At 66.5% G+C, this 55541-nt stretch carries 59 protein-coding genes and 2 pseudogenes (1 of these 61 running past the window's edge); 30 read left to right on the forward strand and 31 right to left on the reverse strand.

The window, feature by feature from the left end; translation table 11 throughout:
• The 3 genes and pseudogenes from A9X00_RS17455 to A9X00_RS17465 form a co-directional block, all read left to right on the forward strand.
• Positions 1-473: pseudogene (locus A9X00_RS17455) on the forward strand (mammalian cell entry protein); the annotation flags it as partial.
• Positions 467-2014 carry an MlaD family protein gene (locus A9X00_RS17460; RefSeq protein WP_067155928.1) on the forward strand — a complete coding sequence of 516 codons (1548 nt, stop codon included), beginning with the start codon at positions 467-469 and terminating at the stop codon, positions 2012-2014. The pseudogene A9X00_RS17455 and the gene A9X00_RS17460, both read left to right, overlap by 7 nt.
• A gap of 210 nt (positions 2015-2224) precedes the next feature.
• Positions 2225-2719, forward strand: a complete 495-nt coding sequence (locus A9X00_RS17465) for a type II toxin-antitoxin system Phd/YefM family antitoxin (RefSeq protein ID WP_067155931.1) — start codon at positions 2225-2227, stop codon at positions 2717-2719.
• Between the two features lie 297 nt (positions 2720-3016).
• Here A9X00_RS17465 and A9X00_RS17470 read toward each other — a convergent pair whose 3' ends face one another.
• The gene (locus A9X00_RS17470) at positions 3017-3670 is read right to left on the reverse strand and encodes a TetR/AcrR family transcriptional regulator (RefSeq protein WP_067155934.1); all 654 of its coding nucleotides are present in this window, start codon (positions 3668-3670) and stop codon (positions 3017-3019) included.
• 98 nt (positions 3671-3768) lie between these two features.
• Here A9X00_RS17470 and A9X00_RS17475 point away from each other — a divergent pair, with 98 nt between their 5' ends.
• Genes A9X00_RS17475 through A9X00_RS17485 form a run of 3 tightly spaced genes read left to right on the forward strand, consistent with a single transcriptional unit; the run spans position 3769 to position 7363 of the window.
• Positions 3769-4899 carry a VOC family protein gene (locus tag A9X00_RS17475; RefSeq protein ID WP_067156060.1) on the forward strand — a complete coding sequence of 377 codons (1131 nt, stop codon included), beginning with the start codon at positions 3769-3771 and terminating at the stop codon, positions 4897-4899.
• Complete coding sequence (locus A9X00_RS17480; RefSeq protein WP_067155937.1) at positions 4896-5840, forward strand: fumarylacetoacetate hydrolase family protein; 945 nt, start codon at positions 4896-4898, stop codon at positions 5838-5840. Before A9X00_RS17475 ends, A9X00_RS17480 begins: the two co-directional genes overlap by 4 nt.
• A complete protein-coding gene (locus A9X00_RS17485; protein ID WP_067155940.1) occupies positions 5837-7363 on the forward strand; it encodes a bifunctional 3-(3-hydroxy-phenyl)propionate/3-hydroxycinnamic acid hydroxylase in 1527 nt (508 codons plus the stop codon). The genes A9X00_RS17480 and A9X00_RS17485 overlap by 4 nt, the downstream gene beginning before the upstream one ends.
• A gap of 75 nt (positions 7364-7438) precedes the next feature.
• On the opposite strand, the gene A9X00_RS17490 is transcribed toward A9X00_RS17485, so the two are convergent.
• The 9 genes from A9X00_RS17490 to A9X00_RS17530 form a co-directional block, all read right to left on the reverse strand.
• On the reverse strand, positions 7439-8317 hold the full coding sequence (locus tag A9X00_RS17490) for a universal stress protein (RefSeq protein ID WP_067155942.1): 879 nt from the start codon (positions 8315-8317) through the stop codon (positions 7439-7441).
• 160 nt (positions 8318-8477) lie between these two features.
• Positions 8478-9401 (reverse strand): formate/nitrite transporter family protein, encoded by a 924-nt coding sequence (locus A9X00_RS17495; RefSeq protein ID WP_067155945.1) that lies wholly within the window; start codon positions 9399-9401, stop codon positions 8478-8480.
• Complete coding sequence (locus A9X00_RS17500) at positions 9398-9667, reverse strand: hypothetical protein (protein WP_067155948.1); 270 nt, start codon at positions 9665-9667, stop codon at positions 9398-9400. Before A9X00_RS17500 ends, A9X00_RS17495 begins: the two co-directional genes overlap by 4 nt.
• On the reverse strand, positions 9664-10293 hold the full coding sequence (locus A9X00_RS17505; RefSeq protein WP_067155951.1) for an RNA polymerase sigma factor: 630 nt from the start codon (positions 10291-10293) through the stop codon (positions 9664-9666). Before A9X00_RS17505 ends, A9X00_RS17500 begins: the two co-directional genes overlap by 4 nt.
• Before the next feature lie 10 nt (positions 10294-10303).
• Positions 10304-11380 carry an acyl-CoA dehydrogenase family protein gene (locus A9X00_RS17510; RefSeq protein ID WP_067155954.1) on the reverse strand — a complete coding sequence of 359 codons (1077 nt, stop codon included), beginning with the start codon at positions 11378-11380 and terminating at the stop codon, positions 10304-10306.
• A gap of 11 nt (positions 11381-11391) precedes the next feature.
• Positions 11392-11916, reverse strand: a complete 525-nt coding sequence (locus tag A9X00_RS17515) for an OsmC family protein (RefSeq protein ID WP_067155957.1) — start codon at positions 11914-11916, stop codon at positions 11392-11394.
• 326 nt (positions 11917-12242) lie between these two features.
• Positions 12243-13079 carry a DUF3097 domain-containing protein gene (locus A9X00_RS17520; protein ID WP_067155961.1) on the reverse strand — a complete coding sequence of 279 codons (837 nt, stop codon included), beginning with the start codon at positions 13077-13079 and terminating at the stop codon, positions 12243-12245.
• A 35-nt stretch (positions 13080-13114) separates the two neighbouring features.
• Positions 13115-15211 carry a glycogen debranching protein GlgX gene (glgX, locus tag A9X00_RS17525; protein WP_067155964.1) on the reverse strand — a complete coding sequence of 699 codons (2097 nt, stop codon included), beginning with the start codon at positions 15209-15211 and terminating at the stop codon, positions 13115-13117.
• The gene (locus A9X00_RS17530) at positions 15208-15393 is read right to left on the reverse strand and encodes a hypothetical protein (RefSeq protein WP_067155967.1); all 186 of its coding nucleotides are present in this window, start codon (positions 15391-15393) and stop codon (positions 15208-15210) included. The genes glgX and A9X00_RS17530 overlap by 4 nt, the downstream gene beginning before the upstream one ends.
• Before the next feature lie 272 nt (positions 15394-15665).
• On the opposite strand from A9X00_RS17530, the gene A9X00_RS17535 reads away from it, so the two are divergent.
• Entirely contained in the window at positions 15666-15953 is a 288-nt protein-coding gene (locus A9X00_RS17535; RefSeq protein ID WP_067156063.1) for a DUF3349 domain-containing protein, read from the forward strand.
• A gap of 4 nt (positions 15954-15957) precedes the next feature.
• On the opposite strand, the gene A9X00_RS17540 is transcribed toward A9X00_RS17535, so the two are convergent.
• From A9X00_RS17540 to A9X00_RS17560, 5 genes are read right to left on the reverse strand one after another with little or no spacing between them, the layout of a single operon-like run.
• A complete protein-coding gene (locus A9X00_RS17540) occupies positions 15958-17037 on the reverse strand; it encodes an ABC transporter ATP-binding protein (protein ID WP_067155971.1) in 1080 nt (359 codons plus the stop codon).
• A gap of 2 nt (positions 17038-17039) precedes the next feature.
• Positions 17040-17876 carry a carbohydrate ABC transporter permease gene (locus A9X00_RS17545; protein WP_369830765.1) on the reverse strand — a complete coding sequence of 279 codons (837 nt, stop codon included), beginning with the start codon at positions 17874-17876 and terminating at the stop codon, positions 17040-17042.
• Positions 17869-18813, reverse strand: coding sequence for a carbohydrate ABC transporter permease (locus A9X00_RS17550; RefSeq protein WP_067155977.1), 945 nt, complete (start codon positions 18811-18813; stop codon positions 17869-17871). The genes A9X00_RS17545 and A9X00_RS17550 overlap by 8 nt, the downstream gene beginning before the upstream one ends.
• Entirely contained in the window at positions 18810-20132 is a 1323-nt protein-coding gene (locus A9X00_RS17555; RefSeq protein WP_067155980.1) for a sugar ABC transporter substrate-binding protein, read from the reverse strand. The genes A9X00_RS17550 and A9X00_RS17555 overlap by 4 nt, the downstream gene beginning before the upstream one ends.
• Positions 20122-21117 (reverse strand): sigma-70 family RNA polymerase sigma factor, encoded by a 996-nt coding sequence (locus tag A9X00_RS17560; RefSeq protein WP_067155983.1) that lies wholly within the window; start codon positions 21115-21117, stop codon positions 20122-20124. Before A9X00_RS17560 ends, A9X00_RS17555 begins: the two co-directional genes overlap by 11 nt.
• A gap of 169 nt (positions 21118-21286) precedes the next feature.
• On the opposite strand from A9X00_RS17560, the gene A9X00_RS17565 reads away from it, so the two are divergent.
• Complete coding sequence (locus A9X00_RS17565) at positions 21287-21646, forward strand: DoxX family protein (RefSeq protein WP_369830766.1); 360 nt, start codon at positions 21287-21289, stop codon at positions 21644-21646.
• Between the two features lie 6 nt (positions 21647-21652).
• On the opposite strand, the gene A9X00_RS17570 is transcribed toward A9X00_RS17565, so the two are convergent.
• The 3 genes from A9X00_RS17570 to pncA all read right to left on the reverse strand — a co-directional run bounded on the left by A9X00_RS17570 (position 21653) and on the right by pncA (position 23748).
• On the reverse strand, positions 21653-22285 hold the full coding sequence (locus A9X00_RS17570) for a hypothetical protein (RefSeq protein WP_067155986.1): 633 nt from the start codon (positions 22283-22285) through the stop codon (positions 21653-21655).
• Between the two features lie 102 nt (positions 22286-22387).
• Positions 22388-23188 carry a ketosteroid isomerase family protein gene (locus tag A9X00_RS17575; protein WP_067155989.1) on the reverse strand — a complete coding sequence of 267 codons (801 nt, stop codon included), beginning with the start codon at positions 23186-23188 and terminating at the stop codon, positions 22388-22390.
• Positions 23188-23748: a pyrazinamidase PncA gene (gene pncA, locus A9X00_RS17580; RefSeq protein ID WP_156772150.1), complete on the reverse strand. Its 561-nt coding sequence runs from the start codon at positions 23746-23748 to the stop codon at positions 23188-23190. Before pncA ends, A9X00_RS17575 begins: the two co-directional genes overlap by 1 nt.
• Before the next feature lie 96 nt (positions 23749-23844).
• On the opposite strand from pncA, the gene A9X00_RS17585 reads away from it, so the two are divergent.
• A complete protein-coding gene (locus tag A9X00_RS17585) occupies positions 23845-24762 on the forward strand; it encodes a DoxX family protein (protein WP_067155995.1) in 918 nt (305 codons plus the stop codon).
• Positions 24763-24768: 6 nt separating this feature from the next.
• On the opposite strand, the pseudogene A9X00_RS17590 reads toward A9X00_RS17585, so the two are convergent.
• From A9X00_RS17590 to A9X00_RS17610, 5 genes and pseudogenes are all read right to left on the reverse strand, one after another.
• A pseudogene (locus A9X00_RS17590) lies at positions 24769-25083 on the reverse strand (ATPase); the annotation flags it as partial.
• A complete protein-coding gene (locus A9X00_RS17595) occupies positions 25007-25438 on the reverse strand; it encodes a DUF2784 domain-containing protein (RefSeq protein ID WP_082975349.1) in 432 nt (143 codons plus the stop codon). The gene A9X00_RS17595 and the pseudogene A9X00_RS17590, both read right to left, overlap by 77 nt.
• Before the next feature lie 3 nt (positions 25439-25441).
• The gene (locus A9X00_RS17600) at positions 25442-25954 is read right to left on the reverse strand and encodes a gluconokinase (RefSeq protein ID WP_067155998.1); all 513 of its coding nucleotides are present in this window, start codon (positions 25952-25954) and stop codon (positions 25442-25444) included.
• Positions 25930-27927: a phosphotransferase gene (locus A9X00_RS17605; protein ID WP_067156001.1), complete on the reverse strand. Its 1998-nt coding sequence runs from the start codon at positions 27925-27927 to the stop codon at positions 25930-25932. Before A9X00_RS17605 ends, A9X00_RS17600 begins: the two co-directional genes overlap by 25 nt.
• A 19-nt stretch (positions 27928-27946) precedes the next feature.
• The gene (locus A9X00_RS17610) at positions 27947-29452 is read right to left on the reverse strand and encodes a carboxylesterase/lipase family protein (RefSeq protein WP_067156004.1); all 1506 of its coding nucleotides are present in this window, start codon (positions 29450-29452) and stop codon (positions 27947-27949) included.
• 80 nt (positions 29453-29532) lie between these two features.
• Here A9X00_RS17610 and A9X00_RS17615 point away from each other — a divergent pair, with 80 nt between their 5' ends.
• Positions 29533-30210, forward strand: a complete 678-nt coding sequence (locus A9X00_RS17615) for a hypothetical protein (protein ID WP_067156007.1) — start codon at positions 29533-29535, stop codon at positions 30208-30210.
• Between the two features lie 52 nt (positions 30211-30262).
• Positions 30263-31117, forward strand: coding sequence for a hypothetical protein (locus A9X00_RS17620; RefSeq protein WP_067156010.1), 855 nt, complete (start codon positions 30263-30265; stop codon positions 31115-31117).
• 3 nt (positions 31118-31120) lie between these two features.
• Here the strand turns inward: A9X00_RS17620 and A9X00_RS17625 are convergent, their stop codons facing one another.
• Positions 31121-32086 carry an SDR family NAD(P)-dependent oxidoreductase gene (locus A9X00_RS17625; RefSeq protein ID WP_082975350.1) on the reverse strand — a complete coding sequence of 322 codons (966 nt, stop codon included), beginning with the start codon at positions 32084-32086 and terminating at the stop codon, positions 31121-31123.
• A complete protein-coding gene (locus A9X00_RS17630; RefSeq protein WP_197515199.1) occupies positions 32083-33297 on the reverse strand; it encodes a cytochrome P450 in 1215 nt (404 codons plus the stop codon). The genes A9X00_RS17625 and A9X00_RS17630 overlap by 4 nt, the downstream gene beginning before the upstream one ends.
• Before the next feature lie 94 nt (positions 33298-33391).
• Between A9X00_RS17630 and A9X00_RS17635 the strand changes: the two genes are divergently transcribed.
• On the forward strand, positions 33392-34021 hold the full coding sequence (locus tag A9X00_RS17635) for a TetR/AcrR family transcriptional regulator (RefSeq protein ID WP_067156015.1): 630 nt from the start codon (positions 33392-33394) through the stop codon (positions 34019-34021).
• A 5-nt stretch (positions 34022-34026) separates the two neighbouring features.
• Here the strand turns inward: A9X00_RS17635 and A9X00_RS17640 are convergent, their stop codons facing one another.
• From A9X00_RS17640 to A9X00_RS17650, 3 genes are read right to left on the reverse strand one after another with little or no spacing between them, the layout of a single operon-like run.
• On the reverse strand, positions 34027-34848 hold the full coding sequence (locus A9X00_RS17640) for a mycofactocin-coupled SDR family oxidoreductase (protein WP_067156071.1): 822 nt from the start codon (positions 34846-34848) through the stop codon (positions 34027-34029).
• On the reverse strand, positions 34842-35915 hold the full coding sequence (locus tag A9X00_RS17645; RefSeq protein ID WP_067156018.1) for a dihydrodipicolinate reductase: 1074 nt from the start codon (positions 35913-35915) through the stop codon (positions 34842-34844). The genes A9X00_RS17640 and A9X00_RS17645 overlap by 7 nt, the downstream gene beginning before the upstream one ends.
• A 28-nt stretch (positions 35916-35943) precedes the next feature.
• Positions 35944-36732 (reverse strand): SDR family NAD(P)-dependent oxidoreductase, encoded by a 789-nt coding sequence (locus A9X00_RS17650; protein ID WP_067156021.1) that lies wholly within the window; start codon positions 36730-36732, stop codon positions 35944-35946.
• 212 nt (positions 36733-36944) lie between these two features.
• Here A9X00_RS17650 and A9X00_RS17655 point away from each other — a divergent pair, with 212 nt between their 5' ends.
• Positions 36945-37544, forward strand: a complete 600-nt coding sequence (locus A9X00_RS17655) for a TetR/AcrR family transcriptional regulator (protein WP_067156024.1) — start codon at positions 36945-36947, stop codon at positions 37542-37544.
• Between the two features lie 10 nt (positions 37545-37554).
• On the opposite strand, the gene A9X00_RS17660 is transcribed toward A9X00_RS17655, so the two are convergent.
• Positions 37555-38682 carry a dihydrodipicolinate reductase gene (locus tag A9X00_RS17660; RefSeq protein ID WP_067156027.1) on the reverse strand — a complete coding sequence of 376 codons (1128 nt, stop codon included), beginning with the start codon at positions 38680-38682 and terminating at the stop codon, positions 37555-37557.
• A gap of 332 nt (positions 38683-39014) precedes the next feature.
• On the opposite strand from A9X00_RS17660, the gene A9X00_RS17665 reads away from it, so the two are divergent.
• The 17 genes from A9X00_RS17665 (at position 39015) to A9X00_RS17740 (ending at position 52229) form a co-directional block, all read left to right on the forward strand.
• On the forward strand, positions 39015-39995 hold the full coding sequence (locus A9X00_RS17665) for an NAD(P)-dependent oxidoreductase (protein ID WP_156772151.1): 981 nt from the start codon (positions 39015-39017) through the stop codon (positions 39993-39995).
• 45 nt (positions 39996-40040) lie between these two features.
• Positions 40041-41114, forward strand: coding sequence for a dihydrodipicolinate reductase (locus A9X00_RS17670; RefSeq protein WP_067156073.1), 1074 nt, complete (start codon positions 40041-40043; stop codon positions 41112-41114).
• Positions 41115-41328: 214 nt separating this feature from the next.
• Complete coding sequence (locus tag A9X00_RS17675; RefSeq protein ID WP_067156030.1) at positions 41329-42096, forward strand: hypothetical protein; 768 nt, start codon at positions 41329-41331, stop codon at positions 42094-42096.
• Positions 42093-42857 carry a hypothetical protein gene (locus tag A9X00_RS17680; RefSeq protein ID WP_232006869.1) on the forward strand — a complete coding sequence of 255 codons (765 nt, stop codon included), beginning with the start codon at positions 42093-42095 and terminating at the stop codon, positions 42855-42857. Before A9X00_RS17675 ends, A9X00_RS17680 begins: the two co-directional genes overlap by 4 nt.
• Positions 42858-42893: 36 nt before the next feature.
• Entirely contained in the window at positions 42894-43520 is a 627-nt protein-coding gene (locus A9X00_RS17685) for a cytochrome c oxidase subunit 3 (protein ID WP_232006870.1), read from the forward strand.
• Positions 43521-43524: 4 nt separating this feature from the next.
• Entirely contained in the window at positions 43525-43794 is a 270-nt protein-coding gene (locus tag A9X00_RS17690; RefSeq protein WP_067156032.1) for a cytochrome C oxidase subunit IV family protein, read from the forward strand.
• Positions 43788-44261, forward strand: a complete 474-nt coding sequence (locus A9X00_RS17695; protein ID WP_067156035.1) for a carboxymuconolactone decarboxylase family protein — start codon at positions 43788-43790, stop codon at positions 44259-44261. Before A9X00_RS17690 ends, A9X00_RS17695 begins: the two co-directional genes overlap by 7 nt.
• 1 nt (position 44262) lies before the next feature.
• Positions 44263-44727, forward strand: coding sequence for a carboxymuconolactone decarboxylase family protein (locus tag A9X00_RS17700; protein ID WP_156772153.1), 465 nt, complete (start codon positions 44263-44265; stop codon positions 44725-44727).
• 150 nt (positions 44728-44877) lie between these two features.
• Entirely contained in the window at positions 44878-45543 is a 666-nt protein-coding gene (locus A9X00_RS17705) for a hypothetical protein (RefSeq protein WP_232006871.1), read from the forward strand.
• A gap of 340 nt (positions 45544-45883) precedes the next feature.
• Positions 45884-47413, forward strand: coding sequence for a nitric oxide reductase activation protein NorD (locus tag A9X00_RS17710; protein WP_067156040.1), 1530 nt, complete (start codon positions 45884-45886; stop codon positions 47411-47413).
• Positions 47410-48192 (forward strand): AAA family ATPase, encoded by a 783-nt coding sequence (locus A9X00_RS17715; RefSeq protein ID WP_067156043.1) that lies wholly within the window; start codon positions 47410-47412, stop codon positions 48190-48192. Before A9X00_RS17710 ends, A9X00_RS17715 begins: the two co-directional genes overlap by 4 nt.
• Before the next feature lie 25 nt (positions 48193-48217).
• Positions 48218-48346: a hypothetical protein gene (locus tag A9X00_RS32370; RefSeq protein WP_255342544.1), complete on the forward strand. Its 129-nt coding sequence runs from the start codon at positions 48218-48220 to the stop codon at positions 48344-48346.
• Positions 48331-49050, forward strand: a complete 720-nt coding sequence (locus A9X00_RS17720) for a hypothetical protein (RefSeq protein WP_067156046.1) — start codon at positions 48331-48333, stop codon at positions 49048-49050. Before A9X00_RS32370 ends, A9X00_RS17720 begins: the two co-directional genes overlap by 16 nt.
• A 20-nt stretch (positions 49051-49070) precedes the next feature.
• A complete protein-coding gene (locus A9X00_RS17725; protein WP_067156048.1) occupies positions 49071-49499 on the forward strand; it encodes a hypothetical protein in 429 nt (142 codons plus the stop codon).
• Positions 49496-50551, forward strand: coding sequence for a dihydrodipicolinate reductase (locus A9X00_RS17730; protein ID WP_067156051.1), 1056 nt, complete (start codon positions 49496-49498; stop codon positions 50549-50551). The genes A9X00_RS17725 and A9X00_RS17730 overlap by 4 nt, the downstream gene beginning before the upstream one ends.
• A 20-nt stretch (positions 50552-50571) precedes the next feature.
• Positions 50572-50988, forward strand: coding sequence for a hypothetical protein (locus A9X00_RS17735; RefSeq protein WP_067156054.1), 417 nt, complete (start codon positions 50572-50574; stop codon positions 50986-50988).
• Between the two features lie 26 nt (positions 50989-51014).
• Positions 51015-52229 carry a cytochrome P450 gene (locus A9X00_RS17740; protein WP_067156084.1) on the forward strand — a complete coding sequence of 405 codons (1215 nt, stop codon included), beginning with the start codon at positions 51015-51017 and terminating at the stop codon, positions 52227-52229.
• Here the strand turns inward: A9X00_RS17740 and A9X00_RS17745 are convergent.
• Positions 52226-54799: a sugar epimerase family protein gene (locus tag A9X00_RS17745; protein ID WP_067156057.1), complete on the reverse strand. Its 2574-nt coding sequence runs from the start codon at positions 54797-54799 to the stop codon at positions 52226-52228. The two genes, A9X00_RS17740 and A9X00_RS17745, sit on opposite strands and share 4 nt — an antisense overlap.
• A 9-nt stretch (positions 54800-54808) precedes the next feature.
• Positions 54809-55541 carry part of the coding region annotated (locus A9X00_RS17750; RefSeq protein ID WP_156772154.1) for an SDR family NAD(P)-dependent oxidoreductase on the reverse strand (this coding region is incomplete at its 5' end). Its footprint extends 3730 nt past the window's final position, so 733 of the 4463 annotated nt are shown.

Below are 55541 nucleotides of genomic sequence, written 5' to 3' on the forward strand. Positions count from 1 at the left end.
CCGAATTCCCGCCGCTGCTCAAGCATTTCGCCGACAAACAGAACCTCTTGATCAACGCGGTCGACGCGACCGGCCGGCTCAGCCAGGTCGCCGACCAATACCTGTCCGCCTCCCGGGGCGACCTGCACCAGGATCTGCTCGCGCTGCAATGCCCGTTGCGGGAACTGGGCCGTGGCGCGCCATATCTGATCCGCGCGCTCAAGCTGATCCTGGTCCGGCCGTTCGACGTCGACGCCGTGCCGAAGGCGTTCCGCGGCGACTACTTCAACCTGTCGCTGACGCTCGACCTGACCATGAGCTCCGTCGACAACGCCATCCTCACCGGGACCGGATTCTCCGGGGCGCTGCGCGCGCTCGAGCAATCGTGGGGCCGCGACCCCGAAACTATGATCCCCGACGTCCGGTACACGCCGAACCCGAACGACGCCCCGGGCGGGCCGCTGGTGGAAAGGGCGGACAGAGGCCAATGCTGACCCCCTTCATCAAGCGTCAGCTGATCCTGTTCGCCCTCCTGAGCCTCGTCACCGCGGTCGCACTCGGCGGGTACTACCTGCGGATTCCCACCGCGGCGGGGATCGGCCAGTACACGTTGCATGCGGACCTGCCGGCCTCGGGCGGTCTGTACGAGACGGCCAACGTGGCTTATCGCGGCGAGACCATCGGCAGGGTCACCGGCGTCGAGCCGACCCAGTCGGGCGCGCGGGTGACCATGAGCATCGCCGACCGCTACCAGATCCCGATCGACGCGACGGCCAACGTGCATTCGGTGTCGGCGGTCGGCGAGCAGTACATCGATCTGGTGTCGCTCGGCAACCCGGGCAAGCACTTCCAGCCGGGACAGACCATCACCAAGGGCACCATACCCACCGACATCGGCCCGGCGCTGGACGCTGCGAACCGCGGGCTGGCCGCGCTGCCCAAGGACAAGATCTCCTCGCTGCTTGACGAAACAGCCCAAGCCGTAGGCGGATTGGGGCCCGCGCTGCAACGACTGGTCGATGCGACGCAGGCGATCGCCGGCGATTTCAAGACAAACATCGCCGACGTCAACGACATCATCCAGAACTCCGGGCCGATCATCGACAGCCAGGTGGATTCGGGTGACTCGATCGAGCGCTGGTCGCACAACCTGGACATCCTGGCCGCGCAGAGCGCGGAAAACGACCAGCACGTGCAAAGCATCCTGACGCAGGGCGCGCCGACCGCCGATCAGGTCAACGCGGTGTTCGGCGACGTGCGCGAATCGCTGCCGCAGACGCTGGCGAATCTCGAGATCGTGCTGGACATGCTCAAGCGCTACCACAAGGGCGTCGAGCAATTACTGGTCTCCTACCCGCAGGGCGCCTCGGAAGGCCAGACGGTGACGACGCCTTTCCCGGGCTACGCGTCGCTCGGCACCTCGCTGACGATCAACCAGCCGCCGTGTCTGACGGGGTTCCTCCCCGCACCGCAGTGGCGCTCGCCGGCGGACACCAGCCTGGCGCCCATGCCGTCGGGAACCTATTGCAAGATCCCGCAGGACACCCCGGCCAACGCCGTCCGCGGGGCCCGCAACCTGCCGTGCGTCGACGTGCCCGGCAAACGCGCCGCCACGCCGCGGGAATGCCGCGACTCCAGACCGTACGTTCCGGCCGGCACCAACCCGTGGTACGGCGACCCGAACCAGATCCTGACCTGCCCCGCGCCCGCGGCGCGCTGCGATCAGCCGGTCAAGCCGGGACAGGTGATACCCGCGCCGTCGGTCAACAACGGCATGAATCCCGCTCCCTCCGACCGGGTTTCGGGGACACCGCCCCCCGTCAGCGATCCGTTGCAGCGCCCGGGATCGGGCACCGTCCAGTGCAACGGGCAGCAGCCGAACCCCTGCGTCTACACCCCGGGCGGCCCGCCCGCGGCCGTCTACAGCCCGCAGAGCGGCGAACTCGTCGGACCCGACGGCGTCAGGTACGCGGTCGAAAATTCGACCAAAACCGGCGACGACGGCTGGAAGGACATGCTGGGGCCGCCCCGTTAAGGTTGCATCCGGCGAATCACGCTGGCTTACAAAGCGTTTAGCCACATCTAGGTGCTTCCTGCGGCGGGAGCGTCGCCCTCCCCCGCATGAGCGCCTCACCGCCCCGACCAGCGCATTGACACTGACCGTACGTACAGTCATATACTTGTGCATCGTCGGGTTGGCGCATCGCAACGCTCCAGGTCGGTGAGGTTCGGAGATCGGAGCGAGATGCCGGAAGTGATTGGCCTGGGCCAGCTCCGGAGTGACGCGTGCGCATATCTCGAGCGGGTTGCCGCCGGAGAGGCGGTCGATGTCGTCCGTCGCGGCAAGCTGGTCGCGCGAATCCTCCCGGTGGGCGACTGGCGGGTGGCTCCCATCCCGGCGCGATCCGTCAACGCCCCGGCCTCAGACGCGGGCGGCTGGGTCGGCTTGGAGGAACTGCGAACGCGCGCCGGGCGGTGCTTCGACCGGGTCGCGGCCGGCGAGACGATCTATGTCGTCCGCGGCGGACGGATATTGGCACGGATCGTGTCCGCGGGCGACCCCTCGGCGCCCCCGCCGGCGGACGCCGGTCGCCGGATCGAGCTTGACGAGCTGCGCAAGCGCGCGGGTCGCTACTTCGACAAGGTCGCGGCGGGCCAGACGATCGAGGTCGTCCGCGGCGGCAAGCTGGTGGCGCACATCGTGTCGGCCGCTCCGGGCGACGCCCGCAAAGGGGCCTGATCGGCCATCGCCGCTCCGTTTTGCGGCACAAATGTGGGCAGGCTAGCCTAACCGGAATAGATAGGAAGGCTTACTTACTGTGCCGGCTAGGTTCCCGTTTCACCCCCACGCCGATTCGTCCCGCCGCGCCTGGCTGCCCTGCCCGAATTGCGGATGGGGCCGCGACAAGTGCTCGGAGTGCCGCAGCCCCCGCAATTGCGGCGCGCACTGGCAGTACCTGCTGAGCAACCGCGCGACGGTGGTCCACCTGCAATGCCCGGGGTGCGCGAACCTGTGGTCAACCGACACCCGAAACCGCTAGTCCTCGACGAACGCGTCGTCGGGCAGCGGGCGTTGACACACCGCGCGCGCCTCCTCGGCGCTGAGCCCAAAAAGGCGCAGCACGCTTTCCGTGACGCTGTCGGCGGCCCGCGCGTCGTCGCGATCCGGGTTGTCACGCAATAGCTTTCCCAGCCCGAGCAGCGCGCCGCCCGCCATGAAGAGGGCGAGTTCGGGGTCGTCGACCGTGAACCTGCCCGCGTCGACGCCGGCCTTGATGTCACGCAGCGCCCGTGGGGCCAGGCCTCGATCGGACGCGAGCAGTGTCAGCCCGTTGGCCAGCAGGATGTCGCTCTCGCGCGGCCGCCGGCGGAATAGCCGGCCGATCAACCGGAAGCTGGTGGCGAAGGTTTCCGCCGGGTCGTCGATCGACTCCGTCAACCGATCCAGCATCGCTCCGTGCGCGTCGAGGACGTCGGCGACCGCGGCCTCGAATAGTTCCTCCTTACTGTCGAAGTGGTTGTAGAAGGAACCCATCCCCACGTCGGCCGCCTGGGTGATCTCGAGTACGGGCACATTGGTCTTTCCCTCGGCGATCAGCCGCTGGGCCGCCCCGATCAGTGCCGCCCTGGTGCGCTGTTTGCGCCGTTCCAGGCGACTGGGCGGTTCCGGGTCCTCGGGCATCGCGCTCATGTTTAGCAGTATGCCTCACTTTTGAGGATTTCGTCAGATAGACCTTGACGCGCAGCGCTCGGTATGTGACGATTTCGTCAGTTACCTTGGAGATGGCGATGAATCTGACGAAAAATCCCCACCGGAATCTGCACAGCGACGAAGGCGCGCTGCGCGGCGAGCACCCGGGCCGGTCCAGCAACCCGGTGATCAAGGTCGCCGACATCGCCTGGTTGGAGTTCGACAAGCCAGACCTGACGCACGCCGCGGCGTTCGCCCGGGCGTTTGGCTTCCAGACGGCGCGCCACGACCCCGACGAACTACACCTGCGCGGTACCCGTGCGGGCGGGCCGTGCGTGATCCTGCGCCGGGGTCCGCGTACGCGCTTCACCGGCGTGGCCTTCCGGGCCTGCGACGAGGCGGACGTGCTGCGCCTCGCCGACGCGTCCGGTGCCCCCGTGCGGCCGCTGCCGGAAACCATCGGCGGCCTGTCGGCCGACCTGGTCGATCCCAGCGGCATGCCGGTGCGGGTCGTCGCCGGCATGCACGAGCTGCCCGAGCTGCCCGGCCAACCGGTCCACGCTTTCAATTTCGGATGCGACGCGCGGCGAACCAACGCCGGCCAGCGTCCCCCGCGAGTGCCCGCACGCATCGAGAGGCTGGGGCACCTGGTGCTGCAGTCGACGAAGTATCTCGAGACGCTGAATTGGTACCTGGACAACCTGGGCATGATCGTCAGCGACTTTCTGTACTTCCCGGGCCAGCGCCGCCGCGGACCGGCCATGAGCTTCATCCGCTGCGATCGAGGGTCGACCCCCGCCGATCACCACACGCTGGCGTTGGCGCTGGGGCCGGCCAACCGTTACGTGCACTCGGCCTACCAGGTCAGCGACCTGGACGCGCTGGCCGCCGGCGGCGAATACCTCAAGGACCGTGGCTATGTCCGGTCCTGGGGAATCGGCAGGCACATCCAGGGCAGCCAAATCTTCGATTACTGGCGCGATCCCGACGGATTCCTGGTCGAGCACTTCGCCGACGGCGACCTGTTCGACAACACCCTGGAACCGGGATGGGCGCCCTTCACCGCGTCCGGGCTGGCCCAGTGGGGGCCGCCGCCGACCAAGGACTTCCTCGGAACGGACCTCAAAGCAGCTCGCCACGAACTGGTTTCGATGATCACCGCGCTACGCGCACGCAACGAATTCGATGTCAACCGCCTCGCCGGCCTACTGAAAGTACCCACCTCATGACGATTTCCGTGCTGCGCACCGCCTCCGAAACCGGTAACGCCTGGTGGCTGAAGACTCCCGACGGCGCGGTGAAGATCGACACTGCCGCCACTACCACCGCGGCCCTGCTGGCCGACCGCGCCGCGATTGCGGCCGCCGGTGGAGAGCCCGTCGCGCTGGACAGCCTGGCATTGGTCTCCCCCGTCACCCGCCCGTGCCGGGTGATCGCACAGATGACGAACTTCACGTCGCACGTCAAGGACGCCGGGATGGACCCGGCGTCCATTCCGCTGACCTTCTTCCGCAAGGCGTCGGCGTCGATCACCGGTCCGTTCGACGAGATCGTCAAACCCCCGCACGTCAGATTCCTCGACTACGAGGTGGAGATCGGGCTGGTCATCGGCCGCGAAATCACCATCGGCACAACCATTTCCGAGGACAACCTCGCCGAATTCATCGCCGGCCTCGTGGTGACGAACGATGTTTCCGCGCGCGACATCCAGCTTCCCCAAACCCAGTTCTACGAGGCCAAGTCCTACCCGACGTTCACGCCGGTAGGTCCGGAGCTGGTGCTGCTGACGGCCGACGAGCTCAACCGGTTCGGCGACCTGCGGCTGCGGCTGAGCGTCAACGGCCAGGAGCGACAAAACGCGCTCGTCGAAGGCGACATGCTCTATCGGCCGCTCGAGGCGCTGCAATCACTCACCCAGTTTCAGGAACTCGCCGCCGGCGACCTGGTGCTCACCGGCACCCCGGTCGGCACCGCGCTCAGCGCCCCGCCGAAGCCGGTGCAGATGATCTCCAACCTGTTGCCGCCCGCCGTGAAATGGAAGATGTTCTTCAAGGCTCAGGCCGGCAACCGCAACTACCTGAACGACGGCGACGTCGTGGAGGCGGCGGTGGCCACCGACGACGGGGCCATCGATCTCGGCGCTCAGCGCACCGAGGTTCGATTCAAGTGAGCGACGACGCTGTTCCGCGCGTTCCGGTGGTGATCGTCGGCGCCGGACCGACCGGCGTCACCGCGACCACCCTGCTGGCACAGGACGGCGTGGACAGCCTCATCCTCGACCGCTGGCCCGACGTGTACCCGCAGCCGCGTGCCGTGCACTTGGACGACGAGATCTATCGCGTCGTCGCGCGGCTCGGCATGGCCGACGAGTTCGCGGCGATTTCGCGGCCCACCCTGGGTTTGCGCTTGGTGGACAACCGGTTCCGGGTGCTCGGCGAGTTCCACCGCGAGCCCTCCGAGAGCAAAAACGGTTTTCCGCAGGCCAACATGTTCGACCAACCGGAGTTCGAGGCGCTGCTGCGCGCCAACCTCAAGCGGTATCCGAACGCCCGGTTGCGCGGGAACGCTGAGGTCACCGCCGTAACCGACGGTGGACGGGGCGCCCGGGTCACCTTCACGGACAGGACCGACGGCCGGGTGCACCACATCGACGCCGACTACGTGTTGGGCTGTGACGGCGCCAAAAGCATCGTGCGCGCCGAAATAGGCTCTGCCATGCGGGATTTGAAGTTCGAGCAGCGGTGGCTGGTGATTGACGTCGCCAGCGACTCCGACCTGCACCAATGGGACGGCGTGCACCAGGTGTGCGACCCGGTGCGCGCCGGGACCTATATGCGCATCGGACCGGGCCGCTACCGGTGGGAATTCCGGTTGCTGGACGGCGAAAGCGCCGAGCAGTTCGGCACGCTGGAGTCGTTACGACCTGTGATCGCGTCCTGGATCGCCGAAGTTGCCGACTCCGAGATGACGCTGTTGCGGGTCACGGAGTACACGTTCCGGGCGCAGATCGCGGATCGGTGGCGCCGCGGCAACGTCTTCATCCTCGGTGACGCGGCGCACCTCACTCCCCCGTTCATCGGCCAGGGTTTGGGCGCGGGCATGCGGGACGCCGCCAACCTGGCCTGGAAGATCGCAGCGGTCCACCGTGGCACGCTCGATGCAAGCGTTCTGGATTCCTATGAGCGGGAACGCAAGCCGCATACCCGGCACATGATCCGCCTCGCGCTGGGCGTCGGCTGGGCGATGACCGGCGGCGGACGGGTGGGCGATCTCGCGCGTCGCCTGGTGCTGCCCCGGCTGCGGCTGATCCCCGGCCTGCGCGACAAGGTGGTCGACTCGACCACCCCGGCGCTGCGGGCTTCCGCGCTGGTGTGCAAATCGCGCCGGCCGCGCCAGCTCGCCGGCACCCTGTGCCCGAACTCGTTGCTGCCCAACGGCCAGCGGCTCGACGACGTCGTGGGCGGCCGGTTCGCACTGATCACGACGCGCCTCCCCGGCGCCGGCGAGCAAGCCCTCCTCGAGCGCCGCGGCGTCGTCGTCGTGGTCGCCGAGCCCGGCGGCGCGCTCGAGTCGTGGCTGCGCCGTGGCCGCGCCACCGCGGCATTGGTGCGCCCGGACCGGACCGTCATGCGCGTGGGCCGCGACCTTGCGGCCATGTGCGCGTGGACGACCACTGTCCTGCACGCGGGCTGAACTGCCGAGCAGACGCAGAATCGCACGCGGAATGACTTCAGCGTGCGATTCTGCGTCTGCTCGCGGTAGAAGGGTTTAATGAGCCGGTTTGGCGACGAGCACGGGAATCCGTACCGAGTGCAGGAGCGTGTTGCTGACCGATCCCAGCAGCATTCCCGTGAGGCCACCTCGGCCGTGGCTGCCCACGACGACAAGCTGCGCGGCTTCCGCCGCGTCGATGAGGTGGTGCGCCGGCCGGTCGCGCACGATCACGCGTCGGACCGTCACGTCCGGATAGCGGTCCCCCCAGCCCGCCAGGGCTTCGCCGAGGCTGCGCTGCCCCTCCTCCTCCACCGTCGCCCAATCCAAGAACGGCACCTCGGTCGTGACGTCGCTCCATGCGTGCAACGCGACCAGGTCGACGCCCCGCCGCGAGGCCTCGTCGAACGCCAGCTCCGTCGCGTGTTCGGACGTCCGGGAGCCGTCGATCCCCACCAGGACCGGAGCGTCCTCGTCCGGTAGCTCGTCGTCACGGACGACCGCCACCGGACAACTGGCGTGCCGCACCACGGTCGAACTGACCGAACCGAGCACGCCGCGGGCCAACAGGCCACGTCCGGAGGTGCCCACAACGACCATTTCCGCGTCTTTGGACATCTCGATCAGGGTCGTCGCCGGGGTGGAGTACACCAATTCCCGGCCGATGGCGACCTTTCCGTCTTCCGGCATGGCGTCCTCGGCGATCTTGATCGCGTGCATGATGGCCTTCTTGCCGTCGTCCTCCAGCCGTATCGCCAGGGACTCCGGATAGGGAACCGGCGGCCAGGTCGCGGTGGGGGTCGCCACCGCGTGGACGACGGTCAGCGGAACGTTCCTCATTGTCGCCTCGCGTGCCGCCCAGCACGCGGCGGTGTTCGCTGCGGGCGAGCCGTCGACCGCGACGACGACGCCGAGGCGTTTCACGGATTCGGACACTTGGTTCTCCCTTCGTCACCAGCGACGCTATCGGGAGATGGGGGCGTGGTCGTGAGGCTTTAGTCCTCAACCACGGGGACGGAGGACAGTCGCTGAAACCCATTGGGGCCCCGTTGGTTCGCTCAGCCGACCGGCTATTCACTCGGTAGTCGGAATCCGTTTAGATTTGGCGGCGCTGCAGCCGCGCGATGACCCAGAAGGGCAACGCCACGAATACGGTGCCGCCGATCAGATTGCCCACCGTGGTGACACCGATGTTGGTCAGCAAGCCGTCGTGGCCGAGGCCCCAACTGATGCCGGTGCGCGGCGCGGCGGGATGAAACAGGTTGAGCAACAAGGGAAGGCCGAGGAATCCGACGTTCGCGATCACGTGCTGGGTGCCGCCGATCACGAACGCGAACGGCCCGTAGAAGGCGAATGCCATCCGCGCGATGTCGCTGCGGGCCTTGAAGAACATGCACATCGCGGTCTGCAGGAACCAGGTGCACACCACGGCCAGCAACAGCGCGGTGCCGACCGGCTGGCCGGCCTTCAGGGCGCCGACGGTTGCCGCCCGCTCGGCGAAGGCACCCAGATACGGGCCTCCGGCGGCACCGCAGATCGCGACGAACACGAACGCACCGGCGATATTGCCGACGAGGCCGACGGCAACCAGCCATGCGTAGCCACCGAGGCTCATGGTGCGCTTCAGCACGGCAAGCAACCCGGCGGCCATGTCCGCGGTGATCAGCGACATGCCCGACACCAGGATCAGCACGAAGGACATGCCAAACGCCAAGCCCATCAGGAGGCTCGCCACGCCCGGTGTCTTCACGCCGGTGCTCACGACCAACGCGAGCAGCACCCCGAAGGCCACCATCGCGCCGCCGACGACCGAACGCATGAAGAACGCCCACGGGTGCGTCGCCTTTTCCACCGCCATCGCGGCCACCCGGTCCACCATGGCGCCCACGCTCAGCGGCTCGAACGGATCCTCGGCGGGGGCCTGGGTCGCGGCGCCGGGGGTGCCGGACGACAAGGAGACCGGCGTGTCTCCGGCCGTGACTTGGCTTTCCAATTGCGGCGGTTGCGTGTCGATCGTCATTCGTGTCGGCCTTTCGGAAAGTCGTTGATCGCGTTGATGACCCCGGCAACGTGCTCGTCGCTGAGCTTCTCCCCCTCGAAAACGTGGTTGAGCAGGATCTTGAGGTCGAGCATTTGCTGCAGATAGACGAGGCACGGCGGGCAGTCCTCGAGGTGCTTGGCGACGATCGGGCCCCACCGGGGGGGATCGGAATCGACGAGCTCGTCGACGAGCCGCACGAAGTCGACGCAGTCGATGGCGGGGACCATGTTGTCGTAGACGGTCATCGTTGATACCGCCTTTCCAGTTCATTTCGGAGATTTCCACGGGCGCGGTAGAGCAGGGCGCGCTGCGCCTCGGCGGACAGCTGAAGGATCCCCGCCGCCTCTTCGGCCGAGGTGCCGACGAGGTCGCGCAGGATGATCAGCTGTTTCTGCCGCTCCGGCAACGCATCCAGCGCCGCGCGCACGAACCCGACGAGTTCGCCTGTCCCCGTTTGGTCCTCGGGCAGGAAGCGGCGCGACGGCGGCGAGCTCCAGTGCCCGGCGTCGGGGTGTCCGACGGGGTGCATGCGGCCCGCGAGTGGATCGACGGCTTCAGCGTCGGTGGCTGCCAGCACTTCGTGGTCGCGGATCCGCGACTCGCGCCGCCGGTACCGCGATGCGGTGTTCTTGACGATCCCGAACAACCAGGTGCGCACCGAGGAACGTCCCTCGAACGAATCGGACGACTGCAAGACCTGCACCCATGCTTCCTGGACCGCTTCTTCGGCCACCGTGGTCGAAGAGACCATGGTGCGAGCGAAATTCACCATCGGCTGGTGGAAGTCGCGCACCAAACTGGCCAGCGGAATTCCGCCGACCAGGTGTTGAGACTCGGTGCCCTCGGGTGGCAGCGCGACTGGTGTCACCATCGACCCTCGCTCAGGAGCATCTGGCGAGTTCCCAGCGCAGTTGCGCTTCCGACGGGGACTGCACGGGAATGAACGCCGCTTCCCGGTATCGCCGACTGGCCGAGGTCCTGCTGGCGTAGCCCTTGCCCCCGGCGGTCCGGATCTCCAGATCGGCGCCGGCGCCGGAAAGTTCGGCAGCAGTGAGCCGCAGCGACAGCAGCTCTTTCTTCGTCGGCGTCCCTGACGTCTCAGCCCCGCCGACCGCTGCCGCCAACCGTGCCAGCGTCGCCTCCGCCCCGGCGAGCTTCTCCGCGATGCGTTCGACGTCCGCGGCGAAGATCGAGTTGACCCCCGTCAGACCGAGCCTGCTCTGTTCCACCGTGGTTCTCGTCAGCCCCAGGCACATGGCCGACTGCAGGACAAGGAATGTCGGGCGCACCGTGCGCAGGAACCCGTCGAAGTCGCGCGACAGCACCTGCTCGGCGGGAACGTGCGCGGACCGCAGATTCAGACACGAGGACGCGGTGCTGCCCAGTGCCAACAGGTCGAAGTGCTCCCCGACGACGACCCCGGGTGTGTTCAACGGCAAGGCCACGATGAGTTTTTCGCCGGTGTCGGTCCGCGCGGCGGTGATCATCGTCGAGTCCGGGTAGAGGTTGCTGGCCCACCTGATCGGCCCGGACAATTCGTAGCCGGCGTCGACCGGCACGGCCGCGAGTTCCAGGCTGCCGCAGCCGGCCGCTTCCTTGAAGGCCGATGCCATGGCGGTGACCCCCGGCGCGGTTCCGGCGAGCAGCGGCCGCGCCGCCGCGATGCTGAAAGGCGTTGCGGCGGTGAGCAAGTACTCGATCGCCATCCGATGCGCCCATACCGAGAAGCCGGTGCTCATGCACTCGCTCGAGATCCGCCGGACGACGTCGGCCATCTCGGGCAGCCTGCCGTCGGCGTTGCCCGGTGCGCCAATCCCCAGCAGGCCGGCCGCGCCCAGCGCGGCGAAACTGCGGCGCGAGTGGTGCTCGCCGCGGTCCAACCCCCCGGCGTGGGCGCGGATGTCTTCCAGCAGTTGGACTTCCAACTGGCCGGGCGCGGCGTCCGTCGTCGTGGTCATGCCACTCCCTCCTATTCGGTGACCAGCGTCGAGTCCACGGTCACCGGGTTGCGGAACGTGCTGACCACCGGCGACCAGGCGATCGCGTTGTCGTGGATCTGTTTGAGGACCGCGTCGTCGGCGTCGCCGGCGAGGGTGACCCGGCAGCGGACCGCGCTGAAGCCGAGGCGTTTGCCCTCCGGGGTGTCGCCCACCCCCCAGACCGCGGAGATGTCGATGTCGCCCTCCATCTCGACCTCGATCTTGGTCAGGGTCACCCCACGGTGTGTGGCGTTGGCGAGCAGGCCAACCGAGACGCACGACCCCAGGGCGGCCAGGGCCGTTTCCGACGGGTTGGGCGCCGAGTCGTCTCCCAGCAGCGCCGGCGGTTCGCCCACCAACATCGGCGCGAGCCCGCGCACGTAGGTCATGTTGCGGAACCCTGCTTCACAGACCGTCTTCGCCTTCAGCGTCTTCTTGCCGGTGTCGGGGTTGGCCTTGGCATTACACGACAGCCGGTCGAGCCCCTCGGCATCGATGACGAGCGCGTCGGTCATGAACGTCCTCCGTTTCCCGCGGGTGATTGGGTCTCCACGGATTTAGTGCTCCTGAGAAGCGATGCGTGACGGCGGGCGCGCTCGCTTCGCACCGACACTGCGGCGTATCACTTGCCCCAAACGGCGCGGCCGCCGACGATCGCGCGCACCGGCGCGGTGTTGCTCGGATGAACCGACTCTGCCCGATGTCGTGGGCTTAGTCGGCCGGGCCCCGGAGCCCGGATGTAGCTAGCCGGGCGGAGCACAGGTATGTGCCGAGCAGGTCGGGCCCGCCGGCCCGGTTCGACGGGCGAATAAAATCCCGTGGATCTTTTCCGCCCGCTGGTTCAGGCCCCGGGCGGTTGCGTGACGAAGTCGATGAGTTCCTCGACGCGACCAATCAGCGCCGGTTCCAGGTCGTTCCAGTCGCGCACGCTCGAGCGGATGCGCCGCCAAGCCCGGGCGATGTCGGCCTGGTTGTCGTGCGGCAGGCCAAGCGCCTCGCATGCACCGTGCTTCCACTCGATGTGCCGCGGGACCTTCGGCCAGGCCGCCAGGCCGAGCCGCTGCGGCTTCACGGCCTGCCAGATGTCGACGTAGGGATGCCCGACGACCAGGGTGTCGGGGCCGCCCGGTCCCCGGCGTACCGCCTCGGCGATCCGGGTCTCCTTCGAATCCGCGACGAGGTGGTCGACGAGCACGCCGAGCCGGCGCCCCGGCCCCGGCGTGAACTCCGCGACGATGCCCACCAAATCGTCTATGCCACCGAGATGCTCGACGACGACGCCCTCGATGCGCAGGTCGTCGCCCCACACCTGTGCGATCAGTTCGGCGTCATGGCGGCCCTCGACGTAGATCCGGCCGGCCCGGGCGACCCGCGCACGCGCGCCGGGCACCGCGACGGAGCCGGAGGCCGTCCGGCCCGCGGTGGCGGGCGCCGCGCGGCGCGGCGCCGTGAGGATCACCGGGCGCCCCTCGAGCAAAAAGCCTGGGCCGAGCGGAAAGCCGCGGGTGTGACCGTGCCGGTCCTCCAGGTACACGCGGCCGTATTCGACCCGCACCACCGCCCCGACATAGCCGGTTTCGACGTCCTCGACCACCAGGCCGGTGTCGGCGGGGTGCTCCGTCGAGCGGGGTTTGCGCCGACCCGCGGCGAGGACGTCTGTTCCGTAGCGATCGACCACCCGGCAATACTAGGAAGCGTTGCGGCCAAACGGGGTTACGGCGCGCCAGTGGATCGCAGGACCACCGCGGACCGCGGCCCGACCTCCAGCTGCTGCCCGACGCGTCCGGTTCGCTTGGGGTCGAAGGAGTCGCAGACGATGTCCCACGGCCGGAGCGCAAGATCTGCCGGCACAGCGAAGGCCAACGGCTCCCACCAGGCGTTGACGAATACCAGAAAGTCGTCGTCGACCATCGGCGTGCCATCGGGGGCGACGTCGGGATCGGTTGTGCCGTCGATGAACAACGCGATGCTGCGCGCAGCGGGATCCATCCAGTCCTGAGAGGTCATGTCGGCGCCGGTGGGCGTGAACCAGCGCAGGTCCGCGGCGGAGGCGCCGGTGAGGAAGCGGCGCCTGCGGAACACGGGGTGACGGCGGCGCAGCGCGATGAGGTCGGTGGTGAAGCCGATGAGGTCGTCGTCGGGCGCGGACCAGTCAAACCACGTGATCTCGTTGTCCTGGCAGTAGGCGTTGTTGTTGCCTCGCTGGGTGCGGCCCAACTCGTCGCCACCCAGCAGCATCGGGACACCGCCGGACAGCAACAGGGTCAGCAGGAACGCGCGCTGCTGGCGTGCGCGCAGCGCCACCACATCGGGATCGTCGGTCGGCCCCTCCACCCCGCAGTTCCATGACCGGTTGTCGTCGGTGCCGTCGCGGTTGTTTTCACCGTTCGCCTCGTTGTGCTTCTGGTCGTAGGACACAAGGTCGCGCAGCGTGAATCCGTCGTGCACGGTGACGAAGTTGACCGATGCGCTCGGGCGTCTCCCCTCCGCACGGTCCCCGTAAATGTCCGATGAACCGCACAGCCGGGACGCGAACTCCGCCAGACGCCCGTCCTGGCTGCGCCACCAGTCTCGGACGGTGTCGCGGAAGCGTCCGTTCCATTCGCTCCACAGCGGCGGGAACCGGCCCACCTCGTAGCTGTCCAGCTGGCCGACGTCCCACGGTTCGGCGATCAGTTTTGCCTGCGAAATCACCGGGTCTTGACCGACGACATCGAAGAACGCGGACACCGGGTCGAACGCGCCGCCCGCCCGGCCGAGGGTGGCCGCCAGGTCGAACCGAAAACCGTCGACTCCCATCTGCGACAGCCAATAGCGAAGGGAGTCCATGATCAACCGCAGCGTCGTGGGATTGTCGGTGTTCAACGAATTGCCGGTCCCGGTCGTGTCGTAGTAGCTGCTCGGGTCGGCCGGAACGAGCCGGTAGTACGCCGGGTTGTCGAGCCCGCGGAAAGACAGGGTGGGCCCGCCGGCTCCGCCCTCGGCCGTGTGGTTGAACACAACGTCCAGGATCACTTCCAAATCCGCGGCATGAAGGGCGTCGACCATCGCGCGGAATTCCTCGACCTCGGCGCCCGCGTGGCCGGCGCGCGCCGCGGCGGAGTAGTTTGCCTGCGGCGCAAAGAACCCGATCGTGTTGTACCCCCAGTAGTTCGTCAGGCCCCGCTCGAGGAGGAATTGCTCGGGCACGCTGCGGTGGACGGGCAATAGTTCCACCGCGGTGACGCCCAGGTCGGTCAGGTGTTGCAGCGCCGCTTCGTGGGCAAGGCCCGCATAGGTACCGCGCAGTTCCTCGGGAACGCCCGGATGGCTGGCGGTGAAGCCGCGAAGGTGAACCTCGTAGAGAATGCTGTCGGCGAGCGCATGCCGGGGCTTGGCTACGCCGAGCGGCGGGAGCGCCGCGCAAACGAGGCTCCTCGGGACATGCTGGGCCGAGTCCAGAGGGCTTGGCGTCGAGGGGTTTTCCAGGGAATGACCGACCACCTCAGGTCCGAAGCGCACATCGCCCGCGATTGCGCGTGCGTACGGGTCCAGCAGTAGCTTGGCCGGGTTGTAGCGCAAGCCGCGGCCGGGGTCGAAGCGGCCGGCGACCCGAAATCCGTAGGCCTGTCCCGGGCCGATCCCGGGCACGAAGCCGTGCCAGACGTCGCCGTCGCGGTCGGGCATCACCAGCTGCGTCTCGGCTCCGTCAGCGTCGAACAGGCACAGTGTCACCTCGTCACCGCCGGAGGCGACCGCGAAGTTGGTGCCCGTCGCATCGGATGTGGCGCCGAGCGGGTCGGGCCGGCCGGGCACGATTTTCGGTGTCATCGTCCACTCCCCTCGGGTTGCCGAACCGCGAGCCGGTCGGTACCGACCAGCACTCGCGCCACTCCGAAACCGAAGACGAATCCGCCGACGTGGGCGAAGAAAGCGACACCGCTGCCAGCGATCAGCGCGGAGTTCACGATGGGAAACCGACGGGCCGGGATACCGTCGGAATAGGGGATCATCGGGGCGACTCCCTTTGGCATTCGGCGCGGTGTTGGCGAGACAATCGTCGCGCGTGGGCGCTCGATAGTCATTGTTGCCGATAACAGCATCCGCGCCTCGAGCCTGTGCCGGTCCATAACGGCCAAAGCGCTAAGGATTCAGCGGTAAGCATGAGAAATCAATAAATTAGTCGTAAGTAACTGCGTGGCCTTACCGGGCTGATTGCGTTGCCGCTGCTACGTTGCTAAGTGCCGCTAATGCACAGCGTGTGGCGGTGAGCGAGGTGGACGTTATGGACCTGTCCCATTGGGTGTCGAGCATTGTCGCTTTTTTGCGCGCCGGGTACCCCACCGGCATGCCGGCGACGGGTTACGCGCCGCTGGCCGCTTTGTCGCACCGGCGCGTATCCAACGACGAGATCAACACCATCACAAGAGAACTCATTATGCGCAGATGTGCGCCGATCAGCAGCGCCGATGTCGGGGTGGCGATCACCCACGTCACCAACGCGATGCCCTCCGACGACGACATCGCGCGCGTCCAGCGTCGGCTGCACGCGATCGGATGCGCGAGCGCATAGCCGCTCAACAAATCCTGCGGCCGTCGGTGCCGAAGAAGTGCAAGTGTCCGGGCTCAGGGTGTAGGCGCACGCGGCTGCCCTTTTCCGGTGGGTGACGCCCGTCGGCGCGCGCGACTACGGGTTGGCTGATCACCTTGCCCGAACCCGTGATTCGGCCGTAGAGATAGGCGTCCGCGCCGAGCTCCTCCACCACGTCGACTTCCATCTCGACGCCGAGGCCGCCCAGTTCGAAGTGTTCGGGGCGGACCCCCACGACGATCTGGCCGACCTCGTCTGCGGCACCGTCGATCTCGCGCGGCACCCGGATCGGCCAGTCCCCCAGCGACACCGAGGAGTCCACGACGGGAAGCGTGAACAGGTTCATCGCCGGGGACCCGATGAATCCCGCGACGAAGACATTGTCGGGGTTGCGGTACAGCTCGCGCGGCGTCGCAAACTGTTGCAGCACCCCGTCGCACAGCACGGCGACCCGGTCCCCCATGGTCATGGCCTCCACCTGGTCATGGGTGACGTACACCGTGGTGGTGCCGAGCCGCCGCTGCAGGGCGGCGATCTGGTTGCGGGTCTGCACGCGCAACTTGGCGTCGAGGTTGCTCAACGGCTCGTCCATCAGGAAGACCTGCGGGCGTCGCACGATGGCACGGCCCATCGCGACCCGCTGGCGCTGCCCACCGGACAGGTCTTTGGGCTTGCGATCCAGGTACGGCTGCAGGTCAAGCAGTTTCGCCGCGGCCAGCACGTGCTCGCGGATCTCGGCCTTCGGGGTTTTGGCGATCTTCAGTGCAAAGCCCATGTTCTGCGCCACCGTCATGTGCGGGTAGAGCGCGTAGTTCTGAAAGACCATCGCCACGTCGCGATCCTTCGGGTCAACGTTGGTGACGTCGCGGTCCCCGATCCGGATACGCCCGGCGTCCAGCGTTTCCAGTCCGGCCACCATCCGCAGCGAGGTCGTCTTGCCGCAGCCGGACGGCCCGACCAGGACTACGAATTCGCCGTCCCCGACCTCGAGATCGAGGCCATCGAGGGCCGGTCGCTCGGTACCCGGATAGCGCCGCGTCGCCTGCTCGAAACTGACCGATGCCATGGCTACCCGTTCATTCCGGTGACGGCGATGCCGCGGACGAACGAGCGCTGGGCGAACGCGTAGATGACGACCAGGGGCACCATGATCAGCATGGAGGTGGCCATGATCACCGGCCAGCGGGCGACGTATTCGCCGCGCAGCCTGACCAGGCCGAGCGTCAGCGTCGCCAGGCTGTTGCGCTGAAGCATCAGCAGCGGCCACAGGAAGTCGTTCCACACGTTGACCCAGGTGAGCACGGCGAGCACCAGGACCGCCGGCCTGGCGTGCGGCAGCAGGATGCGCCAATAGATCTGCCATGGGGAACAACCGTCCAGGATTGCAGCCTCCTCGAGATCGGTTGGCAGCGTGCGGAAGAACTGCCGCATGAGATAGGTGCCGAAGGCGCTGCCGAACAAACCCGGCACGATCATCGCCCACGGCGTGTCGACCCAACCCAGGGTCCGCATCAGAATGAACTGCGGGATCACCGTCACGGTCAGCGGCACCATCAACGTGCCCAGGTACAACACAAACAACGTTTCCCGGCCGCGAAACTGCAGTCGCGCGAACGCATATCCGGCCAGCGAGCAGAAGAAGACCTGCCCGGCCGTGACGCACCCAGCGTAGAGCACGGTGTTGAAAAACATGCGCCAGAACGGCATCAGCGAGAACACCTCGGTGTAGTTGGACCACCGCGGATGCGCCGGCAACAGCCTGGGCTCGGTCACCTCGCCTTCGCTTTTCAGCGAGCCGGACACGGCCCAGGCGATCGGGAACAGCCAGCACCACGCGATCGCGGTCAGCGCGGTGTACACCACAACGGCGCGAAAGACGTTGCGCTTGAAGACCCGCTCAGCCAAGACCACCGGAAGCCTCCAAGGAACGCTGCCGCGCGAGGCGCAACTGCACCACGGTCAGCACGAGCAAGATCGCGAACATCACCCAGGCCAGCGCCGACGCGTAGCCGAATTCCAGGAACGAGAACGCGTGCTGGAACAGCATGATGCCCAGCACATAGGTAGCGCTTTCGGGCCCACCGTTCGGGCCGTTGAGGACGTAGACCATGTCGAACGCCTGGAACGCGTGGATGATCGAGATGACCACCACGAAAGACATCGCTCCCCGGATCAGCGGCACTGTGATGAACGCGAATTGCCGTATCTCGCCCGCCCCGTCGATCCTGGCCGCCTCGTAAACGCTTTCGGGCACCCCCTGCATCGCCGCGAGCAGGATGACGGTGGCGAACGGCACGCTGCGCCAGACGCTGACGATGCACAGCGAAGCCATCGCCCACTTGGGATCGACCAGCCACGGGATCGGCCCGATCCCGACCCAGCCGAGCATGATGTTGAGCAGCCCGTTGTCGGTGTTGAAGACGAACTGCCACACGACCGCCATCACCACCGACGAGATGGCCAGCGGCAGGAAGACGATCGTGCGGAAAATGCCGATGCCCTTGACATTCCGGTTCAGCACGCCGGCCACCACGAGGCTGATGACCAGGGTGGGCACGACGGTCCCCAGCGTGAAGATCACCGTGTTGCGGATCGCGATGAGAAACAGCGGGTCGGCAGTGAAGAGATCTTTGAAGTTCTTCAGGGCCACAAACTTCGGCGGGCTGAACACGTCCCACCGCTGGAAGCTCATGTACAGCGAGAACCCGAGCGGAAACAGCATGAACACCGCGACCGCCGCCAGGTTCGGCGCGACGAACAGCCGGCCGGCCCGGGCCCGCCGTCGCAACGGGCCCGCCCCGGCCACCCGACCGGACTCGGCGGGTGTGTCAACGGATGTCATGGATTATGTAGCACCTCGTCGAGGGAAGCCGACAGCTCGGTGAGTGACGTCGCCGGCCGGGATCCGCGTAGCACGGGTCCGAAGTTGCGGTCCATCAAGGCGACGACCTTTTCCCATGCCGGGGTGACCGGCAGTCCGTCCGAATACGCCGGCCCTTGGGTGAGCACGTCCAGATTGCGGATCCTGTGGTGTGATTCGGCGAATCCGGTCGAGTTGAGCGCGGAGCGCAGCACCGGCACGAACAATGTCGATTCACCGGTCAAGGCCTGGCCGACGGGCCCGGTCGCAAACTTCACGAATTCCCACGCCTGCTCCTTGCGTTGACTGCTCGCGGAGATGGCCAGCCCGGTGGAACCGATGTTGGAGCGGGCGGCCTGACCCTGCCGGCGTGGTCCCACCGGCAACGGGGCGACGTCGAAGTCCAGACCGTCGGCTCGGATGACGGTCTGGTATCGCCAGTGGCCGCCCAGCGCCATCGCGGCCCTGCCCGCCGCGAAGAGATCGGGTGTGGACATCGACTGCACCTCGGATGCGTTGGGCGCCACCCTGTGCTTGTTGGACAGGTCGGCGTAGAACTGCACCGCCTCGATGAACGCGTCGTCGCCGAAGTTGAAGTGGGTCGGGTTCTTCAGCGGCGTGGACCACGGTACCCCGTTGTTCATCGCGAACAGTCCGGCCGAGTAGTACGAAACAAACATGTTGACGAAGCCCCATTGGGTGGTGCGCCCCGATCCGCTTCTCTTGGTCAGGGCGTGGGCGGTGTCGAGGAATTCCGCGAAATTCCACGGCTGGTCCCACGTTCTGGGCGGCGGCGACGCCCCGGCCTCGTCGAAAAGCCGCCTGTTGTAAAAGAGGAAGTTTCCGGACCATTGCTCCGGGAGCGCGTACTGGCCCCCGTTGAACGCGAAGGTGTCATACAGCGACGGGATGCCGTCGGACCTGAGTTCCGCCGCAAACGCCTGGTCGCGGGCAAGCATGGTGTTGAGGTCCAGCAGCACCCCCTTGGCGGCCAGCTCGGCATAGGTCAGTTCCCACGCCATCAGCACGTCCGGGCACTTGCCGCCGGCGCAAAACGTCGACAGCTGCTGCATGACGCCCGGCGCGGACAACACCGCCCGAACCTTGATGTCGGGGTGGTGGCGCTGGAATTCGTCGACGATGCGCATCCTGCGATCCCGCTCCTCGGGATTGGCCGCGAAGAAGAAGGTCAACGCGTCGTCGTCGCGGTCGCAGCCGGCCGCCCAGGGCGCCAGCGAGGCCGCGGTGAGCGCACCCGCGCCCCGCAGCAGGCTTCGCCGGCCGAACGGCTTATCGAGCATGGTGCTCCCGATGTTGCCCGGTAGCGGGCCCCCGCGCGGGCTGTTTGGGATCTCCCTGGTACCCGTCGGGGCGGCGGGCTTGGGGCGACGGCTCGCTCGGCAGTGTCAAAACGGCCCGCCGCAGCCGCTCGGGCTCGTTGGTGATGTCGATGGTGTGGATGCGGTCGTCCGGGCCGACGCCGATCCGCAGCATGGCCTGTGCGCGGCCGCGGGGCGCGAGGACGATGCCCGGGACGCCGTCGATGAGCAGGACCACGCCGGCCCGCGCGCGGCGGGTGAAGCGGCGGGTCTCCTCGGCGACTTCCCGCGCTCCGCGCACCTCGGTCGCCACATCGGCGGGGACCAGCGCCGCGTCGACCCGGCGCACCACGTCGGGCGCCAGCAGCTCCAGCAGGGCGGCGATATCGCCGCCGCGGGAGGCCGCGAGAAACGCCTCGACGACCGCGAGGTGCTGGGCCGCACGGGCCGGTTCGACCGCCGGCCGGGCGTGCAGGCGTGCCCGGGCCCGGCTTGCCAGTTTCTTCGCCGCGGCCGGCGACCGGTCCAGGAGGCGGGCGACCTCCTCGAACGGCATGGCGAACACGTCGTGCAGCACGAAGGCCACCCGCTCCGCGGGGGAGAGCCGGTCGAGCACGACGAGCAGGGCGCTGCCGACCGAGTCCGCCAGCAGCGCGTCCTCGTCCGCCGGGGCCGCCGCGGCCCCCGCGAGCCGGTCGAGCTCGTGGGGATCGCCGAGTGGTTGCTCGGCGCGCCGCCCGCGCGCCCGGAGCTGGTCGATGGCCGCGTGGGCGGTGATGGTGGTGAACCAGCCGGTGAGGTTGCGGATGTCGTCAAAAGCCGTGCCGCTGGCCTTCAGCCAGGCCGACTGGACGGCGTCGTCGGCGTCGGCCACCGAGCCGAGCAGCTGAAACGCGACCGACCTCAGGTGTCGTCGATCCGCGTCGAACCGTTCCGCGAGATCCGCCAGATCCTTTGGTGCGCTCATGGGTCACCTTTTCCGCGTGGGAGTCGTCAAGACGGTGAACGCATCCATCGAACTCTCTGTCGCAAAGGAGACCAGCACCATGACCCTACCGATTGTGCGCCGCGACGCGCGCTGCGGCCATCCGGATCGCCGCCGCGGAAAAACCAAGTAGGACAAGGGCTTGAAGCAGATGACGAACATGCATACCGCGTATATCGCGATCACGCTGACAACCGCCGTCGTCACCGCTGGAGTAGCGGTGGCCGACCTGATTCCCGCCGGCTTCGTCCTGGCGAACTCGGCCGAGGTGGGGGTGCCGCGCTCGTGGCTGCGGCCACTGGTGGCGATAAAGCTGGCCGGGGCTGCCGGGCTGGTGGTCGGGCTGGTGGGCCTGCGCGCGTTGGGAATTGCGGCCGCCACCGGCTTGGTGCTGTTCTTCGTCGGCGCCGTGGTTACGCACCTGCGGGCACGGGTCTTCTACAACATCGCGTTTCCCGGCGCCTACCTGTGCCTGTCCGCGGGCACGCTGGCGTTGATGGTCGCGCGCTGAACGCTCCTAGGCGGGCAACCGGTCCTTGACGAGCTGATCTTGCCTGCGGGCCATGTCCAGCACGACGTCGCGCGGGGCGGGATCGTTGGGCGCACTGTCGAACTCCAGGTCGACGCCCACCCTCCCCTCGGCGAACGTCACATACGTCACCGATTTGGAATTGTCGGGCGACGTCCCCACCGCGATCAGGCCGTTGGTCCCGACCTCGAACGGCTGGGGCGTCCCGGTGACGTATTTGCCGTACGACGACGCGCGCTCCTTGGCTTGCTGCGCGGCGGTCGCCGGGTCGGTGAAGACCACAACGAGGTCGTCGATGCTCCGCGTCCGATCAGGATTGGCGTAGGTCACGCCGGCTCCGGCGATACCTCCGGGGTTCTGCACGGGCGGCGCCGTGGTCGCGGCGTCGGGCCCGATATCGCTGGCCTGCAGCAGCAGGTAGGTGTAGTCGCCCAGCGGCGCAACCCCGGACGGCGTGCTCGACGTGGTCGATGTCGCCGAACTCGATGTCGTGGTGGACGACGTCGGCTTGGACGAGCTCGACGAGGAAGACGACGTGGTGGTGGTTACCGTGCAGGCCGTTCCCACCGTCACGACGGCGGTGAATGCAACTCCCAAGCCGACGATCCGCACCACACCCATTGCCCGCCTCCGTTCAGTGACAGCTATTTCTACGGCAGTATCACTTGCCTGGCAAGACATAGAAGCATCCGGCCCTGGCTAACTTCGACCGTCCGAGGAAGATCAGGCGGGGAAGTACCGGACCCGGTCGATCGCGTTCCCCGGCCAGGCTGCGTCGAAGAGCATGACGCCGCGCCCGTGGGCCGAACCGACCGAAACCGCGACGGTGGTCCCCGCGCCGATCACCTTGGCCCAGCCGGCCCCGTCGAGCTGCTCGACCAGTTCGGCGATATCGAGCCGGTCGTTGTCGCCCAAAGTTATTGCGGCCCTGGGCGACAGCGAACGCAGGGCCGCGGATGCGTCCTTGCGGGCGACCGCGCCGAGGAAGGCCTCCGCCAGTCTCTTGCGCCGCGCACCGGCGCGGCGAAATCCGGCCAGGAAGCCCGCTGTCCCCCCGAATCCCTGGTTGGCCAACAAATCACGCGACAGTGTCACGGCGAGCGACGCCGCCCGCGACCCGGCCCGCAGGAACTGCAGCATCATCGCCGGCAATTCCCAGTAGGCCCGCAAGTGGGCAATCTTCCACTGGCCGTTGTCTTCTCGGAGGTCATAGCGCAGGAAGGCTGGGATGTACATCGTTACGCGCGAGCCCATCGACACCTCGAGCTCGAGGTCGCGCAGCACGGCGGTGCCCGCAACGATGTCGAGATCGCGGTGGAATTTGATGTCGCGGGGGCCGATGAAGGTGTCGTAGAAGCGGCCGATCTGCGAATGCCCCACGTGGGGGCGCGATCCCACCGGGTCTTCGATCCGGCCGTCGCCCGTGAACAGGCCCACCCATCCGGCACGGTCGTGCGCCGCGGCGGCCTGCGGCGAGCGTTCCACCGCGGCGAGCAGGTGCTCGCGGTCCAGGGGCACCACCATCACGGGCCGCCGACCAGCTCGATGCCGAGGTTTCGCATCTCCCCCAACGCTTCCGCGGCCGCGTCGGCCGCCACGGCCGCGGTCAGGTCCACCAGCACCCGGGTCCTCAGGCCGGCCTTAGCCGCATCCTCGGCGGTCCGCCGCACGCAGTGATCGGTGGCGATGCCGACCACGTCGACCTCGTCGACCCCGCGCCGGCGCAGCCACTGAAGCAGCGGGGTCCCCTCGTCGTCGACGCCCTCGAAGCCGCTGTACGCGGCGGCGTAGTCACCCTTGCGGAACACCGCTTCGACGCGGGTGGTGTCGAGGCCGGGGTGAAAGTCTGCGCCGCGGCTGCCCGCGACGCAATGCGGGGGCCATGACGAGCGGTAGTCGGCGCGGTCGGAGAAATGGTCGCCGGGATCGACGTGGAAATCCGCGGTCGCGACGACGTGATCGTAGCCGGGCTCGCCGGCGAGGTATCCGGTGATGGCGGAGGCCAACGCCGCACCGCCATTTACCGCCAGCGAGCCACCCTCGCAGAAGTCGTTTTGCACGTCGACGACGATCAGCGCCCGCACGCGCTCCACCATATCGCCGGGTTCGGTGCCCCGGCCGCGAGCAGGGCCGATGGCACTGGCGGTTTGCCCGCCGGTCGGCCGGGTAACCCAGCTGCCATGTTGATCCGCAGAATCGCGAGGCCCCTGCTGTCGGCGGTGTTCATCGGCCAGGGAATCGACTCGCTACTCAATCCCAAGCCGGCGGCCGAAGCCGCGGCGCCGGCGGTCGACGGTCTTCGCGCCCTGCCGGATCCGGTGGGGAGCAGCATTCCCAGCGACCCCCAGACGTTCGCTCAGATCAATGCGGCCGTCCAGATCGGCGGCGGCTTGCTGCTCGCCATCGGCAAGGCGCCGCGCGTCGCCTCGGCCGCACTTGCCTTCACGGTGCTGCCGGCCAACCTCGGCGCGCACATGTTCTGGAGCGAGAGCGACCCGCAGCTGAAAGCCCAGAAGCGCAAGGACTTTCTGACCGACCTCAGCCTGGTGGGCGGGCTGATCATCGCGTCCGCCGATACGGCCGGCAAGCCCTCCCTGGGCTGGCGCGGTCGCCGGGCCGCGGAGCGGCTCTCCGAGCGGGTGTCCTCGGCGCTGCCCGGGTCGGATGACGGCGAGCTGAGCGAAAAGATCGTGCACGGCCTCCAGGTCGGCGCCGAGCGCGGACGCGAGCTGGCCAGCACCGCCGCCGAAAGAGGCGCCCCGTACGCCGAGGCCGCCCTCGAACGCGGCCGCGAACTCGCCAGCACCGCAGCGGAAAAGAGCGCTCCGCTGGCGAAAAAGGCCCGCAAACGGGGCGAAGAACTCGCCAGCACGGCGGCCGAAAAGAGCGCCCCGCTGGCGAAGAAGGCCCGCAAACGCGGCGAAGAACTCGCCGACACGGCGCGCGACCGCGGTGTGGAGCTCGCCGAGATCGCGCGGCTGCGCGGCATCGAGTTGGCCAACGCCGCGGCCGCGCGGGGCAGCGAACTGGCCGACACCGCCCGCGACCGGGTGGGAGACGGCGTCCCGACCCGCCGCCGCCGGCGCCTTCCCTGGTAGGCGCGTTCAGTTCGGCCAGCGCGCCGACAGTTGCGTCGGCGCCCACTGCGGCCAGTCGGGCGAGCCGACCACCTCGCCGCCGCTGAGTTGCGCGACGATGCGCGGCCCGCGCAGGCGAGTGTTGTCGTAGACGGCCGCGATGTCTGACAAGGCGACGGCGTCCGCGACGAGCGCGCCCAATCGGCGGTGGCGCTCGCGGATTTTGACCTCGGGCACCGGGTGGCCGCCGGCCGCCACCCGGTGTCTAACCCGTTCGACCGCAAGGTCTTCCGGGACGAGCAGCGCGTGCAGGACGACGGTGAAGCCCCCGCCGCGCGCTGTGGCGCACCGCGGCCCGGCGCCGAACATACAGCCCCCACGACAGCGCGACCAGCGCAAACGCGGTGAGCTGGACCCCCGTCAGCCAGTCGGCGGGATAGAGCGTCCCGGTGACGTAGTGGGCGATGAACCCGTCGGGCGGCAGCGCCGGCATGCCGGCATGGCGGCGCGCCCAGCGCTCGGCCCACGTCAGGGGGCAGTCCGTCCGCTTCGTGGCGATGGCCGCGCCCCAGATCACCGCCGGCACGTGCAGCCAGATGGTGCGCCGCCAGCGCAGCGCGAGGAAACCTCCGATGACGACGTAGCCGATGAAGGCGAAGTGCAAGGCCACGATGAGCTCGACCGCGATCCCGTACATCGGTCAGCCCCTCGCGAAGAAGGCATCGACGATCGCGTCGACGCTTTGACCGGCGTCCACGGTGGCGCCCGCCTCGTCGGCGCCGAGGGGTTCCAACGCGTCGAACTGGGATCGCAGCAACGCGGCCGGCATGAAATGTCCCGACCGCGCGGCCAGCCGGCCGCCGATCAGTTCCGGTGAACCGGCCAGATGCAGGAACTCGACCTCGGGGCAGTGCGCCCGGAGCTGGTCGCGGTATTTGCGTTTGAGCGCCGAGCAACTCGCCACCGCGCCGTCGCGGTGGCCGGCCAGCCATTCCCCGACCCGTTCGAGCCAGGGCTGGCGATCGTCGTCGTCGAGCGGTTCACCGGCGCTCATCTTGGCGATGTTCGCCGGCGGATGCAGGGTGTCGGCGTCCACGAACGGCACCGCCAGCCGTCGCGCCAGCGCCGTCCCCACCGTCGACTTGCCCGACCCCGAGACACCCATCACCACGACGGGTGGGCCGGCCCCTACTCGGCGAGGTTGCGGTTCCATTCCACCCAGCCGACACCGCTGCGGCCGTCCGCGGTTTTGACACCGACCCAGGCGCGCGGGAACTGGCTCACGCGCCCGTCTTTGGCAAGCATGCGCACCGGGGCGTGGCCGCGCGCCTCGATGTCCGCGGTGATGTCACCGGGGCGCAGGTCGACGGTGGCGTTCAGCGGTAACCCGTTGTCGCCGAACGTTTCCCGCGAGGCGACGGTGTCCAGCTCGGTGACGTTGTGCGCGGCGTCCTGCACGTAGCCGATGCTGAACGTCGGGGCGCCCGGGATGCGGATGTTCACGCCGTGCAGGTGGGTGCCGTCGTCGAGGTGCAGCGCGCTCCAGATCCAGTCCATGCTCCACCAGTCGCGCACGCCCCACGAGTGGTCGCGCTGCCCGGGGACCGAGTCGACGCGGTAGCTGGTGTCGCCGATCGTGACGGTTCCCGAGACGCGGCAAGGGATTTCGTAGCGCGTCGTCAGCCGGTACTTGTACGGGGCGCCGTCGGTGGCCCACTCCAAATTCATCGCCATTTCGACCGGAGTGCCCGGCTCGCCGCGCAGCAAGGCCGACGGGTCCGGGTAGGCGCGGGCCTGGGCGCGCACGTCGACCCGATAGGCCTGCAGCGGGGCGCCGGCGGAGTGGTCGAGCTCGAAGGCGTCGCTGCGCAACGCCCATGGGTCGGTCGGCAGTGGGACCTCGGCGTCGACGGCGACGGTCGGCAGGTCGGGGCCGCACAGCAGGACGTGCACCAGGGCGTGCTGCTGGTTGGCGATCAGGCCGAGGCGAAACCAGCCGCCCAATCCCTGTGCCGCATCGGCGAAGTCGGCATACCAGCTCTCGCTCCACAGCGGCTCGTCGGTCGGGTCATGGGCGAGCTCGTCGTCCTCCGACGGCCGCAGCGGCTCCGACTTGGTCGCGGCGGGCAGGGTCGCCAGCGCGTCGGTGTCGAGCACGTGTTCGCAGTTGCGTTGCAGCATCGTCATGAACATCCGGTCGCCGCGGTCGGTGCGCTCCACCAGCATCGACGAGATGATCGCCATCATCACCCCGAAAAAGGTTTGGCGGCGAACACCTTCGGCGACATGGGCCAGGCTGACGGGCGGCTGCGGGCCCAGCGCGTCGTGGTACGCGCGCAGGAACTCGTCGTAGTGGTCCCGACGATCCTGCGCCCGCAGCGCGCAGCCGAGGAAGTACGCCAGGTCCGTGAACGCCGGTCCCCAGGAAACCGTCTGCCAATCGACCACAGTCAGCGCGCGGTCGGCCCCGTCGGTGCCGAACAGCATGTTGTCCAGGCGGTAGTCGCCGTGCACCAGGCCACGGATCCGGTCGGGCTCCGACTCGGCCGCGATGTAACCGTCGAACGCGGCGACCAGGTGCTCGCACACGACGCGGTGCTCGGGCGCGATCTGGTCGCCGTACCGGTCGATGAAGCCAGCGTACAGCGACGCGATCATCGCCTGATTGAGCGGCGTCTCGCGGTTGAGCCACGGCGCATCGGCCAGCGACGGATCTCCGAGTAGCGGGCCGTGCAGCCGCCCCAATTCGACGACGCCGATGCGGGCCTGTTCCGGTGTGGCGCCGGCGATTTCGTCGCCCACGACGGCGGGCCCGGCGTCGCCGAGCAGCAGATCGAACACGCCCGTGGCGGTGTCGACGGCCGCGTGGTAGCACGGCGCTATCGGCCCGCCCAAGCGCGGCGCAATATCGCCGTAGAAGCGGACTTCACGCTCGTAGAGGCCCAGGGCCGACCCCGTCTGCCGGCTCACCGGATCGGAGGCCGCGACCTTCAGCACCACCGATTCCGGCCCCCCGGCGTCGGGATCGGCATAGCTGAGCCGGACGCGGTAGCACTCGCTCATCTGTCCGGTGCCGATGCGTTCCACGGCGAAGTCGGCGACGGGTCCGGAGCCGAGCGCGGCGGCCAGCCAGGAGGCGGTGAGGTTATCGGGTCGCTCGATGACCTGCTCGGTGTCGGCGTGCATGAGGGTCTAGCGTGCCAGGTCACTGCGCAAGTGAGAAGCCGTCCCAGGCGATCCGGCGGTGCGGGTGCGGATCGAACTCGATCCGGCTCTTGCGGTCGAACACCATCACGGCGCGGTCGGCGCGGGTGTACGGGGGCCAGTCGTCGCCCGGCGAACCGGTGCGGCTGAAGGACCGCCACCGCCGCTGCACATGGTTGCTGACCTTCAGCGCCGCGCGCCGGTCGGCGGCGGCGGTCAGCAGCGCGCCGAACCGGGTGCGGTAGACGTCGAAGACGGCCAGCAACTCGGTGGCATGCGTGGCGCCCAGACCCGACCAGCGCAGCGTCCGCGGGGCGTAGTCGTAGCGGTAGAGGTAGGTGGGTGCGTGGTTGCCATGCGCCTCGGCGATCTGCCAGGCCGCCGAGCTGAACGCGAAGTCGCCGCCGAGCTGGATGCAGGCCGACGGCGCCGGGTAGTCGGGATAGGCGGCGGTAATGCGCTCGCGGGCAGCGGGATCCGTGTCCGCCAGCAGCTCTTCGATCATCGATTGGTTCGTCGGCAACATCTTGAGGAAGCGGGTGAACAGGCGGCCCTCTTCGGCGTTGGTGCCCACGATGAGCGGCACCTTGTGCGCCCGGCCGGACCGCATCGCCTCGACGGGGTCGACGGGCAGGACGTCGTCGCCGACGACCGGGCCGATCGGGAACGCGCCCAACCGGCTTTCCATGCCCTGGTCGATCAGCCGGTGCTGCGTTTCCACCAGTTGCGCCGCGGACGCCTGCATCACCGCGTGCGCGCCGTCCTGCGGGCGCACGCCGAGCAGCCCGGCGAAGCGCTTCGCGAACTCGACGGCGATCTCCCCCGACCGCACCAACCCCGACGCTGGGCTTTCCGAGATCGCCTGCGCGAAAAGGCCTTCGGCGGCGGGCACGGCCAGCAACGTGGAGGTGATGCAGGCGCCGGCGCTCTCACCGAAGATCGTGACATTGCCGGGGTCTCCGCCGAATTCGGCGATGTTGTCCCGGATCCACTCAAGGGCCAGCACCAGGTCGCGCAGGTACAGGTTGCTGTCGATTTTGATGTCGCGCGTCGACAGCGACGACAGGTCCAGGCATCCCAGCGCGCCGAGGCGGTAGTTGACCGACACGTACACGCAACCGCGGCGCGCCAGCGCGGCGCCGTCGTAGAGCGGGGTGGCCGAGCTGCCCATGATGTAGCCGCCGCCGTGAACGAAGACCATGACGGGCAGCGCCTCGTCCGCCGCCACCTCGGGCGTGACGACGTTGAGGGTGAGGCAGTCCTCGCTCATCGGCTGGTAGCGGCCGACACCGAGCATGGTGTAGCGGCGCTGCTGGGGCGCGCAGTTGCCGAAGCCGTGGCAGTGCCGCACGCCCGACCACCGCGGCGCGGGTTGCGGCGCCCGGAATCGCAGGGCTCCCACCGGCGGGCGGGCGTAAGGGATGGACCGCCAGCGGTTTACGCCGTCGCGGGTGAAGCCTTCGACGATGCCGGCGGTCGTGCGGGCGCGAATGATGCGCTCATGCATACAAGTGACGGTAGCCGACACCGCGCCGGTAGCGCGCGGCTAGCGATCGAATCGCCGGGCGTGGCGGCTAGCCTGACGGGATGCGGATCGCCGCGGTGCTCGCCGTGCCATTGCTGCTCGCCGGATGCTCGCATCTCGGGGGCAACTCGGGGCAGCCGCAGACCACTACGCAGCCCCCCGCGACCACATCGGCCGGAGCGTCGGCCAGCAAACCCGCAGCGCCGTCTGGGACGCCCGGGCCCGGGACCACGATCGCCGACGTCATCGCCTGGATCGAGGCAGCTCACCCTGCGGATCCCGGTCGCTATCACAGCGCCGCCCGGGAGGGCGCCACCACGCCGCTCGGCAACGACGTCGCCCTGACCGTTCAAGGGGGCAAGGTGTCCTGCATGACCGATTCCAAGCACACCGGCGGCGCGCTGACGTGTCTGGTCGCCCTGACCAATCCCCCGCCCCGCCCGGACACGGCCTACGGCGACTGGAAGGGCGGCTGGGTGGACTTCGACGGAACGAACCTCCAGGTGGGGTCGGCGCGCGCCGATCCGGGTCCGTTCCTCAACGGCAACGGGCCCGAACTGGCGAACGGCGATTCGTTGTCGTTCGGCGATTACCGCTGCCGCGCCGACGATTCGGGCCTCGTCTGCGTCAACTACGCTCATCAGTCGGCGGTGCGGTTCGCCGCCGCCGGCATCCAGCCGTTCGGCTGCCTGAAGCCGGTGCCACCGCCGGACGGGGTGGGTGTCGCGTTCGGCTGCTGACTGGCGCCCCGAATTTGCTGCAGCCGCGGTTTCGGCGTGGGACCATTTGCCGATGGACCGCGACGATCCCGAAAAGCGCATCGCCGACCTGGAGCGTCAGCTCGCTGAGCAAAAGCGCATCGCCGAGCTGGAACGTCAACTGGCCGAGGCCAAGGCGGCCGCCGGCCAGAACCCCGGCGAGGGGCAGTCGCCGTCGTTCTTCTCGGTGCAAACGGGTACGAGCCAGGGTGGCGACGAGCGCGCGCGCCAGTACGCGGAGTCGTTGTGGGAGGGTTTGCGCTCCGGCGGGCCGGCGGGGCCCGGCGGGCCTTCGGGCCCCGAGATGGCCCAGCATCGAGAGGCGTTCATGCAAGCGGCGGCCCAGGCGGGCCTGTCGCAGGAGCAGATCGACAACATCTTCAAGCACGGAAAAGCGACGTTCAAGGTCGGCCATTCGGTGGTGTATTCGGGCCAGGGCTCCGCCCCGGAATACCGCGCATTCTCCGGCACGGCACCGCCACCCCCCTATGCGCAACAGGTCGGCTCGAGACACCAAGTGGCGCAGGGCCGCCGGCGCGAACGAGGCGGGAGCGTCTGGGCCAATCGTTTCGGGGCGATCGCCGGGACCATCGGTCTCTGCGTCGGCGGCGCGTCGGCGCTGACCGCGACGATGCCGTCGACCGCGCTGTGGACAAGCCCAATCGTGTGCGACAGCGGCTACCAGCTGGCGTACAACACCTCGCACTACAGCTACAAGCCCGGCCAGTCGGGAACCAGCGTGGACTTCGAGTGCGTCAACGGCGCCGACTCGTACGACCCCAGTTGGTTCGCGATCGATGCGCTCCAGACCTTGGCGTTCGCTGTGATCGCGGGCGTCCTGGTGGCTATCGGTTTTGTGGTCTGGCGCCAGTTCGGCAAGCCCGCGTGAGCCCTAGCGCGGCCGGTCACTGACGGCCGCGAACAGCTCCGTCATCTCGTCGGCGGGTCCGCCCGGGACGGTGTAGCCCGCCTCGTCCCGAATCTCGTCGAGGTGATCGCGCACGTCCTCGACGGACAGCCCGGGGCGGTGGAAGCCCCTTGTCCTGCCGATGAAGAAGCGGGCGACGTGCCCGGCGCCGACCGTGTAGATCTCGCCGGAAGCCGGGCACTCGCGGTGCACCAGGAAGGCCGCCACCGGAGCCACCAGCGCAGGGTCCAGTTTTCGGAGGTATTGTCCGACAAGGTCATCCAACACGGCCTGGTTCTCGCCGGGCTGCTGCCCGGTCGCGTGCTCGACTTCGCGCGCCAGCATCCGGGTGTAGGCGATCGGCGCGATGGCGTTGACCTTGATGTTGTGGCCCGCCCCCTCGGCAGCCAGCACCCGGGTGAAACCGATCAATCCGGTCTTGGCCGCGCCGTAGTTGCTCATGCGTTCGGCGCCAAGGATTCCCGCCGCCGAGCAGGTGTTCAGTATCCGGCCGTAGCCCCGTTCGCGCATCAGGTTCCACGCGGGTCGCGTCACGTGGAACGCGCCCTTCAGGTGCACGTCGATGAGCGGTTCCAGCCGGTCGGCCGTCATGTCCGCGAACGGCGCGTCACCGACGATCCCGGCGTTGTTGATCACGATGTCCACCCGCCCCCAGGCGCGCAGCGCCGTGTCGATGATCGCCTGTCCGCCTTCGGGGGTCGTCACGCTGTGGGTGTCGGCCACGGCCTCGCCACCCCGGTCGCGGATTTCGGCGGCGGCGGCGCGTGCAGCCTCGCCGTCGGCGCCGTCCCCCGTTACCGATCCCCCGACGTCGTTGACGACGACGCGCGCGCCGCGCGAGGCGAGCAACTGCGCGTACTGCCTGCCCAGGCCGCCGCCGGCGCCGGTGATCACGGCGACCTGATCGTCGAACCGGAGCTCGTTGGTCACCAGCTGACCGGAAGTTCTTTCATGCCATAGATATTGGCGTGCTTGAATTTCAGCTCATCGGGCGGTACCGCCAGTTTGAGCCCGGGTAGCCGGCGCGCCAGCGTTGCGAACGCGACCTGCATCTCGACGCGAGCCAGGTTCGCCCCGATGCACTGGTGCACCCCGTAGCCGAAGCCCAAGTGCCCGCGGGTGTTTCGGTCGATGTCGAAGGATTCGGGATTGTCGACGAATTCGGCATCCCAGTTTCCGGCGAGGAGGCTCATCATGACGAACTCCCCGGCACGGATCAGCTGACCACCGATCATGAGGTCTTCGGTCGCCACGCGATCGACCTGGCTGTGCACGATGGTGAGGTAGCGCATCAGCTCTTCGACGATGTTCGCGACGACGGCGGGATCGTCGGTTTGCCCCAGGCGCTCGAACACATCCGGATGTTGCAGCAGCGCAACCGTTCCCAGCGAGATCATGTTGGCGGTGGTTTCGTGGCCGGCCTGCATCATGATCACGCTGTTCATGGCCGTGGTGGCATGGTCGAGTTGGCCCGTCGCCACATATTCGGTGACCAAACGGCTGATCAAGTCGTCGCCGGGTTCGCGCTCCTTGCGCTGCACCAACTCCTCGATGTAGGCATACATCGCACCGAAGGCTTGCCCTCGCTCCTCGTCGGTGCACCTGTGGTCCAACCCCACTGTGGTGTTGTGCTGGAAGAGCCCGAGATCGTCCGGCGGCACTCCAAGCAACAGCGCGATCACCATTGACGGCACCGGCAAGGCGAATTCACGCACCAGGTCGGCCGGCGTGCCGCCTTCGATCATCTGGCCCAGGTAGTGATCGACCATGTCCTGGATGTGCGGCCGCATCGATTCGCAACGTCTGAAGGTGAAGTTGCTTGTCATCATGCGCCGCAATCGCTGATGCTCGGGATCATCGGTGCGTGCGAACATCACCGGAATTTTATTGTCGGCGTCCCTCGGCATGGTGGAGTCCGGAATTGTCTTGGCGGACAGACGGGGATCGACCAGCGCCGCCCTGATGTCCCGGTAGCGGCTCACCACCCAGACCGGGTTGCCCTGGAACATCGCCTTTCGGAGCCCGGGCTGCTCCCGCCAGTCCGCGAACTCGGGCGGGGGCGCAAACGGACATTGCGCCGCCCGCGGAACGGGCAGTACCGGAAGATCGGCGTCAGAGCGGACTTCGGAAGCTGTTGACATCACCGGCATTTCCTACTAAGTGGCAGATAGCTGTCAATTACCAAGAGCGTAGAACCCAGCCAACTGACAGTCAACCGTCAGTTAGGCTGTCGCCATGACCGCGGTTGAAGACCGGCCGTTGCGGGCGGACGCGGCGCGCAATGTCGAGCGCATCCTGCGCGCGGCGCGGGACGTCTATGGCGAGCTCGGGCCGGATGCGCCGGTTGAAGCCGTCGCCCGTCGCGCAGGCGTCGGGGAGCGCACCCTCTACCGCAGGTTCCCGACCAAGGCCGACCTGGTCCGGGCCGCCCTGGACCAAAGCATCGCCGAGGACCTCACGCCGGTGATCGACAGCGCCCGGCGCGCCGACGACCCACTACGCGGTCTCACCGAACTGATCGAGGCGGCAATATCGCTCGGCGCCCGCGAACACAACCTGCTGACGGCGGCCCGCCGCGCCGGTTCGCTGACCTCCGACATCTCGGTCTCGCTCCACGAGGCGCTCGGCGAGCTTGCCCGAGAAGGCCAGCGCATCGGCAGCATCCGCGCCGACCTGGTCGCCGACGACCTGCCGCGCCTGGTCGCGATGCTGTTCAGCGTGCTGTCGACGATGGATGCGGGCAGCGACGGCTGGCGACGCTACGTCGCCCTCGTCATCGATGCGATATCGGTGGACGAACATAGCCCATTGCCTCCGGCCGCTGCCCTGCGTTACGAGATCGGGCCGAACAGCTGGCCGCTGTAGGCGATTCAGTTGATGGTCACGCCGGCGTCGACCTTGAACTGCAGCCCGGTCACCCATCTGGACTCATCGGAAATGAGGAACAGCACCGCGTGGCTGACGTCGGCCGGCTCGACGGCCGGCGTCGGCATCGCGTTGACGAAGATCGGAATCAGGTCGGGCCGTTCTTCACCCAGGGCGGCGCCGAACGATGGGGGGATCATGCCGGTATGGCACCCGGTGGGAAGGACCGCATTTACCCGCACCCTTTGGGCGGCCAGTTCGTTGGCCAATCCCAACGTCAGACCGACGACACCATACTTGGCGGCCGTGTAAGGCAGCTGTAGCGGAAAGCCTTTCACGGCACCCGCCGAACTGATGGTGACGAGACTGCCTCCCCCCTGCTCGAGCAGGTGCGGTATCGCGACCGCGCAGGTGTTCCACACTCCGATGAGATCGATGTCGACCACCGTTCGCCACTGATCGGGCGTCGTTCTATCCCAGGGCGCCGATGTCAACACGCCGGCATTGGCCACCGCCCCGTCCAGACCGCCCAGCTTGCTGACGCCGTCATCGACGGCAGCGCGCAACTCGACGTCGTCGCGGACGTCGACCACATGGCTCACACAGCGACGGCCAAGCTCCGTCACCAGTCTTACGGTCTCGGTGAGGTCATCCTCGGTGGCCAAGGGATAGTCGATCTGCGGCAGCGATCGGCAGATGTCGACCAGGATGAGATCAGCTCCTTCTTCCGCGAGCCGTAACGCATGGCTGCGCCCCAAACCGCGGGCGGCGCCGGTTACGAGTACGCGTTTGCCGGCAACTCGTCCCGGGGGCGATGCTGTCACCAGATCAGGCCGCGCATGGTTGCGGACAGAGGAATGTCCTCCACGGCGATCAGTCCCTGGGGCGCGCGGCACACCCAATCGATGGCGTTGACTGCCCGACCGGCCGTCGAGACGCAGCCGGCGTCGGTGGAATCGAGCGTCGGATGCGAAACATGCGTGTTGATCTCGACCCGCGGTTCGCCCTCGACGACAACGCGGTGTACGCCGGTATGGCCCTCGGGAGGGAACTCCCAATCCGGCGCGGCGGCGGTGGTCAGCCTGGTGACATGCTCGAGGGTGATCACCGGTTCGCCGTCGAGGACACCCTCCGTCGCAAACCGAACCGCGGCCATCTGTCCAGGTTCGACCGTCATCATTGTGCATTCGATGCGCTCGGGCGTGAACCAGCGTTCGATACGCTGACGGACCTCGTCGAGTTTGATGTCGAGGTTGTCTGCCAGACTCCGCACCTGGCCGCCCCACATCGACACAATTACGCCCGGCAAAAACATCATTGCCGTGTCATCGTTCTCGGTTGTTCCGAAACCCATTGCCACACCAGTGAAATCGGCATCGTCGTAGTTGCCGTAGTCGAAGATCTCCTGCACGGTGATCGACGAGACGCGGGTGGTCAGGCTGACCGCCGAGTGCACCAAGGTGTCGCCGGAGAACCCGGGGTCGATTCCGTTGACGTAGAGGGAGGCGTTGCCCGCAGCGCAGGCCTGCTCCAGCGGCACCCGAAGCCAGTCGTCGGCATGACGCGGGGTGACCAGCCAGACCATGGACGTGCCAACGACGTTGGTGCCCGCCGCCAGGAACTTGGCCATCTGATCGATAGCCTCCATCGGCCTCGTCTCGCCTTGAGACGTGTAGACGACGCAATCGGCGCCAAGGGCTATCAAGGCGTCGATGTCGTCGGTGGCGATAATGCCGGTGGGCTCGCTCAGTCCGCACAACTCCGCCGCATCTTTGCCGATCTTTTCAGCGCTGGCGGCATGCACGCCAACCAGTTCCAAATCGGGCCGACCGATGATCGCGCGCAGTGAATGCCGCCCTACGTTGCCGGTCGAGAATTGAATCACTCTGCGCACGGCGCGCTTCTCCTTCGCCAGTCCGGGATCAGTAGTCGGGAATCGGCAGTGGCGAATTGTTGGAGTCGATGCCGCCGTCGACGTGGAAGGTCGCGTTGGTCGCGTAGCAATCGCGAGTGCACAGGTACACCGTAAGCCGTCCGAGGTCTTCCACATCGCCGAGTCGATGCAACGGTGTGGCCTCCTGCATCTTCTCCAGCGAACCGGGCATCAGGTCGAGGCTGCCCTTCAGGCCGTCGGTGGCAAACGAACCCAGGGCGATGGCGTTGACGCGAATCTTCGGGGCCAGTTCCTGTGCCATGGCGCGGGTGAGCGCTTCGAGGCCGCCCTTGGCCACGCAGTAGGCGGTCAGCGCGCGAATGCCGAACCGCGCCGAACCGGACGAGATGTTCACGATGGAACCGTGTCCGGCGCTGAGCATGTGCGGTGCCGTGAGCTGACTCATGATGAAGGCCGAGGTCACACACCAGTCGAAGGTGTGCCGGAAATCCTCGTCGGTGATGTCCAGAAACCGCGCATACGTGGATCCGCCGACATTGTTGACGAGAATGTCGATGCGCCCGAAGCGCTCCATGGCCGTGTTCACCACGCGCTCACCGTCGGGACGGCTCATCGCGTCCGCGACCAGTGGCAGCCCCTTGCCACCCGCGGCCTCGATACCCTCAATCGTGCCAACGATATCCGCCTCGGTACGCGCGGTCCCGACAATCGTGGCCCCGGCCTCCGCCAAGACGCGGGCAATGCCCGCCCCGACACCCTTCCCGGCGCCCGTGACGATCGCGACCTGTCCATCCAGCCTGAACTGTTCCAACGCCATGCCGGGCTCCTTTGGCCGCGCGTGAGGTGTGCGCCGTTCACTCTAAGAACGCAGCCTGACTAAAGTCAATGAAACTGCCGGGCGTGAGCCGTCGATTGCAGGAGTAGTTCTACGACGGCCAAGTAGGACAGGGCATTATGGGGCGTACGGATCGTCCCTTTTCGGATACTCTCGTAACTCCCGGGTGAGTCAGGTCAACTGTGAGGATAGACATGGCGGTGACGGACAGGCTGTCCGCGCGAGAAGCGAAGCGCTTGCAGACGAGGGAGCGACTGATGGGCGCCGCGATTGCGGAGTTCACCAGGGCCGGGATGGCAGAAGCGGACGTCGGCGCCATCGTGGCGGCCGCCGGGGTTGCTCATGGAACATTCTTTTTTCACTTCCCGACCAAGGAGCACGTTCTGCTGGAGTTGGAGCACCGCGAAGAGGACCGCATCGCCAAACAATTCGCGCAATTCCTGAAGAAGAAGCACGATCTTGCGTCCGCCTTGGACGAGGCCGTCCGCCTGGTGGTCGGATTGGAACACCGGCTGGGCTATCTGCTGTTCAATGACTTTCTTGCGCTGCACTTCTCACAAACCCGCCCGCCTACCGAAGACGGCAGGGATCACCCGTTGATCGTCTTGGTCGCACAGGAGATCGCGCAGGCCCAAGAACGCGGCGAGGTGGATCAACACGTCAATCCCATGAACAGCGCGGTGTTTTTCCTACTGGGTCTCTACGCCCTGTTGGTCACCACCAATCACTGGCCGACCGGTCACGCTCTGCTGGAAGATTACGTCGCGCGGACGTTGCGAAGTATGCAGCCGTGACCCGGATGCGTCACGGGCGTATCACTCCGCGCAGCGGCATGAGTCCGAGCTCGTTGTGGGACATGAACCCCGGCGGCGCGTCGCAGACCGCGGGAATCGCGTTCGCGGGGCCCATCGCTGTCCAGGTATAGCCGGGTAACGCGTAGCCGCCGTCCGGGTCCTGCGCCCCTTGCAGGATCAGCTCCGTGGAGGAGTCGCCCTCGATCACGATGCGGTAGTGGTAGTGCTGTGGCCAATCCTCCTGCGGCTCAATGGCATCGTAGGTGTCCATCGTGTAGATCTCGTGGAAGATGATCAAGGGCCGGCCTTCCACCCATGCGGTCCATTTGTGATGCTGGCGGGCGACGGTGCCCTTCTTGATCACACCCTTGAAGCCCGGCATGTCGCTGGTCTGCCCTCCCTCGAAGGGAATGTCGCGCGTGGCGACCCCAAGCTCAACTTCCGTCGTGTACCTTTCGACGGTCTTGCCCATGTTCTCGACGATCATTGCCATCGACTGCGCGAACAACGGCCAGGCTTGCCCGAGCAAGTTCGGGCCGTCCTCGAACCCCGCGGGATCGCTCCCCATCCCCATCTCGAACAGGTACTTCAGCGTGTCCCTGCCGAAATTCACGACCTCGTAGATGTGGATGGTGTCGATCTGGCTGACGATCCGGGCCAACGTCAGCACCAGGAGATCTCCCGCGAAACCCGGGTTGATACCGCCCGCGTGGAACGATGTTCCGCCGTCAAGGCACGCGGCGTGGATCTTGTCGATATCCGCCTGGCTGTGCTCGGTGCGGTACCACCACGCGCCACCCGAGGCGACCACGTTCTTGCCGCCGCGCAGGAGGCGGCAGACCTCGTCGGGATCGGACCACAGCGGCGCGTAGAACACACAGTCGGCATCGAGAGCCTCGATGGCGGCCTTGTCGTCGGTGGCGAGGACTCCAGTCGGCGGCTTACCGCAGAGCTCGCCGGCGTCCTTGCCGACCTTCTCCGGACGACTGCACAACACTCCAACCAGTTCGTAGGCCGGGTTATGGGCGAAGTGGCGGAGCGCCACCGTTCCGACATTGCCGACGCCCCATTGGATGACGCGGTACTTCCGCTCGGCCTGTGTCTTTCCCGTCGCGGCCTTCTCATGGGTAAGCGTCATTGCGACTCCTTTGCATGCACCGCCACTACAGGGCGAGCGACTCTCCGCCGGAGCGCAACCGGGCCGGCGTAAGAGGCAAGTTCGCCGACAATTCGCCCAGGCTGAAACGGCTGAGCGTGCGCTGAGCGTAGGCGCTTCTCGAAGATGATGTCAACGGTCCCGCAGTTGACTTCTGTCAGTCACTTGGCTTTGTCCCTTCCGCTGCCGCAGGCAAATCAGGGACGGGCCGACGTGGGAACGCTGCTTGCCGCAGTTAGGCACGAATGCGATCTGCCCGAATTTAGCGACATTCCCTTGACCGCACGGCCCCTTAGCTGAGTACAGTCAGTGAGTTGACGCGGCGTGCGGCGACGCTGCGCTACGGACCGCCTATCCGCAAGCAGAAGGGTGCCCTAGCCATGCTTCAAGACCAGAAGATCCTGGTGACCGGCGGAACCGGACAAATCGCCGGACCGATCGCCGAGGATCTCGCCAGGAATAATGAGGTATGGATCGCGGCGCGATTCAGCAACCCGGACCGGAAGGCACAACTCGAGGCGCTCGGCATCAAGACATGTGTATGGGATATGGACACCGGCGACAACTCGATGCTGCCCGACGACTTCACGCACGTGGTCCATTCGGCTCTGAACCTCAGCCCTGACTACGACGTTGCCATCACCAACAACGCCGAAGGTTCCGCGCTGCTGATGCAGCACTGCCGCAAGGCAAAAGCGTTCCTCCATGTGTCGAGCACATGTGTCTACAAGCCGCACGCGGATCACCCCAACCACGCCTACGCGGAGACCGACCCGCTCGGCGGCCTCGCAAGCTACGCCGAGGTGTATCCGATCGCGAAGATCACCTCCGAAGGCAGCGTTCGCGCCGCCGCCCGGATGCTCGACCTCCCGACCACCATTGCCCGGATGAACGTCGGCTACAGCTGGACCGGTCACGGCGGGCTGCCCGTCATGCAATATCACACCTTCAAGGGCGGACAGCCTTGGCTCAAACCGGTGGGCTACCACAACATCGGCTCACCCATCGGAGGCGTTGACATCGCCGACCAGGCGCACAAGCTGCTTGAAATCGCAACTGTCCCTGCGACTATCGTCAATTGGGGCGGAGACGACCCGGTCACCGATCAGGAGATGGGTGAGTACGTCGCCGAACTCACCGGCGTGACCGCAAGCTTCGTGGAGTCTCCGGTCAGTTTCGACAGCTTCTGGTCAGACAACACCCGCCGCGAGCAACTCATCGGAAAGTGCTCGCAGCACTGGAAGGAAGGTGCCCGGGACACTTTTTCCAGGCTCGGTCTCATCAGCGCCGACTAGCGGCGCCCAAGTGATCATGCAAGACCAATGGTGAACGGAGGCAGCATGCGCAGGGTGATCCAGTTCTCGACAGGCAATGTCGGCCGGCACTCGCTCAAGACGATCATTGAGAGACCAGATCTCGAGCTAGTTGGCGTCCACGCCGCCAGTCCGAACAAGATAGGCCGCGACGCTGCCGAACTTTGCGGAGTGAGCGAAGCGACGGGGATCCTCGCGACCGACGACATCGACGCGCTCGTGAAGCTCGGGGCCGACTGCGTCGTCTTCACGGCGCAAGCCGAGACCCGCCCAACGGAAGTAATCGAGCAGATGTCCAAATTCCTTTCCGCCGGCACCAATGTCGTTGGCACCTCGTTGGTCTGGCTAGTGGCACCCAACCATGCTCAAGACTGGATACGAGACCCTCTTGCGCAAGCCTGCGAGAAGGGCAACGCTTCGCTCTACATCAACGGGGTTGATCCCGGCTTCTCTGCCGACACCCTGACTCACACGGCCCTGAGCCTCGTCACCAGTGCCCGCTCCGTGACGGTGCAAGAGATCTTCGACTACGGAAACTACGACGATGCGGAGTTCACCGGTGAGGGGATGGGCTTCAACAAAGGGCCCGACGACGACCCGCCTTTACTGTTCCAACCTGGGATCGTCGACTTCATGTGGGGAGGCCAGGTCCGTCGACTCGCTGACCTGATGGGGATCAAGCTCGACGAAACGCGTCAGCGGACCGAAAGCTGGTACACGCCAAAGACGATCGAGTGCACCATGATGACCGTGGAGCCGGGGCGCAGGGCCGCTGTTCGATTCGCCGTCGAAGGGGTCCTCGGTGGGGAGCCGGTGATAACCATCGAGCACGTCACCCGCCTGACGGATGCGGCGGGACCCGACTGGGTCTACCCCCCGGACGGTCTCACCGGCGTGCACCGGGTAACCGTCGAGGGAGAACCCCGGGTGGAGATCAACACTCATATCTCGCATCCGCTGCTCGATGCCACCGACGCCGCATGCATGTCGACGGCAGCGCGCGCGTTGAACGCGATTGACTGGGTATGCGAAGCGCCCGCGGGCCTGGTTGCCCTGGAGGACATTCCGCCGGCGAAGCTGCTGCCGTCCCTTGCGCGGTGACGAATTACTCCTCGGTGGTCGCCGTACCGGAACGCGGGAGTAACGATGGATTGTGCTTCGCATGAGCCTAGCCGGATGGACTGATCTTGATTGACTTTAGTCAACGTACGTCGTTAGATGTGTCCGTGTGGGGTGGCGTCGATCGTGGAGAAATATCCGGTAGTGGACTCTCGTTGCCCCGACAACGCGTGCTGCGGCCACCGCACGGAAGGGGATGGTGATCATCACCGAACAGCGCGACATGCCTACCAGTTTCATCGTGAAGACGCAGCTCCTTTGCCTGTGGACGGTGCCGGCAATGGGGCTGTTCCTGCTCCTCGCGTTTCTGAAGTTCCCCGGCTTCTTCCCACCAATGTCACCGACGATGTCAGCGCCGCAGGTCGCTGACTTCTATCGACAGCATGCCTCCGAAGTCCGCTTCAGCATGGTCACCTTCAACATCTTCGGCATCATGCTGCTGCCGTTCTACTCGGTGATCGTCGTCCAGATGCAGAGGATGGCGACGCCCAGCAAGGTGCTCAGCTACTGCTATTTGACGGCGGCGACAAGTGGCGCGACCGTGTTCGCCATGGCCGACATCATGTGGCTGCTCGCGGCATTCAGGCCGGATCGCAATCCCGAGTTGGTCCAATTGCTCAACGACATGGCGTGGATGATCTTCGTGGCACCGGTCGGGATGATCGTCGTGCAGAACCTTTGTTTGGCGTTCGCTGTCTTCCTCGACTCCGTTGAACGGCCGATTCTGCCGCGCTGGGTCGCGGGGTTCAGTCTGGTTGTCGCCGCCGCGATTGCACCCGCGGCCGGTGCTTCGGTGGTGACGTCGGGCCCGTTCGCCTGGAACGGTGCGGTGTCGTTCTGGCTTCGGCTGGTGGCGTTGAGCATCTACGTCGCGGTGATGTTCGTCGTCTTGCGCACCGCCGTTCTGCGACAGGCACGTGAAGCCGAGACAAGCCCGGAAGTGGATCCGGAGTACGCCGCATGACCCGTACCGCTCCCCCGCCAATCTCGACGGGCGGGCGGGATTCCCGCCGACGCGGATGGCTTGCCAACCCCAAGGTCGATCTCTGGGTCGTTTGGTGGACCATCCCCGTCTTCTATGCGCTGCAGGGCATCATCTACGTCCCACTGGCTCGGCTGATGCCGCCTCGCCGGCCGGATATCACACCGGAGCAGGTCGCGGCGTTCTTCGATCATCAGTCGCTTGGCATCAAGATCGGATTCGGGTCGCTGATGGTGATCGCCGGCTTCGTCGGCCCGGCCAACGGCCTCATCGCCTACCAGATCCGGCGCATGTCGGTGCATCCCGTTTTCTCGTACGCATTCATCGCAACGCTCTCGGTCGGTGCGACACCGGGTTTCCTATGGGGCGCCTTCGCGTTCCTCACGGCGGTGTTGCGGCCGGGTCGCTCGCCCGAGACGCTGATGTTGCTGTACGACATGGCGTTTCTGTCGTACATCGGATCCCTGGGTTGCTTCGCCGCGGCGTGGGCAGTGCTGGGGGCGGCGATTCTGCTCGACAAGAACAACATCTATCCGAAGTGGTTCGCGTACGCCACAATCTGGCAGATTGTCACCGAGTTCCTTGCGGCGGTTGTGTTCAACTTCCACTCCGGCCCATTCGCGTGGAACGGCTTGATGGCGTTCTACATCGACACGGCGGTTTACCTTTTCTGGCAGGTCTGCCAGTTCTACGTGCTCTACAGGGCGATCCAGCGGCAACCGATCAACGATTTGTCAGCGTGAGACGGGTGCGCCGACATACAGGAATGAAGCAGTCCCATGAGTGATGCGCAGCAGATCGAAATGACGCCAGGCGATTCCGCCACGGAACACGCGACCTCCCCCACGCAGCCCCGGACTCGATACTTGCCCGGCGACGGGGCGATGTGGTTCTTCGTGCTCGGCGACATGATCATCTTCGCCTCGTACTTTGTCGCTTTCATGATCTTCCGCCGGCGTGAAGCGAGCGCTTTCATCGCTGCGCAAAACAACATGTATCTCGACCTGGGCGTGGTCAACACGCTGCTGTTGGTGTTCAGCTCGTGGCTGGCAGCGCGGGCCGTCCTCGCGGCGCGTTCCCGCGACGGTGAACGGACCACACGCCTTCTCGCCGCCACCGGCGCATGCGGTGTGTTGTTCATCGTGTTGAAATTGTCCGAGTGGTGGCTTGAGGTCAGCGCGGGCCACACCTTCCCTTCCGGCACTTTCATGTCGTTTTATTACGTCTTGACCGGCGTCCACATGCTGCACGTCGTCATGGGTTTGAGCATCCTGACGGTGGTCGTGGTCTACATCCGCAGAAATGCGGACCCTAGGGCGCCCGTCGTCGAGCAGGGCACCACCTTCTGGCACATGGTGGATCTGCTGTGGGTGATCATCTTCGCGCTGCTCTACGTAATGAGGTGAGTGAATGACGGATGCAAGACGCATTACCTACGTCTGGCTGGTGCTGTCAGCCGTCACCGTCGTGACGTGGCTTTTGGGCCACGCCGAACAAGGATATGGGCGCACTGCGACCACGGCGGTGGCCATGGTGGTTCTCGCTATCGCAATGGGCAAGGCCTACTTGATCATTCGACACTTCATGGAAGTGCGATCGGGCCCGCGGTGGCTTCGGGTCTTCATCGACGTCTGGATCGTGACGCTATCAGGCACGATTGTCGGGATATACCTATGGTGATGCGCTCAGAACCCGCCGGCACCGCTGCGAGGGCGTCGTTCGATGAGATCGTCGGGGCCCGCCCGGAATATGCGGCGGCCCTGCGCGACGTTGAATACGCCCTCTGGAATCAGACCCTCGTATCTCCGATCCTCTTGGAGCTATGCAGATTGCGAATTGCCCAGATCCTCGGCTGCACCGTGGCGCTGGAACATCGCACACCTCAAGCGCTTGCAGATCGATTCGACGAAGCCATGGCCGACTCGCTGAGGTCGTGGCCGAACAGCGGTCGCTTCGACCGTCGGGCGCGTGCATGTCTCGGCTACGCCGAACAGCTCCTCGTCGACGCACAGGAGGTCTCCGACGAACTGTGCGGTGCGGTCATCGACGAGCTGGGGGAAGGAGGTTTCCTCGTCCTCACCTACGCATGTGGGCTTTTCGAGACCACCCAGCGCGCGAGGCTCGTGCTGGGCGCGGCGAGGTGGTGAGATGGCAAGCACTCCACGAACTGGTATCTCCCTGGCCGACGCCGCTGCGGAGTTGGGCGCTGCCCAGATTCGCTTCCAAGAGGTGGCCTACCCGGGCTGTGTTGACATCGTTACACGCGAACTCCTGCGAATTCTCAGTGGACGATTGTCGCGCTGTGCGATCTGCCGCAATCTGCGCCTGAACGCCGCGATCGATCGCGGATTTGACGAGGAAACCGTCCAGTACCTCGAGGATCCGGCTAGTGGCGATCTGCCCGCCCACCAACAAGTTGTCCTTCGCTTCACCAAGGCGTTCCTGACGGATCCCGAGGCCTTCGGAGCCACAGAATGGGCGGAGTTGCGGAACTACTACTCGCACGAGCAGGTGGCGGAACTGGTCCTCGACCTCGTGCGGTTTCGGCCGGGCTCGAAGCTGGTGGTTGCGGCCGGCATGGAACCGGACGACGACGAGCTCGTATATCGATAGACGATTGGCTGACTGTAGTCAGTCTGATACAGTGCACGAGCGCACCCAATCTGCCGCTGATGAGGAGGGTTCGTGAACCTGCCGAGGCTGCACCAGCGTGCCGGCGGCATCGACCCGGCCGCGCGGGAAAGCGGATCTCCCCACACGGGGTTGACGTTTGAGCAGCACTCAGAACAATCGGAGTTCGCGCAGCGTCGGGCCGACAAATGGCTTATCTCCGGCAGCCTCCTCATCGGCACGACGGCCCTGGGGGTCTTCGGGCTGCCCTTGTTCCTCCGGGGCGTTCAGTTGCTGCGCCGGGCCCAGCGCGATGGCCTCTCGGTTCGCCCGATGCTGGTCACCCTGCTCGGCTATCTGGTCATCATCGACGCCGCCATCAATACCGTGGGATGGGCGCTTGACACGGTGGCAAATCACAGTTTGCTTGCCCGCGTGCTACTCAACGGCTGGGGCAACATGTTCGACGCCGGCTATTTCTGGCACTACAACGAGTTGTGGATCGGCGGCGCGGCGGGCCCCGGTGAAAAAGCCTGGGAGGTTGGTCTCATCCTGACGGTCTTCACCATGCGCATCGCCGCTGGAATCGGCTTCCTGCAGATGAAACGCTGGGGCCATCAGTGGATGGTCATCACCTGCTGGATGGGCGTGGTCATCTGGATCGGATACGTCTTCAACATGACCATGTTCGCCGACGTGCGCTTCGCCGGCGTCGTGTTGCCGGTGGTCGGATGGTGGCTCTACGACATCTTCTATATCACCCCTTTCCTCGCAATCCCCTACCTGCACACCGTCAATCGAGAAATCTTTTCCGACTAATGCGGCCAACGATTCGGAGAATTCACTTGCATAAGCAGGCATTTCGTCATCCAGTCCGGCTAGACAGACGTCCGCCTTGACGTTTACCGTTGACTTCAATCAGTCAAACTGACGGGCAAGGCGGACTGTGTTACCGGCTAAAGGAAGCGCGTATCGGCGGTCCGCCCCGGCAGATCACGCGTCGGTTCGTCCGCAGCACCCAACCAAGGAGGTCAGATCGTGGGTTACTTGTGGGAGATCGTGCGTTACGTCGCCGCCTGGGGCGGCACCGGATTGATCATTTGGTTCTGGTACTGGCTCTTCTCCAACATCGGTACGTTCTGAGCGGTTCGGGGCACATATGGTTGAACTCGCCGATGCCCACGCGCTGGCGCTCGAACGAAGTTGCGCCGTGACGGCGGTCGCGCTCAGTGAGCAGCGCCGCGAAGGCGCCCGGCTCGTCACGGGTGAGCGGCGCGCGTTCGGATTGAACGGCAAGCTCGCCTTCGTTCATGTCCCTTACCCCGCCCCGCCCGGCTGGACACGCAGAACGCTCACATGCGGTGTGGCCCTGCAATGTTCGCCCTCAAAGGAGCGCGTCACCGAATATCGACTGAACGAGCTCTCCGCTCGCGAACTGCGGGCGCTCACGCTTGTCGAAGCCGGCGTCGCCCTCGGCTGGATCGCGTCGCGCTGGCCAGGCCTGCTATCCGAGATCAGACGAGTGCTACCCGAGCTCCCCACCGAAGCCGGTGACATGGACGCCCCCGAGATGCTCAACCGTGCGGTCGCGTTGGCAGCGACAGGGCAGGCGCTGACGGTGCACCCGCTGCTGGGTAACCTGCCGCTGGCCTACACGATGCCGCAGGGTTTGGCGGACAGGCTGCGGCGCAGCTTTGGCAGGATGCCATGGACGACAACACAGAAGCGTCTGCCGCGGCCGTACTCGGTACCCGTCGGCGGCGACGGGGGTGTCCGCAATCCCAACCTGCCGCCGCCGAGCCGACCGCAGGACAACGACTTCGACATCACCCCCGACCATCGACCCGGCATCCCCTATCCGGAGTGGAATGCGTGGACGAAGAGTTTTATGCGAGACCACGTGGCGGTTCTCGAGCGGGCACATGCCGGCCGCAATCGCCAACCCGGCTCCATCTCCGCCGACCTTCGAAAATGGTTCGAAGAACACACGCATCGCGCGATGCAGAATAGCCTCGAAGACGGCTCCGACCTGGACGTCGAACAATACGTCAGCTACTACGTCGACACGGCGACCGGCGAGGCGAGCGAACCCCGCATCTTCCGCGAATTGCTACCCAGCGGCCGAGACGTCGCCACTGCGCTGCTTCTCGACGGTAGTTCATCGCTGGGAGTGCACGGCGGCCGGATCTTCCGATTGGAATTGGCTTGTGCCGATGCGCTTTCGCGTGCGATGAACCGTGCTCGCGAGCGCCACGGAATCTTCATGTTCACCGGAAACACCCGACACCGCGTCGAAGTTCGGTGCCTGAAGGACTTCGATGACCCCCGATTTGTGCCGCCGAGCGGCCTCGGACTTCAGACCAGCGGTTACACGCGACTCGGCGCGCCGCTTCGCCATTTGACGAACCGCCTTCTGGAGCAGCCCTCCGAGCGGCGCCTACTCATCGTCATCGGCGACGGGCTGATCTCCGATGAAGGTTATGAGGGCCGTTATGCCTGGGCGGATGCCGCACACGCGGTCGAGGAGGCCAACGACGCGGGGGTGTCGACCTACTACGTCGGCGTTGGTCCAACCCGAGTCGACCCGCTCCCGGAGGTGTTCGGGCCCCGTCGTTCTCAACGGATCCGGCGCGTAGAGGAGCTTCCGCAGGTGCTGGCTCATGTCCATCGTGAACTGGTCGCCGCATGACGGATACCTATCTCGCAAACGGCAACGAGGTCCAGCTGTTCGAACAGGCCTTCCGCCAACGGATCCCGGTGATGCTCACCGGTCCTACCGGGTGTGGCAAAACGCGGTTCGTCGAGCACATGGGCCTGCTGTTGGAGCGGCCGGTGGTCACCATCAGTTGCCACGACGATCTCACCAGCTCCGATCTCGTCGGGCGCTTCATGGTGACCGGTGGTGATGTGGTCTGGACCGATGGACCGTTGACCCGAGCCGTCAAAGCAGGCGCGATCTGCTACCTCGACGAAGTCGTCGAGGCTCGCCACGACTCGTTGGCCATCCTGCATTCGCTCACCGACCACCGGCGATCGCTATACCTCGACCGTGCCGGCGAAGTCGTGAAAGCGCCGGACACCTTCATGCTCGTCTGCTCGTACAACCCGGCATATCGCAGCTCGCTCAAGGAACTCAAACCGTCGTTCCGCCAGCGGTTCGTCACGCTTGCGATGACGTACTTGCCGCCCCACCGCGAGGCCGAAGTGATCGTCGCCGAGGCCGGCATTCCCCTGGCCACCGCGCAGCGGCTGGTCGCATGCGCGGTTGCGATCCGCACCGCCGACGAAGCCTTTCACTTCGAGCCACCGTCGACCAGGGTGTTGGTTACGGCCGCGCAACTGATCGCAGCCGGCGCAGCCGAATTGGACGCGGCCGACGCTTGCATACTTGCGCCCCTGAGCACCGACGGCGCCATCACCGACGGCCTACGTGAAGTCGCGGCAGCCAGCCTGGCCACCTCGCCTTAGAAAGCCCTAGAAAGGAGCTACCGGCATGGATCTCAAAGAGCAGAAGCGCAAGCGAGCGCTCATCGTCTTCCAGATCGTCATCTACGGGTATTTGGCGGTGATGTTCGGGATCCAGCTCTATATGTCGTTCGCGCGCGGATGGTGGGATCTGTGAATCTCCCCCTGCTCAACCGTCATTCAGGCGACCGCTCCGTCAGCCTCGAGGACCACCAGGACGAATCGCGCCAGGCGCAGCGCCGCGCCGACAAGTGGATGATCGTCGGCGCCGCCCTGATGGGCATGTGGGCCCCGGGATTGATCGGTTTTCCCATCTTCATGCGCGGGGTGTGGCTGCAGCGCCAGGCCCTGCGCGCGGGTCTGTCGGTCCGGCCCATGATCGTGACCTTGATCGGTTACCTGGTCCTGATCGACGGAATGCTCAACAGCCTGGGCTGGGCACTGGACCTGGTCGCCAACCACACGTTGATCAACCGGGTGCTGATGGTCGGCTGGGGCAACATGTTCGACGCCGGCTACTTCTGGCACTACAACGAGCTGTGGGTCGGCGGGGCGGCCGGGCCGGGTGAGAAGGCCTATGTGGCGGGCTTGATTCTGACGGTCTTCTCCATGCGGGTGGCCGCGGCGATCGGGTTCTTGCAGATGAAGCGGTGGGGTCATCAATGGATGGTCGTCACCTGCTGGATGGGCGTGGTGATCTGGTCCGCGTACGTGTTCAACATGACGATGTTCGCCGACGTGCGCTACGCCGGTGTGGTGTTTCCGGTCATCGGCTGGTGGCTCTACGACATCTTCTACATCACCCCCTTCCTCGCGATCCCGTACCTGCACACGGTTAACCGCGAAATCTTCTCCGACTGAACAGCTTTAAGGAGGACGCTATGACCGCATCATCGCCCATTGAGGAAAAAGATCCGGCTGCCGATCTCGAGCCCGGGACAACCCCGTATTACGCCCGAATGCACAAATGGATCAAGCGCGCAGTCCTGGTATGCCTGGTGGCATTGGTCATCGAAGGCGCGTTCACGTTGCCGTTCATGGCGGTCTACTACGGATACCCGACACTGAGTCTCACCGAAATCTGTAGCGAGCTCCTGAAGATTCGCTACTCCAACGACACCCTGGAGTGCAAGTACCCGTACCCGCCGTTCGGACCGCCGGAGGGGGCCGAGGGCAAGGCCACCGCGCAAGACGTGTGGGGCATCCAGCCGATACCGAAGTACCACCGGCTCGGGTTCCGAGAACTGGTCAGGATTCATGACGAACGAGTCGCCCGCCAGGCGGCCCAACAGCATGCGGCGCCACATTGACGTACCGGGTCGTTCAGTGGACGACGGGTAACGTCGGCAAGAGCTCGGTGCGGGCGATCGCCTCGAACCCGACCTTGGAGCTCGTCGGATGCTACGCGTGGTCGCCGGAGAAGGCCGGACGCGACGTCGGCGAGCTGTGCGGGATCGGCCCCCTCAACGTGAAGGCCACCAACGACATTGAGGCCTTGCTCGCGCTCAAGCCTGACTGCGTGGTCTACAACCCGATGTTCCCCGACGTCGACGAGCTGGTCCGAATTCTCGGTGCGGGCATCAACGTGGTGGGCACCGCCGGGTTCATCACCGGCCACTTCCTCGGTGCGGGGCGCGATCGCATCGCCGAGGCGTGCGACCGTGGCGGATCGACCATCTTCGGCAGCGGCATCAACCCGGGATTCATCCAACTGTTCGCCATCGTCTCGGCGGGGCTCTCGGACCGGGTGGACAAGGTGTCCATGCTGGAATCCGCTGATACGACTATCTACAACTCGCCGCAAACCGAAATACCCATGGGCTTCGGTTATCCCATCGATCACCCAGATCTCCCCTCCGTCACCGAGAAGGGTTCCGGCGTCTTCCGAGACGGGGTACTGCTGCTCGCCGACGCCCTGGGTGCGGAGCTCGACGAAGTGCGCTGCGAAGCCCAGTACGCCCGGACCACCGAGGATCTCCACCTTCCCGGCGACTGGACGATCGCGACGGGGTGCGTCGCCGGCGTGGACGTCCGCTGGAAAGGGATAATCGGTGACCGAGAGGTCATCCAGATCCGCGGGCGCTGGCGCAAGGGTCAATCGCTGGACCCGGATTGGCCACTGGATATGGGTTACACCATCGAGGTTCAGGGTCGACCGACAATCAAGACCACGCTGAGCTTTCTTCCGCCGCCGGACTTTCAGGGCGAGACGCTGGACGACTACATCATGTTGGGTCTCACCATCACCGCGATGCCGGCGATCACCGCGATACCCGCCGTCGTCGCGGCGGCCCCCGGGATCGCCACCTACAACGACCTGCCGCTGCTCCTCCCGCGCGGAGTACTTTGCGCGAATGCATAACTTTCGACTGGGAGACGTCCATGCCTGAATCGCCGCTGCTTCATCACGTCGTGTTCGCTGTGGCGCCCGAGCGGCACGCAAACGTCGCGCAAATGTTCGCCGACCTGGGGTTTGCCTTCGAGAATTTTCAGCTGGCAGAACTCGGGTTGGACATTCACCTCGATTGGAATCGTGGTATCGAGCTGATCAGCCCCATCCCGGGATCGCCCGGTGAGGTCGCCGCCTCGGTCAACGAGTTCCTCGAGCGCCACGGCGACGGGGTGTACACGGTGGTGATCGGAGTCGCGGCGGCCTCCTCCGCTGAAGCCGTCGCCGAACGCTACGGCGCGACAACGCGATTCCGGCAACACTTCGAGGGTGACGGCTCCTATCTCGACGAGGTCGACCTGTCGGTCTGCGGCCTGCCACTGACATTCCTGGCGACGGACATCCCGTGACGGCCGAGCACCCCGTCGGCACGGCGATGCCGAGCGTCTTCGACGCCGGTCTACCGGTGCTGAGCTACGACCTCACCGACACACCCCAGGCGATCTACCCACAGTTTCGCGCCGCCCAGGAAGTGGCACCGATCGCGCTGGGTCCAGTGGGTCCCGAGGTGATCTCGTACGACCTTGCTCGAACGGTGCTCGGCGACCCACGGTTCGGGATTCCTCCGGGCATTCACCTCACCGCGCACGGCGTGACGTCGGGGGAACTATGGGACCGCGTCGTGGGCAGCATCCTGTGCATGGAGGGCGCCGAACATCGTCGGCTGCGCGGCCTGGTATCCAAAGCGTTTACCCCACGGGCAACCGCGCGTATGGACGAAACCATCCACGCCGTCATCAATGAACTCGCCGACGCCGTTGTGGCGAAAGGGAGTTGCGAGTTCGTCGAGGAGATCGCGCGGCCGTACCCCATACCTGTCATCTGCGCCCTGCTGGGTGCGCCACCACAAGACTGGCAGCTGTTCTCAAAGTGGGCGGAGGACATATTCAAGATCGTGAGCTTTGACTGCGATCTCGCCGAGGAAGAACCCAAGGTCCTCAGGGCCTGGGACGCTTTCGATGAATACATCGACGTGATGATTGCCGATCGGCGAAAGACCCTCACGGATGACCTACTCTCCGAACTCATCCGGACCGAAGATCGCGGCGACCGACTCGATGCCGGTGAAGTCCGGATGCTCGCGTTCAGCATTCTGGTGGCCGGAACCGACACCACGCGTACGCAATTGGCGGCCTCGATGCAAGTCCTTTGCGAGCATCCGGAACAGTGGGCGCTCCTTCGCGACAGGCCCGAGCTCGGAATGAAAGCCGTCGAGGAAACCATGCGCCACTCGCCTTCGATGTGCAGCACCCTTCGCAGCGTCACTGACGACGTCACGATCGGCGACTACATGTTCCCAGCCGGCACATTCATCATCGTGAACACCTATGCCGCCAATCGAGATCCGTCCATCTACGACGACCCCACGCGTTTCGACATCACTCGCAACGATCCGCCCCCCATCCTCACCTTCGGCGGGGGCGCTCACTACTGCCTCGGCGCGAACCTTGCCAGACGGGAACTCTCCGAAGCACTCAAGATACTTGCTCGCCGCCTACCGCACCCGCGGTGTCCCGAAAACCCGCCGTGGCGACCACTTCTCGGAATGAGCGGCCCAACCAGCTTGCACATCGAGTTCGACCATCCCTAAGGGGACGCGTCGAGCACGCGAATTTCGCCCGTCGTTCCGTCGACCTCGATGAGGGCGCCCGGCGGCAGAGTCTTGGTGGCGCCCTGGACGTCCACCACACACGGGAATCCGAATTCGCGGGCCACCACCGCCGCATGTGACATGGGGCCGCCGAGTTCGGTCACCACGGCGGCGGCGTAGCAGAACGCGGCGGTGTAGCCGACGTCGGTGGCCTCGGCGACGAGTATCTCGCCGGGCTGCAGGTCGTCGATGGTCTCGGGCCGCACGATGCGAACGTGCCCGCGCACCCGGCCGCCGGAGACACCCACCCCACGCAGCGTGTCCCCGCCGGTGAGGGCCGCCGACGTCGTCTCGGTTGGCTGCCAGCTGCCGCTGAACACCGTCGGCGGAACGACGGTGGCCAACCTGCGTTGTTCGGCCCGGCGCCGGGCCACCACGCCCCCGACATCAGCCGGGAGTGCGTCGAGCTCGTCAACCAGCAGGTAGAACACATCGTCGGCGGTCTGGAAGATTCCGGCCTCCACTAACCTGCGCCCGTATTCGCGCATCAGGTTGCGCAGCACCCAGTTGGCGCGCACCACTTTGTCACGACGGACCTCGCGATCGCGAAGTTGGTGTCCGGCCAGGCGCGCAATCGGCTTGGCCCGCAGCGGGATCCGGGTAGGTTCTGGCGTCGGTGCGGGAGGCGCGCTCATCGTCCTGGCCACCATGCGCACGAGCAACTCGGGATCGTCGGCGTAGCTGCTCGACAGCATCTCGAGCTCGGCCGGGCCGCGATGCCCGATCAGCGCCAGCTCGGCCAGCACGGCGGCGTGAAACTCCGGCGCCTCGACCGCCAGCTTGCCCAGGCGCTCCCCCGGTTCGGCAAGCAGCGCGGTCACTTTCGGGTCGCGCTGTGCCGCGACCACCAAACGCTGCATCGCCTCGACCGATCGCGCACTGACCAGTTCCGGTCCCGCGGGCGCGGCGGTGTCTCGCCCGCATATACCGCGCAACAACACGTTGAACGCGGCGCACAGCATGAACGAAGCCGAGGCGAGCACCCAGCCGTGCACCACCTCGTCCCGCGCCAACGCGATCAGGCTCAGCAGCCGACGATCGTCGAGCCGGGTGAGGTCGTCGCCGGCCAGGCGTTCCAGGCGATCGACATCGGCAACGAACTCGCGGGTGTCATCGGCCGACCCGGCACTCAGGCCGATCAGGTTCACACCGAAAACCCCGATGTTGCGAACCGTCCGCAGTTGCCTTCGCACACGGCTGGTTTCGGAGCGTGGACGCTCCGCACCGAAGATGGGCAACGACGCCATGCTGGGGCCGAAGAATCCGCTGTTGCTGACGATGGTCGCGGGTTTGGCGAAGGGCACCGTTTCGGCCATGAAATGCGCCGAGGTGATGGCGCCGTAGAGCCGGTGGGCGAACACCGCCACCGTACGCATCGCGATTTCGCGCTGGATGATCCCGCCGGGCCGCAGCCGCTCGGCGATGGCCACGCCGCCGGCGCGCAGCCCGCGCACCGTCACCGAGGCCGACGCCGGAGAGAACGGGCCGGGCAATGCCTCCGACAAGTTGGTGGCCAGAAAGGTGGGAAAGCGCGGGTCGATCGGGGTGTCGAACTCACCGTTATCCCCTGCCGGGCCGGCCCAATTGGGTTTCACGCCGTCCTCGCTCGGGGCGTCGACGGTGGGCAAGTCGCCGATGCTGGTCATCCGCCAGGGCAGCGAGACCACCCGTTTGCCGACGCTGACCCGGCCCCGCACCGCAACCGCGAAGTCCTCGACGCACTCTACGGAATTCCACGCCGGCCGGAACTCCCACTGGTTCCGCAACCGCGCGGTGTCCATGAACGGGGCGCCCTGCACGAGTTGCAGCTCGGCGGGTCGGACGCTCGACCGCACGATGGGGCGTCCGAGCGCCGCGGCCACCCGCCGAAAAGTCAGTTCGCCGGGTGCGGCGAGATTGACCGCGCCGCTGCCGACTTCGGTGTCCACGATCGCCCGGTTGAACAGTCGAAGCGCGTCGTCGAGGTGCACGACCTGCATGCGACGATCGGCCGCAGCGCCGGGAAACGCCGGTAGTGCCAACACCCGGCGCACCCAGTTGTCGACGTTCCGGCCGAGAATCAGCGCCGAACGGATGACGACCCATTCCAGGTCCGAATCCTCGAGCAGCTGTTCGACGCGGGCCCGGTGCCGACCGTCGGCGCTGACGGGGGTTCTCGCGTCATGCTCGGTCTTGGGCGCGTCTGCGCCGCCGTACACGTGGGCCGACGACGGGAAAACGATGCGTCGGGTTCCGGTTTCGGCGATCGCCTCGAGAACGTTGAGCGTTCCACCGATATTGACCTGCTCGCTGCCGGTTGCCCACGCGCAGTGCGCGACCACGTCCGCACCGGCGACGACGCGCTTGGCCGCTTCGGCGTCGCGGATGTCCGCCTCGACGAATTCCGCCGCGCTCGACCAGCTTTCGGGGCGGTGGCGGGCCATGCCGACGACGTCATGGCCCTCGCTGAGCAATCGGGCGGCGCGGCCGCGGCCGAGCACACCGCTGGCCCCGGTGACCGCGACCCTCACGGGGCGCCCTTACTCGTCGTCGTCATCGTCACTCAAGGCCGCATTGACCAGCGCATCGAGATCCATGTCGGCGATGTCCTTTTCGCTCGTCGCCGCGGGGGCTGAAGTACCGCCGCCGTCCGCCTCGTTCGCCAACGCGAGCAGCAGCTCGAGCACGCCCGCCTGGCGCAGGCGCTTGACCGGAATGGACCCCACGACCCGCTGGATCTCGGCCTCCCCGGCCGCGGCGGCCGGGGCGCTTTGCTCCGCCGTGCCGACTAGTTCGCGATAGATGTAGCCGGCCAGCGCGGCGGAGTTCGGGTAGTCGAAGATCAGGGTCGGCGAAAGCCCCAGCCCGGTGGCCGATTTGAGCCGGTTGCGCATCTCGACGGCGGTCAGCGAGTCGAAGCCCAACTCCTGGAACGCCCGATCCGGATCGATGGACTCCGGGCTGGAGTTGCCCAGCACCGTGGCGATGTTGGAGCGGACCAAGTCCAGCACCACGGCCTGCTGTTCGTCCTCGGGCAGCCCCTCGAGCCGCTGCAGCAGAGCCGATTTCGACTTCGCCGCAGCCAGCGAGTCGTCAACCTGACGCCGGCTGGGCGCGTTGATCAAGTCGACGAACATGGGTGGCAGCGTGCCGTTGTCGAACTTGACGCGCAGCGCCGCGAGGTCGATGTGCGCCGGCAACATGAATGGCTCGTCGACGATCAGGGCGGTGTCCATCAATTCCAGCGCCTCGTCGGACGACATCGCGACGATC

Origin of the sequence: Mycobacterium sp. 1245805.9 (assembly GCF_001672915.1) — a bacterium.
Lineage (GTDB): Bacteria > Actinomycetota > Actinomycetes > Mycobacteriales > Mycobacteriaceae > Mycobacterium.

Bases quoted from the DNA above. Each gene is read 5' to 3' on its own strand.
- A9X00_RS17685 (WP_232006870.1), top strand. From the start codon at position 42,894: ATGAGTGATGCGCAGCAGATCGAAATGACGCCAGGCGATTCCGCCACG.
- A9X00_RS17620 (WP_067156010.1), top strand. From the start codon at position 30,263: ATGGACCGCGACGATCCCGAAAAGCGCATCGCCGACCTGGAGCGTCAG.
- A9X00_RS17530 (WP_067155967.1), bottom strand. From the start codon at position 15,393: ATGATCCCCTATTCCGACGGTATCCCGGCCCGTCGGTTTCCCATCGTG.
- A9X00_RS17700 (WP_156772153.1), top strand. From the start codon at position 44,263: ATGGCAAGCACTCCACGAACTGGTATCTCCCTGGCCGACGCCGCTGCG.
- A9X00_RS17465 (WP_067155931.1), top strand. From the start codon at position 2,225: ATGCCGGAAGTGATTGGCCTGGGCCAGCTCCGGAGTGACGCGTGCGCA.
- A9X00_RS17675 (WP_067156030.1), top strand. From the start codon at position 41,329: ATGGTGATCATCACCGAACAGCGCGACATGCCTACCAGTTTCATCGTG.
- glgX (WP_067155964.1), bottom strand. From the start codon at position 15,211: ATGACACCGAAAATCGTGCCCGGCCGGCCCGACCCGCTCGGCGCCACA.
- A9X00_RS17720 (WP_067156046.1), top strand. From the start codon at position 48,331: ATGGTGGGATCTGTGAATCTCCCCCTGCTCAACCGTCATTCAGGCGAC.
- A9X00_RS17535 (WP_067156063.1), top strand. From the start codon at position 15,666: ATGGACCTGTCCCATTGGGTGTCGAGCATTGTCGCTTTTTTGCGCGCC.
- A9X00_RS17560 (WP_067155983.1), bottom strand. From the start codon at position 21,117: ATGAGCGCACCAAAGGATCTGGCGGATCTCGCGGAACGGTTCGACGCG.
- A9X00_RS17680 (WP_232006869.1), top strand. From the start codon at position 42,093: ATGACCCGTACCGCTCCCCCGCCAATCTCGACGGGCGGGCGGGATTCC.
- A9X00_RS17610 (WP_067156004.1), bottom strand. From the start codon at position 29,452: ATGCATGAGCGCATCATTCGCGCCCGCACGACCGCCGGCATCGTCGAA.
- A9X00_RS17600 (WP_067155998.1), bottom strand. From the start codon at position 25,954: ATGGAACCGCAACCTCGCCGAGTAGGGGCCGGCCCACCCGTCGTGGTG.
- A9X00_RS17690 (WP_067156032.1), top strand. From the start codon at position 43,525: ATGACGGATGCAAGACGCATTACCTACGTCTGGCTGGTGCTGTCAGCC.
- A9X00_RS17515 (WP_067155957.1), bottom strand. From the start codon at position 11,916: ATGACCGACGCGCTCGTCATCGATGCCGAGGGGCTCGACCGGCTGTCG.
- A9X00_RS17655 (WP_067156024.1), top strand. From the start codon at position 36,945: ATGGCGGTGACGGACAGGCTGTCCGCGCGAGAAGCGAAGCGCTTGCAG.
- A9X00_RS17500 (WP_067155948.1), bottom strand. From the start codon at position 9,667: ATGACCGTCTACGACAACATGGTCCCCGCCATCGACTGCGTCGACTTC.
- A9X00_RS17460 (WP_067155928.1), top strand. From the start codon at position 467: ATGCTGACCCCCTTCATCAAGCGTCAGCTGATCCTGTTCGCCCTCCTG.
- A9X00_RS17650 (WP_067156021.1), bottom strand. From the start codon at position 36,732: ATGGCGTTGGAACAGTTCAGGCTGGATGGACAGGTCGCGATCGTCACG.
- A9X00_RS17495 (WP_067155945.1), bottom strand. From the start codon at position 9,401: ATGACGATCGACACGCAACCGCCGCAATTGGAAAGCCAAGTCACGGCC.
- A9X00_RS17740 (WP_067156084.1), top strand. From the start codon at position 51,015: ATGCCGAGCGTCTTCGACGCCGGTCTACCGGTGCTGAGCTACGACCTC.
- A9X00_RS17505 (WP_067155951.1), bottom strand. From the start codon at position 10,293: ATGGTGACACCAGTCGCGCTGCCACCCGAGGGCACCGAGTCTCAACAC.
- A9X00_RS17595 (WP_082975349.1), bottom strand. From the start codon at position 25,438: ATGTACGGGATCGCGGTCGAGCTCATCGTGGCCTTGCACTTCGCCTTC.
- A9X00_RS17735 (WP_067156054.1), top strand. From the start codon at position 50,572: ATGCCTGAATCGCCGCTGCTTCATCACGTCGTGTTCGCTGTGGCGCCC.
- A9X00_RS17565 (WP_369830766.1), top strand. From the start codon at position 21,287: ATGACGAACATGCATACCGCGTATATCGCGATCACGCTGACAACCGCC.
- A9X00_RS17470 (WP_067155934.1), bottom strand. From the start codon at position 3,670: ATGAGCGCGATGCCCGAGGACCCGGAACCGCCCAGTCGCCTGGAACGG.
- A9X00_RS17540 (WP_067155971.1), bottom strand. From the start codon at position 17,037: ATGGCATCGGTCAGTTTCGAGCAGGCGACGCGGCGCTATCCGGGTACC.
- A9X00_RS17510 (WP_067155954.1), bottom strand. From the start codon at position 11,380: ATGACCACGACGACGGACGCCGCGCCCGGCCAGTTGGAAGTCCAACTG.
- A9X00_RS17570 (WP_067155986.1), bottom strand. From the start codon at position 22,285: ATGGGTGTGGTGCGGATCGTCGGCTTGGGAGTTGCATTCACCGCCGTC.
- A9X00_RS17555 (WP_067155980.1), bottom strand. From the start codon at position 20,132: ATGCTCGATAAGCCGTTCGGCCGGCGAAGCCTGCTGCGGGGCGCGGGT.
- A9X00_RS17695 (WP_067156035.1), top strand. From the start codon at position 43,788: ATGGTGATGCGCTCAGAACCCGCCGGCACCGCTGCGAGGGCGTCGTTC.
- A9X00_RS17635 (WP_067156015.1), top strand. From the start codon at position 33,392: ATGACCGCGGTTGAAGACCGGCCGTTGCGGGCGGACGCGGCGCGCAAT.
- A9X00_RS17725 (WP_067156048.1), top strand. From the start codon at position 49,071: ATGACCGCATCATCGCCCATTGAGGAAAAAGATCCGGCTGCCGATCTC.
- A9X00_RS17550 (WP_067155977.1), bottom strand. From the start codon at position 18,813: ATGACATCCGTTGACACACCCGCCGAGTCCGGTCGGGTGGCCGGGGCG.
- A9X00_RS17575 (WP_067155989.1), bottom strand. From the start codon at position 23,188: ATGGTGGTGCCCCTGGACCGCGAGCACCTGCTCGCCGCGGTGGAACGC.
- A9X00_RS17615 (WP_067156007.1), top strand. From the start codon at position 29,533: ATGCGGATCGCCGCGGTGCTCGCCGTGCCATTGCTGCTCGCCGGATGC.
- A9X00_RS17710 (WP_067156040.1), top strand. From the start codon at position 45,884: ATGGTTGAACTCGCCGATGCCCACGCGCTGGCGCTCGAACGAAGTTGC.
- A9X00_RS17480 (WP_067155937.1), top strand. From the start codon at position 4,896: ATGACGATTTCCGTGCTGCGCACCGCCTCCGAAACCGGTAACGCCTGG.
- A9X00_RS17475 (WP_067156060.1), top strand. From the start codon at position 3,769: ATGAATCTGACGAAAAATCCCCACCGGAATCTGCACAGCGACGAAGGC.
- A9X00_RS32370 (WP_255342544.1), top strand. From the start codon at position 48,218: ATGGATCTCAAAGAGCAGAAGCGCAAGCGAGCGCTCATCGTCTTCCAG.
- A9X00_RS17585 (WP_067155995.1), top strand. From the start codon at position 23,845: ATGTTGATCCGCAGAATCGCGAGGCCCCTGCTGTCGGCGGTGTTCATC.
- A9X00_RS17670 (WP_067156073.1), top strand. From the start codon at position 40,041: ATGCGCAGGGTGATCCAGTTCTCGACAGGCAATGTCGGCCGGCACTCG.
- A9X00_RS17605 (WP_067156001.1), bottom strand. From the start codon at position 27,927: ATGCACGCCGACACCGAGCAGGTCATCGAGCGACCCGATAACCTCACC.
- A9X00_RS17715 (WP_067156043.1), top strand. From the start codon at position 47,410: ATGACGGATACCTATCTCGCAAACGGCAACGAGGTCCAGCTGTTCGAA.
- A9X00_RS17630 (WP_197515199.1), bottom strand. From the start codon at position 33,297: ATGTCAACAGCTTCCGAAGTCCGCTCTGACGCCGATCTTCCGGTACTG.
- A9X00_RS17660 (WP_067156027.1), bottom strand. From the start codon at position 38,682: ATGACGCTTACCCATGAGAAGGCCGCGACGGGAAAGACACAGGCCGAG.